Consider the following 55,025-nt stretch of genomic DNA (forward strand, 5'->3'; position numbering starts at 1 on the left):
GCCGCTACCTACCGCCAATGGTTAAACACCCAGCTCAACCACGCCGCTTGACTATTAACAGAAATAGGAGCATCAAGCTCGCCTCGTCGAGCGCTTCCCGCGGTCGCCCGCCAAGCGCATGATTGATCCACAGAGGGAGGGGAGTGCCGCGGTGCCGAACCAATGGTCGGGAGTGACGATCGACTGTGTCGACCCGGTCCGGATGTCGACGTTCTGGGGACACCTTCTCGGCATCGAGCCCTCATACGAGCACGGCGACGACCCGGGCTGGGCGCCCTGGTGGTCTCCCACGACGTGCTGGTCCACTCGATGGGCCAGGGTTGGGGCTTCGCGTCGCCGCTCGACATCGCTCGCCGCGTCCGCGAGGGCACCATGCCGCCGCCGCCAACCTGGATGCGCCGCCGTATCGGCGGTTAGAAAACCTGTTCGGCCGCTCACCGTCCCGGCGGTCGCCAGCCCGGCTCGCCGATGCGCGTTTTCACATTGCAGATATAGCAGCTACGCGCGAAACGTGTGCAATACTAAAGTCGCGTCCAGTTCGATCCACGCTCCCGGACGCGGATACAGGAGACGCCTTCATGGTTCCGAGTTCCCCCACCAATGCTCTCGGCCCGCACGCGAAAACAGTCCGTGACGCGCTGGTCGAGGTCATACGGTCTCGACATAATCGCTTCGCAGACGCTCATCAAGTCGCGGGCACTCGATACTCGATGGCCTTCGGAAGTCAGTGGCGTGACCTGCTGGACGACACCAATGATGCGCTGACGGGGCGCGGCTTCCAGTCGCAGAAGCTCACTCCGGCTGGCTACAAGATCCCGGTGGTCAACGATTGCCTGGTGTACGTGTGGCGGGTCCCCGGCTCTGCGGATGCGGTCAGCTTCTTCGCTTCGAGTCCGACGCGGAAGAATGGCTTCTCCGCTTCTCCCCCGCCGCCGATGTTGTTCGATCCCGTCCTGGTGGACGAGGGCCGGGCTGACGACGACGATCCTCCGGGCGGCGAACTCGGTCACACGTTGCGGGCAGCAGGCGACAAGATGCCGGTGGTGCTGGTGATGGTTGAATCGTCGCCGTGGCAGTTGCAGTCGATAAGTTGGGGCGTCGCCGTTCTGGACGAAGCCACCGGCAAGGTCGAAGTTCGTGGGCTCGAGTCGATCTGGGAGCCCACCTCCGACACCGATCGCGATACGTCGAGTGCGGACTCGTTCGACAGCGGCACGCCCGAGGGTCCCTCGGTCGAGCCGCGGCCGCAGGAGCGCCCGAGCACGGATGACTGATGATCCGCCAAGCTTGTTCGACTGGCCCGAGGCCGGTCAAACGCATGGTCGATTCGACCCAGCGCGGCTGACCCAGGCCCGTGTGCGCCTTGCGATAAGCAAGACGGACCTCGCCGCAGAAGTGGGCGTTTCGCCTGCCGCGATCGGCCAGTACGAGGCGGGCGTTAACTCGCCGCGTCCTGACGTTATCGATCGAATGGCGAAGGCCTTGAGGGTGCGACCGGGGTTCTTCGGGGTGGGCCGCCCTCTCGCCCGTATGGATACCGTCCATGCGCATTTTCGGAGCTTGAGATCCGCTCGCGCGAGCGACCGTCAACGAGCAGTCGCGACGGCAACACTGATGTGGGAACTGACCTTCGCGCTTGAGAGGTACGTCAAGCTGCCGGTACCGGACCTACCGCAAATTGAGCCTGGCACCGCGCCTGCGGACGCCGCTGCGATGCTGCGCAGGCACTGGAACCTCCCCGATGGGCCGGTGAAGCACTTGGTAGCCACCGTGGAATCTCACGGCATCGTGGTAGCAGTGCGTCCGCTAGGCGAGATCGATGCGGTCGACGCCTTCTCGGTAGTGATCGTGGACCGTCCTATCATCATCACAACGCCCCGGCGCAGCGAGAACGTCTTCGGACATCGATTTTCGATCGCTCACGAGGTCGGCCACTTGCTCCTTCACGGAGACTCCGGCGAGTCGAGCCAGGCGGTGGAGCGTGAGGCAGACGAGTTTGCTGCGGCATTTCTAACCCCTGCCGCGTCTATGGACGCGGTACTGCCCGAGAGGCTCGATCTACCGGCCCTGCATCGACTGGGTCGAACGTGGGGTGTTTCGCCAAAGTCGTTGGTCCGTCGGATGGTGGAGCGGCATCGCACGACTGATTCGTCCGCACGGCGGGCCTACCAACGATTGGCCATGACGTACGACCCGTCGGCGGACCCCACCAGCGCGTACCCCGGTGAGGTAGCAACGCTTCTGCGGAAGGGCGTCGAGCTGGCTGGTCAGCACGGCGCGGGCGTACCCGTTCTCGCGGATGTCCTCAAGATCAGCCCTGGGCAGCTGCGCGACCTCCTGGGAGAGGAAGATCAGCGCCCGGTTCTGCGCCTCGTCAAAGACGAGTGACGCTCGGGAGCGGTCGCCGTGTCCCCTCGGGTGACGTCAGTGGACGGCTTTACAGTGCCTGTCATGGCCTCGACACCATCGAAAGCGTTCGCGCCGACTCAGGGGCCGGGCCGTGCAGCCTGAGACGCTCCAGCAGGATCTCGCCGAGTTCATCGCGTACCGGCATAACCTCCTCAAGGGTGACGAGAAGGGCGAGGCTCAGGTCTTCCTCGACCGACTGTTCAAAGCGTTCGGAAACGGCGGCGTCCGAGAGGCCGGGGCAACCCTGGAGGCACGCGTTCGGAAGGCCGAGACCAAGGGCACCTCATTCGCCGATCTGCTCTGGGAGTCGCGCTGCATCATCGAGATGAAGAAGGCCGGGACCGACCTCTCGAAGCACTTCCGACAGGCCTTCCAGTATTGGATCCAGGTGGTGCCCCACCGCCCGAACTACGTGGTGCTCTGCAACTTTGACGAGTTCTGGGTCTACGATTTCGACCTCCAACTCGACGCTCCAATGGACGTACTGAAGCTCGATGATCTGGTCAACCGGAGAGAAGTGCTCGCGTTCCTCTTGCCGGAGCCCGAGACACCGCTATTCGGCAACGACCTCGTTCAGGTCACGCGCGAGGCGGCGGCGCAAGTCTCCAGCGTGTTTCGCTCGATGAAGGATCGCGGGGTCCCTCGGCTGGATGCTCAGCACTTCGTTCTCCAGTCGGTCGTGGCGATGTTCGCCGAAGACATCGGCCTGCTGCCCGAGAAGTTCTTCACCCGCGTTGTCGAAGAGGCCAAATCTGGCCGCGACGCCTACGACTTGCTCGGCTCACTGTTCCGAGAGATGAACACGCCCGGTCGGACGAAGGGTGGCCAGTTCGTCGGGACGCCTTACTTCAACGGCGGCATCTTCGAGAACATCACGCCGATTGAGATGAACCGAGACGAGCTAAATGCCATTCGGTGGGCGTGCACAACGAACTGGGCTGCCGTCCGCCCCGAGATCTTCGGCACTCTGTTCGAGACCTCGATGGACAAGGACGAACGTCACGCCTACGGCGCTCATTTCACGTCTCAGGCCGACATCGCCCGAGTGGTGATCCCCTGCATCGTGGACCCCTGGATGGAGCGAATCGAAGCCGCCAAGACGATCGGCGACCTGGAGCAGATTCAGCTAGCAATGGCCAGCTACCGAGTGCTCGATCCGGCGTGCGGGTCGGGCAACTTCTTGTACGTGGCCTATCGGGAGATGCGCCGCCTTGAGGTCGAGGTCAAGAATCGCATCGCTGCTCGCCGCCGCACCAAGTCCGGCCAGGCGACGATCTCCTACGTGACGCCCGATCACTTCATGGGAATCGACACCAACGCCTTCGCCGTCGAGGTGGCAAAGGTGACCATGATGATGGCAAAGAAGCTGGCTGCCGACGAGCTGGAGGAGTACGTCGACGCACTCCCCCTGGACAACCTCGACGAGTCGATTCGCTGCCGCGACGCTCTCTTCTCGGAGTGGCCCAGCGCGGACGTGCTCATCGGCAACCCGCCCTATCTGGGTCGGCGGAAGATGGCAGCCGAACTCGGTGCCGATTACGTATCAGACCTTGACGGGAAGTATCCGAACCCCGGCGTGAGTGACTTCGTCACCTACTGGTTTCCCCTGGCGCACAAGGCACTACCCCAGGGCGGCCGAGCGGGGTTTGTCGCTACGCAGGCGGTACGCGACGGCGACTCGCGGAAGGCGTCACTCGATTACGTCGTCAAGAACGATGGGGTGATCTTCGAAGCCGTCTCGGTCACCCCGTGGTCGGGTGACGCCGTGGTTCACGTGTCCATCGTCAACTGGGTGAAGGGCGCGAACCACGCACCCGCGAAGAAGGTCCTTTGGCTGAACAATGGGCAACTCCGACTCGAAGTCGAAGACATCGCCGCCAGCCTGAGGCCGGTCACCGACGTCGGGACTGCCGCCTCGCTGCCCCAAAACAAGGCCCCGAAGCGGATCTTCCAAGGCCAGACGACGGGAAAAATCGATGCCTTCCGTTTGACCGGAGGCGAGGCCGCCGACCTTGGCAAGACAGACCCCGGTTCGGCGGCGTTCATTCACCCAGTCCTCGGTGGGAAGGTGCTGCTCCACTCCCTCGGACCCCAGAACTTCATCATCGACCTCCCCCACGACGACGCGCTGGACGTCAAGGTCGCTGCTCCAGGTGCCCTGGCGAGGCTGCGCAAGCTGGTGCTGCCAGACCGGGAAGCGGCTGCCGAGAAGGAGGCCACCGCGAATGCCGCGATCCTCAAACGCAATTCGAAAGCACAGGTGCGTTGGCACAACAAGAACTTCCTGAACAAGTGGTGGCAGCATTCGTATCGGCGCGACGACATGATCGAGGCGTTCGCTCCGTTGCAGCGCTACATCGCGACGTCTCGGGTGGCGGCAGAGCAGCGGGTCTCCGTCTTCCAATTCGTGGACACGTCGATCCGACCCGACGATTCGATGACCGTCATTGCCTTCGATGACGACTACACCCTCGGCGTCGTGTCGTCGGCGCTTCATAGAGCGTGGTTCGAGGAGCGGTGCTCCAAATTGAAGTCCGACCTTCGCTACACGTCGACCACGGTATGGGATTCGTTTCCGTGGCCGACCTCACCAGGAGAGGCCGTGGCTGAGGTCGCGCAAGCGATGGCCGCCATCATCGACTACCGCGAAGCGAAGCTCGCCAAGGGCATCACGCTGGGAGAGCAGTACGACGCGCTGCGTACCCCTGGGAAGTCGGAACTGCGGGCGCTACACGACGTTCTCGATGCCGCCGTTGTCCGCGCGTACGGGTTCAATCCAGAGGAAGACCTGCTGGCGCAACTGCTGGCCCTGAACCTGGCCGCCGCGTCTGATCCCGAGGCCGCCATCGCACCGGGTGGCGGCGGGCGGCCCGAGGCCTACACCACCACCTACCGACTCACGGCAGCCGCGCCGTGAAGGACCGACCGGTCACGACTTTGACTTAGATGGTTGTCCGTGGCGAAATTCGACCACGTCACCGTCGACCATGACGTAGTCCTTGCCTTCCATCCGCACCTTTCCGGCGGCTTTGGCGGCGGCCATGGAGCCGGCTTCGACCAGGTCGTCGAACGCCACGACCTCGGCCTTGATGAAGCCCTTCTCGAAGTCGGTGTGGATGACGCCCGCCGCCTTGGGTGCGGTGTCGCCCTGGTGGATGGTCCACGCCCGCGATTCCTTGGGTCCCGCGGTCAGGTAGGTCTGCAGCTTCAGCGTCCGGAAACCGGCGCGCGCCAACGCATCCAGGCCGCGCTCGGTCTGGCCGATGGACTCCAGCAGCTCGGCGGCGGACTCGTCGTCGAGCTCCAGCAGCTCGGCCTCGATCTTGGCGTCCAGGAACACGGCCTCGGCCGGGGCGACCATCGCAGTCAGCTCGGCCTTGCGGGCCTCGTCGGTCAGCACCGACTCGTCGGCGTTGAAGACGTACAGGAACGGCTTGACGGTCATCAGGTTGAGCTCACGCAGGGCAGACCAGTCCTTGCCGGTGGAGAACAGGGTCTTGCCCTCGTCGAACACCGCCTGGGCCGCCGCCACGGCCTCGACGATCGGCTTGCGGTCCTTGTTGGTCCGGGCTTCCTTCTCGAGCCGCGGCAGCGCCTTCTCGAGCGTCTGCATGTCGGCGAGGATCAGCTCGGTCTCGATGACCTCGATGTCGGACTTGGGGTCGACGCGGCCGTCGACGTGGACGACGTCGTCGTCGGCGAAGGCGCGCACCACCTGACAGATGGCGTCGGCCTCGCGGATGTTGGCCAGGAACTTGTTGCCCAGGCCCGCGCCCTCGGACGCGCCCTTGACGATGCCGGCGATGTCCACGAACGTCACGGGCGCCGGGACGGTCTTCTCGGAACCGAAGATCTCGGCGAGCTTGTCGAGCCGCGGGTCGGGCAGCGGGACGACACCCTCGTTGGGTTCGATCGTTGCGAACGGATAATTAGCCGCGAGCACGTCATTACGTGTCAACGCGTTGAACAACGTCGACTTCCCGACGTTCGGCAGACCGACGATTCCCAGGTTCAGACCCACGAGTTCGTTAGTTTAGGAGACGCCACACCGTCCCAACGCCCACCTGCAGGCACAGTGGCCCAGATTGCCGGTACGGTCTAGGAGTGTCAGCAGAGCATCATGGGCCCGAAGCCGCCCTCGATCGCCGCTCGGCGCTGCCCAGCATCCCGGGAATCCCCTGGTGGGGAGCCATTGTGCTGGCCGTCACAGCCACCGCGATCGGCTTCGCCTACGACGCCGGCACCGGTGACAAAGAACTCAGCGCTTTCTTCACTTTCTGCTACGTGGCCGGCTGTGTACTCGCTGTGCTCGGCGTGCGGCGGTCCGGGATTTTCACCGCGGTCATCCAGCCCCCGCTGATCCTTTTCGTCGCCGTGCCGGGCGCGTATTTCATGTTCCACAGCGACAAGATCGCCGGCATCAAGGACCTGTTGATCAATTGCGGTTATCCGCTGATCGAGCGTTTCCCGACGATGTTCTTCACCGCGGCGACGGTTCTGATCCTCGGTTTGATCCGCTGGTTCGTCCTGCCGCAGTTCCTGACCTACGAGGAAGACGACACGGAAGAGGCCGTCGCCGAGCCCAAGCCGCGCCGCAGCCGCCGTCAGGCCGACGACGAAGACGTCGCGCCCGCCGGTCTCGCCGCGACGCTGTCGGCCAAGCTCACCAAGCTGACGACAGGCCAGACGCCCCGCAGCTCCCGTACCCGTGCCACCTCGTCGCGTCGTTCGGCGGCGGAGTCGCCGCGCCGCAGCGCTGCCGACCCGCAGCGCGCACCGCGTCCGTCCCGCGCCCGGGCACAGGCCGGCGACACCGAGCTGATCGAACCGGTGCCCGGCCAGATGCGCCGGCCGCGGCCCGCACGTCCCCGCCCGGCCGCCACCGACTCGTACGCGGTGCCCGACGAGCCGCGGCGCCGTCCCCGTCCGGCCGGCGAGCCGCGCCGCGCCCCGCAGGAGCGCTACGACTACCGGGAGCCGCGCGAGCGGGACCGCTACGAGCGACCGCAGCGTCCGTCCGCAGCCGAGCCGCGGCGGCGTCGCTACGCCGACGATCCGTACGAGCCCGGCGACCGCTACCAGTCCCCGGCCCGCCCGTCGCGCAACGCACCGCCCAGCGGCGCCCACCACCCCGTCTCCCGGGTGCGGTACCGCGGTGCGGATGACGACGCAGCAGAACAGCGCGCAGAGCGCCGGCCGCGTCAGCCCCACAACTGGGACTGACCGACCGCGTCTGCGTTCGAAGAACCTAGTGCCGGGCGGGACGAATCTCGCGCGGCAGCGCGAACACCAGCGTCTCGTTGGCAGTGGTGACCGGCTGGACGGTGTCGTAGCCGAACTCCGCAAGGCGCTCGAGCACGCCGCGCACCAGGATTTCCGGTACCGACGCGCCTGAGGTGACGCCGACGGTCGTGACACCCTCGAGCCAGCCCGGGTCGATGTCCTCGGCGTAGTCGACCAGCTTGGCGGCGTTGGAACCGGCGTTCAGGGCCACCTCGACCAGACGAACCGAGTTGGACGAGTTCCGTGAGCCGACGACGATCACGAGTTCGCACTCGGGAGCCATCGCCTTGACCGCTACCTGGCGGTTCTGGGTGGCGTAGCAGATGTCGTCGCTGGGCGGGTCCTGCAGCGTCGGGAACTTCTCCCGCAGGCGTCGGACGGTCTCCATGGTCTCGTCGACGCTCAGCGTGGTCTGGGACAGCCAGATGACCTTGTTCGGGTCGCGGACGGTCACCTTGTCGACGGCGTCCGGGTTGTCGACGACCTGCACGTGGTCCGGGGCCTCACCGGCGGTGCCGACGACTTCTTCGTGGCCCTCGTGGCCGACCAGCAGGATGTCGTAGTCGTCGCGGGCGAAGCGCTTGGCCTCGTTGTGCACCTTGGTGACCAGCGGGCAGGTGGCGTCGATGGTCCGCAGATTGCGGGCCGCGGCCTCCTCGTGCACCGTCGGCGCGACGCCGTGGGCGGAGAACACCACGATGGCGCCCTCGGGCACCTCTTCGGTCTGTTCGACGAACACCGCACCGGCCTTGGCCAGCGTGTCCACCACGTACCGGTTGTGCACGATCTCGTGGCGCACGTATACGGGAGCGCCGTGCTTCTCCAGCGCGCGCTCCACGGTCTCGACGGCGCGGTCCACGCCGGCGCAGTAGCCACGCGGCTCGGCGAGCAGCACGCGCTTGCCGGTTTTGCTCATAGCTTCTCCGGCGACCGAAACGGTGGCGCCGGGAATGCCCATATTGATGGTCGGTGGCATAGCACAAGGGTACTGATCACCGCAGGGCCACAGCCAGCCGTACTCTGGCAGGCATGTCTACTGCGCCCTACGGAGTCCGGCTGCTGGTCGGCGCGGCGGCGACCGCGCTCGAGGAGACCATTCGGCTCCCCCACACCATCCTGACCTACCCGATGACGCTGGCCAGTCAGCTCGCCCAGCTGGTCATGAAAATGCAGCAGGACCTGGCCGAACTGGTCAACAAGGGCGACGAGACCCTGGAGCAGTGGTTCCCGCCCAAGGACGAGCAGCCGGAATGGGCCACATTCGACGAAGATCTGCTCGAGCCGGGTGCTGACGATCCCGCCGGCCCCGCCACCGAGCAGCCCGACGGCGCCCGCCTGACGGAAGGCCGGTTCGCGCTGTACAGCACGGGCGCCGCCGAGACCCCGAAGCCGGCGACGAACGGTGCGGCCGCCAACGGCGCGAGCGTCGCGACCCCCGCGATCGTCGAGGCCCTGGACTACGCCGAGCTGACCCTGGCCCAGCTGCGCGCCCGGCTCCCCCAGCTCAAGGTGGACGACCTCGAGGCGCTGCTGACCTACGAGAACAACACGAAGTCCCGCGCGCCGTTCCAGACGCTGCTGGCCAACAGGATCACCCGCGCGACCACGAAGTGATGCGGTGACGTCGGCTGCCGCAGCGGCCGGAAACGAGAACTCGGCCGAAAATCCCTGGCCGGTCCGGGCGGTGTCCACCCGGGTGGCCAAGTACATCGACCGGCTCGGCACCATCTGGATCGAAGGTCAGCTCACCGAGCTCAAGCTGCGTCAGTCGACGGCGTGGATGGTGCTGCGCGACCCGGCCGCGGACATGTCGCTGTCGGTCAGCTGCCCGCGTGCCCTGGTCGACGACGCGCCGGTCGCCCTGTCAGAGGGCACCCAGGTGATCATGCTGGGCAAGCCGCAGTTCTATACCCGCAACGGCTCATTCTCGTTGCGTATCAGCCAGATTCGCGCCGTCGGTATCGGTGAGCTGCTTGCCCGCATCGATCGGCTGCGCCGCCTGCTGGATGCCGAGGGCCTGTTCGACCCGCGACTCAAGCGCCCGATTCCGTTCCTGCCCAACACCATTGGCCTGATCACCGGCCGCGCCTCGGCGGCCGAGCATGACGTCGTCACCGTCGCCCAAAGTCGTTGGCCCGCCGTCCACTTCGATATCCGCAACACGGCGGTGCAGGGCGCCAATGCGGTACCGCAGATCGTCGAGGCCCTGCGCGCGCTGGACGCCGCGCCGCACGTCGACGTCATCGTGATCGCGCGCGGCGGCGGCAGCGTCGAGGATCTGCTGCCGTTCTCCGACGAGACGCTGTGCCGCGAGATCGCGGCGTGCACCACGCCGGTGGTGAGCGCCGTCGGGCACGAACCGGACAACCCGCTGTGCGACCTGGTCGCCGACCTGCGGGCGGCCACGCCGACCGATGCGGCCAAACGCGTCGTCCCCGACGCCGCCGCCGAGCAGGCCCTGGTGACCGACCTGCGGCGGCGCAGCGCGCAGGCCCTGCGCAACTGGGTGCACCGCGAGGAGCGCTTCATCGGTCAGCTGCGCGGCCGCCCGGTGCTGGCGCAGCCGCTGCAGGCGCTGGACGCCCACGCCGCGGAGATCACCCGGGCAGTGGCGGCCGCGCGCCGCGACATCCGGCGGCTCATCGCCACCGAAACCGACCACGTCGGGCATCTGTCGGCCCGGCTGGCCACGCTCGGGCCGGCCGCGACCCTGGCCCGCGGGTATGCCGTGGTGCAGAACCTGTCAGCCGGCGGTGCGGTCCTGCGGTCGGCGCAGGATGCCCCGGCGGGAACCAGACTCCGAATCCGGATGGCCGACGGCGCCGTCACGACCGTGAGCGAAGGAATATATGACGAACATTAGTCAGCTTGGCTACGAGGCTGCCCGCGACGAACTGATCGAGGTCGTCCGCAAACTGGAAGCAGGCGGACTCGACCTCGACACCTCGCTCCAGCTCTGGGAAAGGGGCGAACAACTGGCAAAACGGTGCGAAGAGCACCTGGCCGGCGCCCGCAAGAAAGTCGAAGACGCGCTCGCCTCGGGCGCCGACGACGAAAATTGATCAGTGCGGTAATTTCTCCCGCACTCTGTTAACTGGAACACGTTTCAGTTATGCTCCTGCACCATGCGTGATGCTTCCCTGACCACAGACCTCGGCCGCGTGTTGGTAACAGGCGGGTCTGGCTTCGTCGGCGCCAACCTGGTGACCGAACTGCTCGGCCGTGGCCACCACGTCCGGTCGTTCGACCGGGCGCCGTCGCCGCTGCCGGCCAACCCGAACCTGGAGACGCTGGTCGGCGACATCACCAACGTTGACGACGTCGACGCCGCAGTCCAGGGCATCGACACGATCATCCACACCGCGGCGATCATCGACCTGATGGGCGGCGCATCCGTCACCGACGAATACCGCAACCGCAGCTTCGGCGTGAACGTCGGCGGCACCGAGAACCTGGTGAAGCTGGGCCGGGCCGCGGGTGTCAAGCGCTTCGTCTACACCGCGTCGAACAGCGTGGTCATGGGCGGGCAGGACATCCAGAACGGCGACGAGACCATGCCGTACACCGCCCGCTTCAACGACCTGTACACCGAGACCAAGGTCGCCGCCGAGAAGTTCGTGCTGTCACAGAACGGCGTCGACGGCATGCTCACCTGTTCCATCCGGCCCAGCGGCATCTGGGGCCGCGGCGACCAGACCATGTTCCGCAAGGTGTTCGAGAACATCCTCGCCGGCCACGTCAAGGTGCTGGTGGGCAACAAGAACATCAAGCTGGACAACTCCTACGTGCACAACCTGATCCACGGTTTCATCCTGGCGGGCGAGCACCTGGTGCCCGGCGGTACCTCACCCGGGCAGGCGTACTTCATCAACGACGGCGAACCGCTCAACATGTTCGAGTTCGCCCGCCCGGTCATCGTCGCGTGCGGCCGCAAGCTGCCCACCTTCTACGTCTCCGGCAAGCTCGTGCACCGCGTGATGATGGCGTGGCAGTGGCTGCATTTCCGGTTCGCCCTGTCCGAGCCGCTGATCGAGCCGCTGGCGGTGGAGCGCCTCTACCTGAACAACTACTTCTCGATCGCCAAGGCCAAGCGCGACCTCGGCTACGAGCCGCTGTTCAACACCGAACAGGCCATGAAGGAATGCATGCCGTACTACGTCGACCTCTTCCACCAGATGGAAGCGGCCGACGCCGCGAAGTAGCTTTCTCCCGCGGGCAGGGGGTCACCACCCACTCGCGAGCTGGGGGTACCTCCCGCTTGCGCGGGTTTCTCGGCCCCGGTAGTCAGCGGTACAGGTGCACCGGGTGCTGTGTTGATTTCTCGATGTTCGCCGACGCCGCCATGAGCAGATCGGTACCGAGCGCGATGAGCGCGCGGGCCGCCGCGATCTCCTCACCGACCAACGGCGCACTCGGGTCTTTGGGATTGCGGTAGGCATCCCCCGTCGTCGTGAGCGTGTCGTCACGGAGCCGGGCGTGCGCGCTGGCGTGGGTGTGGACATCGTCCTCGAAGAACTCGATCTCGACGTGCCACTTGTGGTCAGATCCTTGTCGTACATGTCGATCACCTTCCCTAAGTAAGCGTGCTCCTCCCGCCGCCCGTTGACCAGTACCGATTTCACGCACCTGCCGAAGCCCCGCCGGAATCGGTGACGCACCCGTAAAGTCGAACGGGCACAGCAATTTCCGTTTCGATCGAGGAGCTCTGTCATGCCCGACGGCAAACCCAACATCCTGGTGATCTGGGGCGACGACATCGGCATCAGCAACCTGAGTTGTTACAGCGACGGGCTGATGGGCTACCGCACCCCGAACATCGACCGCATCGCCGCCGAAGGCATGCGCTTCACCGACTCCTACGGCGAGCAAAGCTGCACCGCGGGACGGGCGGCCTTCATCAGCGGTCAGAGCGTGTACCGCACCGGCATGAGCAAAGTCGGCGTGCCGGGCGTCGACATCGGTTGGGCCGCAGAGGATCCGACCATCGCCGAACTGCTCAAGCCCATGGGCTACGCCACCGGCCAGTTCGGCAAAAACCACTTCGGCGACCTGAACAAGTACCTACCGACCGTGCACGGGTTCGACGAGTTCTACGGCAACCTCTACCACCTGAACGCCGAAGAAGAGCCCGAGAACTTCGACTACCCGCACAAGGACCAGTTCCCCCTGCTGTACGAGAAGGCATTGCCGCGCGGGGTGATGAACTGCAAGGCCACCACCGAGGTCTCGACCGAACCTGACGACCCGAAGTTCGGTCCGGTCGGCAAGCAGACCATCGAGGACACCGGCCCGCTGACCGCCAAGCGGATGGAGACCATCGACGACGACATCGCCGACCGCACCGTCGACTACATCAAGCGTCAGCACGAGGCGGGCAACCCGTTCTTCGTGTGGTGCAACTTCACCCACATGCACCTGTACACGCACGTGAAGCCGGAGAGCCGCGGACAAGCCGGGTTGTGGCAGTCCGAGTACCACGACGTGATGATCGACCACGACAAGAACGTCGGCACAGTGCTGGACGTCCTGGACGAATTGGGCATCGCCGACGACACCATCGTCATCTACTCCACCGACAACGGCCCGCACCGCAACACCTGGCCCGACGGTGGCACCACCCCGTTCCGCAGCGAGAAGAACACCAACTGGGAGGGCGCCTTCCGGGTGCCCGAAATGATCCGCTGGCCCGGAAAGATCAAGGCGGGCAGCGTCTCCAACGACATCATCCAGCACCACGACTGGCTGCCGACGCTGCTGGCCGCCGCCGGCGACCCCGATATCGCCGAGAAGCTCAAGAAGGGCCACAAGGCGGGGGCTGATGGAAACACGGACTACAAAGTTCATATCGACGGGTTCAACCTCCTGCCGTACCTGACGGGCGAGGTCGAGCACAGCCCGCGGCGCGGCTTCTTCTACTTCAACGACGACGCCGAGCTGGTCGCGATGCGTTTCGAAAACTGGAAGATCGTCTTCGCCGAACAGCGCTGCCAGGGCACCCTGCGGATTTGGGCCGAGCCGTTCACACCGTTGCGGGTGCCCAAGCTCTTCAACCTGCGCACCGACCCGTACGAGTACGCCGACATCACATCCAACACGTACTACGAGTGGTTCCTGCGGCGCGACTTCTTCGCCTTCTACGCGACGGCGATGGCCGCGGCGTTCCTCGACACCTTCAAGGAGTTCCCGCCCCGGCACCCACCGGCCAGCTTCAGCATCGATCAGATCGTCGAGAAGCTCCACGAGTTCCTGGCGGCGGATTAGGTGTTGGAGTCCTGGAACAACGGCCCGACGAAGTCGGCGATCGTCGACTTCGTCGGGCGCGTCACCACCGACGGGCCGGATTTCGTTGCGCCGCAAGACCGGATCGCGGTCTTCGACAACGACGGCACGCTGTGGTGCGAGAAGCCGGCCTATATCCAGCTGGATTTCCTGGTGCGTCGACTGGCCGAGCAGGCTGCCGCCGACCCGGCGCTGGCGGACCGGCAGCCGTATGCGGCGGCCGCCGCCGGTGACCTCACCTGGTTCGGCGACGCCGTCACCAAGCACTATCAGGGCGATGACAGTGATCTGAAAGTGCTTGCCGGGGGCGTTCTTTCGGCGCACTCCGGGATCACCGTCGAGGAGCATGCCGCGCGGGTGGCGGCATTCTTCGCCGCGGCCCGGCACCCCACGCTGGACCGTCCGTATACCGCGTGCGGGTATGTGCCGATGACCGAGTTGCTGCGTTACCTGGAGTCGCACGGTTTCACCTGCTACATCGTCTCCGGCGGCGGGCGGGACTTCATGCGGCCCGTCACCGAAGCCATGTACGGCATCCCGCCCGAACGCGTGGTGGGCAGCTCAGTGGGTGTCACGTTCGCCGATGGCGATCTGGTGACGACGGCGCAGCCGGAGTTCCTCAACGACGGGCCGGTCAAGCCCGTGCGGATCTGGGGACGGACTGGGCGGCGGCCGATCTTCGCGGCGGGCAACTCCAACGGTGACATCGAAATGCTGCAGTACACCAAGGGTTTTCAGCTATTGGTGTTGCATGACGACGCCGACCGCGAGTTCGCCTATGAAGCCGGCGCCGAGAAGGCACTGACTCTGGCAGAGACCGAAGGCTGGACCGTCGCGAGCATGCAGTCCGACTGGGCCGAGGTGTTCCCCCGTTGACCCTGGTCTGGGTACCGGGGCAGACGACGGTGCTGGGCTCCGACGCGCACTACGCCGAAGAAGCCCCGGCCCGCGAGGTGACGGTCGACGGCTTCTGGATGCAGCCCCATCAGGTGACCAACGCGGACTTCGCCGCCTTCGTGGAGGCGACGGGCTACGTCACCGTCGCCGAACGGCCGCTGAACCCCGCCGACTATCCGGGCGCCCCAGTGGAGAACCTGCAACCGGGCTCCATGGTCTTCCGCCGCACCCCCGGCCCCGTCGACCTGCGTCACCTCAGCCAGTGGTGGACGTGGACGCCGGGCGCCTGCTGGAACCATCCGCGCGGCCCGAAGTCGTCACTGCGGAACCGCGAGCAGCACCCCGTCGTGCACGTGGCATTCGAGGACGCCGCCGCGTACACCGACTGGGCCGGGCTGGCCCTGCCCACCGAGGCGCAGTGGGAGGTCGCGGCCCGCGGAGGCCTGGACCGCGCCACCTACACGTGGGGCGACGAACCCGAGCAGCCCGGGCAACAGCTGGCCAACTTCTGGCACGGCGAATTCCCGTATCTGCCCGACACCGGCTACGGCCAGACCACACCGGTGGGCAGCTTCCCGCCGAACGCCTACGGCCTGTTCGACATGGCCGGCAACGTCTGGGAATGGACCACCGACTTCTACGGGGACACCCGAGACACCCGGCCCTGTTGCGCCGCAGACAGTTACGACCCTGACCAACCGGGGACGCCGGTAGCCCGCCGGGTGATCAAGGGCGGCTCATTCCTGTGCGCCGACAGTTACTGCCTGCGCTACCGGCCGGCAGCCCGTCGTCCACAAGCCGTCGATACGGGGATGAGTCATGTCGGCTTCCGGTGCGTGCGGAACGGGTGAGGTAGCCGAATCAAAGTGGATTGCGGCCGGCGAAGGCGATGACCCGCTGCGTCGGACTGGCGTCGCCACCCAATTCAACCCCCGGACCGAACAAGCCCTGGGGTTGTAGAGCGGGCACAAGTGCTGCACCTACGCCCTCTGCCAGCGCAGCCTCAGCGTCATCGAATTCGACCGTTCGTCCCACGGCGACCGCAAGATCCCAGCTGTGGATGAGCGTCGAGTAGGTGATGATGCTGATCGCCTCGGCCGCCGGCATCGATCCGAGCACCGTGGTGACCGGATGCTGCCAGTCACCGATGGTGGCCCACGCACGTTGGGAACGGCCGATCGACTGCTCAGCAACCGCCAACGGGTCCGACCCCAAAATATCAGCGCCACTGAACAATTCCGCTTCCGTCGGCCCGCTGCCGCCATCGACGGCGGCCGCAAAAGCATCGATCGAGGAGATGGTGTGGCTCAGCAGCGACCGCACCGCCCATCCCGCGCACGGACTCGACAGGTCGAGGTCCGACGCCGTCAACGTCGACACGAGACCGACCAGTCGGGCATCGGCCCCCGAGAGCAATTCAACAGGTCCCATCACAACGCCACCTAACGTTAGTAGTTGATATTTACCGTTATGGTTCTACGCGACAGCGGCTAACGTTGTCAACGGAGTGCTACCGTTAATTCGGTGGCAGCCACATCGAGACTGGAGCGCGCGCAGCGCGCCGGTTTTCCCGTGGCAGGAGAGCCATTGGCCGTGGATTTGGCCGACACGATCATCACGGTGACCACTCCGGCCACCGACCTGCTCGCCGACGAAGCGGCCTGCCGACTCTGGTGGGACCTCCAGCGCGACCGCCTGCCAGACACCGCGTCGGCTCCGCCGCTGCGACAGACCATCGAGCTACGCGAGGCCATTCGCGAGATCCTCGACGCCCAGATTGCCGGCACACCGCCGAGCCGTGCCGCAGTAAGTCACGTGAACCAATCCGCCGCCGGCGTCCTCCGCACGAGGAGGCTGGTGCGCGTCCCCGCTGGATGGGCATCGGAAACCGAATACCACCCGACCACCGACCAGTCGCACCAGCTTGCTGTGGCGCTCGTAGCAGACAGCCTCATCGACTTTCTGGTCGGACCGACGTCACAGCGACTTCGCCGTTGCCAAAACCCTGCTTGCAGTATGCTTTTCGTGGCGCAGGACGCGCGCCGAAAATTCTGCACGCAAAACATCTGCGCCAATCGGATGCGTGCGGCGCGGCACTACCAGCGCCACCACTGACGGCTACCATGCCACCCTGCGGAGACTGCGGCCACATTTGAATGCTGCAAGCACCAAGGGTTTTCGGCTGCTGATGTTGCACGACGATGCCGACCGCGAGAGAGAAGGTCAGTCCCGCAGTGGCGCAAAGGCGAAGTCGCGCAGCCCGTCTCGTGGGTGAATCGCGGCGGTGAAACCGAGTTCCTGGGTGGCGCATACGGGATCGGCAACGATATGGCGGACGTCGCCGCTGCGGTACTGACCAGTGACCTTGGGCTGCGGGGCATTGCGGGCAGCGCATAACTGCTCAGCCACTTCACGAATCGTGATCGGGTGTCCGGAACACACGTTGAAGGCCGTGAAGCCGCCGTGGTCGTATGTCGTCGCGGCGACGTTGGCCGCGGCCACGTCGTCAACATGGACGAAGTCGCGCATCTGCCCGCCGTCTTCGTAAACGTCTGGGACGGAACCATTTTCCAAGGCTGAGCGGAAGATGGCCGCCACCCCGGAGTACGGCGTATCCCGGGGCATACCCGGGCCGTAAACATTGTGGTAGCGCAGTGCGACGACCGACCCACCCACCGCGTCGGCCCAGGCCAGCGCGTAGTGCTCCTGCGCCGCCTTACTTGCCGCGTAGAGGCTGCGCGGCCGCAGCGGGGCATCCTCCCCCACCGTGCGCCAATGCAACTCTTCGCCACCTAACGGACAGCGGTGCTCGAATACGCCCGCGTCCAGGTCCGACTGGCGGCGCGGCAACGGCTCAACCAGCCCGTGTCGCGCACATTCGTAGCTCCCCTGGCCGTAGACCACCATCGACGACGCCAGCACCAGCCGCCGGCACCCCGCGGCGTACATCTGGGCCAGGAGCACCGTCGTGCCGAAGTCGTTGTGACTGCCGTAGGACGGTGCGTCGGCGGCATTGACGCCCGCGCCGACCACGGCAGCCTGGTGGCAGACCATGTCGATGCCCTTGAGCAGCCCGGCCAACGCCTCGGCATCACGTACGTCCTGTATCCGGCAGCCATCGGGCGGCAGGGCACCGTCGCCATGCGCAGCGCTGAGCATGGCGTCAATGGCGACAACCTCGTGCCCGGCGGCGGTCAACGCCGCCCAGATGCGCGAACCGATGAAACCGGCGGCGCCGGTCAGGAGTATCCGCACGGTGCTGTCAGCAGCCGTCCGGGCAGACGACATCAACGAGGGCAGACGCGGCTCCGCCGTCCAGCTTTCGAACATTGCTCACCGAGCACGCGGTGAGCGGAGCCGTCGGCGTCTGGTTGATCTGCACGAGATAGCCTTCCGCTCGCAGATCGTTGATCACCGCGTCCGCCGGCGCTGCCGACGCGACCGGAGCGAACGCCACCATCGCAAGAGCGGCTGCACCCATGCCCATGATCACTGACTTCATCACAGCACTCTTTCGTTGTCTTCCAATAGAATTCGTGTGCATCAACGCGGTTCTCACCGGCGAGAACCGCCCGCCGAAGGCGGCAATACCACTGTAATGCAGTAACTTTCGTGAGATTCTTACCGATTGGTGACCATCCCGACGAGTTCCCGGCCTGGCCGCGATCACTCTGTCGATCAAGCGCCCGCGCCGCCGGCAACCGCCCTCACCGCAGCGACAATGTCATCGATCAGCGGGATGTCGGCCGCAGTGACGGCGTGATGGGCGTAAACAATGCGTCCGTCACGGTCCACGACGAAGGTGCCGCGGCCCTGCAGGACATCCGACGTCACCTTGCCTGCGCGGCTACCCGAGCGCAGCACGCGGATCAGGCGCATCGGAGAGAACATGGCATACCGCCCGAGCGAAAAGCGCTCGACTTCCGTGGCACGCTCAAGCTCCTGTTGCGGGTCACTGAGGCAGTCGGCGGTGATGCCGCGCTGCGCACAGGACGCACATACCGTGTCGATGTCATCGCGATAGACGATGGCCACGCGGGCGCCTGCCGCCGCGAGTTGATCGCCGGCCTGCTCGAGGTCGCGGGCAGCCTGCTGACAGAACGGGCACCACAACCGGTGAAACGCCACCACAGCAGGTCCTGTCGCAATCAACTGCGCGACCGTGACGTCCCCGTCCGCCGATGTCACGGCGACATCGACCGGAAAGCGTTCTCCAACAAAAAGACTCACCGCGCCCTCCAAACGAATGTCAAGTGAATGACCGGCGACAGCCACACTCAAGATTTCTGTACTCTACAGTACAAAGTTGATCGCTTGATAGCGTCATCGAGTGATCACCGAGCCGACGACCGACCGTGGCCGCGCGACGGTGGCCCGAATCTTGGAGGCGGCATGTGTCTTGTTCGCCCGTCAGGGAGTGCGGGCGACGACTCTCGATGAGATCGGCGGCGCCGCCGGTGCGGGGCGCAGCCAGCTGTACCACTTTTTCGCCGACAAGGCGGACTTGGTTTCCGACGTGGTCCGGTTCCAGGTCGACCGGGTGCTGTCGGCGGTCGAGCCGTCATTCGACAACGTCAACACGGCCGCCGATCTCCGCGCCTGGTGCGCCGACGCACTCCGCGCGCACGCATCTTCTGACGATCCCATCCGCTGCCCCATCGGATCGCTGGTCTACGAACTCGACCGCTCCGCCGATGGCCCGGCCCGTGCGGCGCTCAGGGCCGGGTTCGGCCGCTGGGAACAGGTCATCGCCGACGCCTTCCAGCGGGTGGCCGCCGACGGCGGGTTGCTGCCCGGCACCGATCCCGCTGTCCTGGCTGCCGGTCTACTCGCCGCCTACCAGGGCGGCATGTTGCTCGCGGACGTCAGTGGCGATGTCGCACCGCTGCAACACGCGCTGGATACGGCATTGGCAGCCGCTCTGGGGCCACCCCCCAAACGCAAGCGATCCCGGTAGCCGCGCGCCTGCCACTTCAGCGCCAGTTGCGAAATGCGTTGATGAGCCGATGCCGGAACTCCGGGTCGAGTTCGTCGGTGCCGATCTTGCCGACGGTGGCGACGGTGCTGCGGAACTGTTGGAGGTAGTTTTCGTTGCCGTCGCATTCGAGCAGATGCATGTCGAAGCGCGCCCGGTCCTCCAGGTCGAGGCTGCCGTCGAGGTAGGCCGTCACCAACTCGACGAGTTCGTTGCAGTCCATCGGGTTGGTGGTCATGCGGTATCCCTCAGATAGTCCTCGAGCACCTGCCGGACGGCGGCTCGGCCTCGGTGGAGCAAGACGCGCTGATTGGCAGCGCTGATCTCGAGCAGTTCGCAGACTTCGTCGGAGTCCAATCCCAGCATGTCACGCATCGTCACCACGACGCGCTGGCGTTCGGGAAGATTGTCGAGTCCCCGTCGCGCCACCATGATCAATTCCTCGCCGAGGACCGAACTCTCAGGGGTGTCCGGAAACGGCGCCGGCACTGCGGTCGGCAGCCAATGGCCGGGATGCGGGTCGTCGGTGCCGCGAAAGCGCGCCGGGTCGACGGTGCCACCAGTGAACGCCGCCACCGCAAGATCGGCATCCCGCCGCTCACGGATACCCCGGTTCTTGGCGATATTGATCAGAATCGCGAAAAGCCAAGTACGCAACGACGACCTGCCCTCGAACGAACCGATCCCCTTGAGCAACGCGATCCAGGTGTCCTGCACGACGTCTTCGGCGATCTCACGGGTCGGTACGTAACCCTGTGCGACCCGTAGCAGCGCCGGCGTATGCCGGTCCACCAGTTCGGCGAAAGCCGACTCGTCGCCGCGTTGCAACGCGGCGACGAGCGCACCTTCGTCACCTGCGATCCTGGTCATGATGACCGGGAGCATAGTCGCTCAGCGGTACTCCGGATTGGTGAAGTCGTACCGGCAACCGGCGTCCCATCCTGATCGCACATTGCCGTAGGCGGGGATGCCGCCGCCGGCGCGCAGCATCCGTGCCAGGTGCATCAGGTTCCACGTCATGAACGTGGTGTTGCGGTTGGTGAAGTCGTTCTCCGGCCCGCCCGAGCCGGGGTCCAGATAGGACGGGCCCGGACCTGCTTCACCGATCCAGCCGGCGTCGGCCTGCGGCGGAATGGTGTACCCGATGTGTTGCAAGGTGTAGAGCACGTTCTGCGCGCAGTGCTTGACACCGTCCTCGTTGCCGGTGATCAGGCAACCGCCGACCCGCCCGTAGTACAGGTACTGCCCGGCGTCGTTGAGCAGATGCGAGCCGCCATAGAGCCGTTCGTGTACTTGCTTCATCACAGAACTGTTGTCGCCCAACCAGATCGGGCCGGCGAGCACCAGAATGTCAGCGGCCAGCACCTTGTCGAAGATCGCCGGCCAGTCGTCGGTCGCCCACCCGTGCTCGCGCATGTCCGGCCAAACGCCGGTGGCGATGTCGTGGTCGACGGCGCGCACCACCTCGACCTCGACACCATTGGCGGCCATGATGCGACTGCTGATGTCGATCAGACCTTCGGTGTTGCTCACCTCGGGCGATCTCTTGAGCGTGCAGTTGATGAACAGCGCACGCAGGCCGTCGAAGTCAGCAGGCCGATCAGACACGATCACCCTCCCGCCCGGCACCCAGCGCATCGGCCAGTGTCCACGCCGCAAGGCCAAGCAGCGCAACGTCTTTGATCAGGAACTGGCCCGTCATCGACAGCGCCGGGAAGCCGCCGGCGGCCGACTCACCGATCCCGGGCGTGGTGAACAGGAAACTGATGGTCGCAACGAACAGCCCGACCGCGATCAGGCTGCCGACCGCCGACACTTTCGGCCACCACGGCTTGACAGCGAGCAACACCGCAGTGCCAACCTCGAGCACACCGAGCAGCGACGAGAACGTCGTCACGGAGAAGATGTCGTACAGCCAGCTCATGAACGGGCTGTGCGCGACGAGCGGCTGAATACCTTGCGCCTCATACGAAGTGAATTTCAGTAAGCCAATCCACCCGATCACGATGACAAGTCCGTAGCGAGCGAGATGGCCGGCGATTCGACTCACTATGGCCTCTGTTGTCAATGATTCGACTCGGGCCCGAATGTTCGTCGCGGTCATTGGTTTACCTCTTTCGGCTGTCTCGCGGCGGCCTGCCCGCCGACGATCACAGAACTGAGTGGGTCGCCGGCGCCCGAACGTTACGGCCCCCGGCCTCTGGCCGCGCGCACCACGGACGTGTGGGCCGACGGCCCGGTCGTTACGGGGAAAGTCCGCCGGCGACCGCGCGTCACAGAATCGTCAGATAGTCCCGTCGCGCGGCGATCCGTAACGGAGTGGGCCTTCGCCAACACTCAATCGGCGAATGGGCCACGGCCCCAACGACCAAACGAGGAGCGCACATCATGAGCAACACCGTCACAGCGAGCTTGGGCAAAGCCGCCCGCTGGACCGTCATCGCCGGCGCCGCCGTAGCCTTCGCGGGCGTGCCGAACGCCTCGGCCAACCCACCGATCCTGCCCACACCCGGCGACGGACCCGCCAGCACCGCTGTCCAGGAGCTGCAATCCGCGGGCTACAACGTCTCGTTCAACTGGCTCGAAGGGCACCCCAACGTCCCGTTGTCCGAATGCAAGGTCACCAGCATCTCCGGCCTGCGCGTAACGATGCAGGCAGACGGCATGACACTCATGGAACCCGCGCGGTTCGACACCGCCTACGTCGATATCACCTGCCCGAACGCAAAATAGGTCTCACTCGGCGCAGCATGCCGGCCGGCATGCTGCGCCGCTACAACACGCGCTCGAACCACACCTGGTCGCGCACGGCAATCCCGTCTGATGCCGTGCCGGCCGGGTAGCCCGAGTGCGGGCCGAAGGCGTCATGCACTACGCGACCGAGCCGGAATCCGCAGCGCTGGTAGAAACGCAGATTGCCAATATCTGCTGTCGCAGTGGCCAATTGGACTCGTCGGGCACCGCCGGCGCGAGCGTCATCGATCACCTGCTCGAGCAGGCGGCGCCCGACGCCGGCACCGCGGTGCGGCACAGCGACGGCCATGTTGGCCACCTCCCATGTTTCGCCGTGATCACTCACGGTGACTTGGATGTGTCCGACGACTTCGGCCGATCCGCGCATGGCGACCCAAACGCGCCCTGCACCGATGTAGCCGTCAAGTTTGCGCTCGGAATCCTCGGCCAGCCGGAACAGATCGATGAGAGCCCGCCGGTCTCCGTCGAACGGCACGATCCTCACCGGCTCCGCAAAATCCGTGCCCGCAGTTTCACTGCTGACGCACATTCCCTGCGCAGACACCAACTTCCAAGTACCGCTCCCGTTCTCACCCGAGCCTGACGCCTGGATCGGGCCGTCAACCGGCTTTATCAACATGGCGCGGGTGTACAACAGTTGGAAGCCGCGACGTTGGGCGTTCTCTTGCGACTTGGAGCCGGGCGCCGTGGTGATCACCGCAATATCGCAGCCGGCTTCCGCTGCGTCTGTCAGGCGCCGTGCCAGCAGTGCGTTCTGTATCCCGCGACGACGATACGCCGGAGCGGTTGCGGCACCGGTGAATTGAGCAATGCCCCCTGTGATCATCAGGCTCGCACCACCGGCAATCACGCCATCACATCGACCGACGTACATCGTGGCGCCGGCATCGTAGAAGTCGCGTTCGTCCCGCTCGATGGCTTCGTCGGAGAATTGCTCGTGGAAACCCACACCCTCATCGTCAGGATGGGCCGTACCTGCCACCACTACGTCCAACCAGGCGTCGAATTCTTCTGGGCCGCATACCCGTACGTCGATTCCCGGTGAGGTCGCCACCGGTAGCGCACAGTCAAGGCGCCGACCGAGGACGCACTCGTGCGCGACGAGCCGATAACCGCGGCGCGACAGCAGTACCGCGACCTCGCGGTCGGCGAGACTGGAAAGTTCTATCTGCGTGGGCGTTTCGCGTATCGCATATTCCAGCTCGATAGCGCCGAGAGCTACCGGGTCAAGCGCGCCATCGAAACCCAGCCCGACCACTTTGTTCATCGGTGATCCAGGTTCAGCGAAACATGCCACTCCGCCACCCAGCGGAGTGGCGAATCCCGACCTGTTGCGCTGCCGGGCGGGTGCACTCGCGAGTGCAATGAGCTGCGCCTCAGCGTGTTCGATGCGGCCGGCCAGAGACGTACTGCAGAACAATGATGTGTTGCTGTCCATGGTCAGCCACCCGAGTTCTGCTTCGCAGCGGGCGGCATACGACGACCGTCGAGCGCATCACCCAAGGTCCAGATGGCCACTCCGATGAGCACCAGATCCTTCAACAGAAACTGGCCGGGCAGAGCACCCAAAATCGGGATCGGGCCCGCATGTCCAACCACCAGACCCGGCGTGGTGAACAGGAAGCTCAGCGTTCCGACGAACAGCACCACCGCCATGGCACTACCCACGGCAGACAGCAGTGGCCACACCCGATGCAGTGCGATCAGGACCGCGGCGAGGATCTCGGCAGTACCTAGGGCCGTGGCCACAGCGCTGTGACTGAGCACCAGGTAGATCCAGGACATCAGCGGGTTGTGCTCAATCAGCACATGGGCTTCCATCTTGACGAACTTGCCCACACCGATCCACGCCAGCACGACGACCAATCCATACCGGGCCACTGCCTGCCCCAACCTGCTGATACGGCTCGATATGGCCGCGGGTTGAACAGACAACGGCTCGTCCTTCCACGATGCGATGAAAGCCCACTCCGGGCAATAAGCCAGTAGTGTACTTTCTAGTACATTTATCGTACGGGAGAGTACAGTACTGGTCGGCAACCGTGTCATCGATCGATGCCACGACCGCAACATGCAACCGCGCAGAAGCAGATCTCCCGTGCTACACCCCGCAAGGGTCATCGAATCGTCACCGTTTCACCGGCAGCCCACTCTTAGGCTGGCAGCCGTGAACATTCGCCGAAGGACAGCAACGGCCGCCGTCGTGGGGCTGACGCTCGTGGTCGTCGCGTTCGCGGTGCCGCCGCTGCATCTGGGGATCGTCACCCCGCTGATCAACAGCACCCCAGCCCAGATCCGAAGTTTCGCACAGACTGCACCCATCTTCGGCTGGTGGAACGCGCACATCGGCTGGGGTACGGCACCTGCAGCGCTGATCGCAATGGCCGCGGTGCTGTGGGGACAGCCAGTCGCCGCGCGATTACCGTGGCGCGCAGTACCACTGACCGCATGGGCTGTCTCCTGCTCCTGGGCATTCTCGTTGGCCATGGTCGACGGCTGGCAGCGGGGTTTCGCAGGGCGCCTGACGGCGCAGCACGAATACCTCCGACAAGTGCCGAGCATCACCGACATCCCTGAGGCTTTGCGCACCTTCTCGTCCAGAATCCTCGATTACCAACCACATTCGTGGATCACCCACGTTTCGGGCCACCCGCCCGGCGCATTGCTGACATTTGTATGGCTGGATCGCATCGGGCTGGGCGGCGGCGCCTGGGCCGGCCTCTGGTGCCTACTGGTCGGATCCAGTGCCGCGGCAGCCATCGTCGTGACGCTGCGCGTTCTGTCCGGTGAGGCGACGGCCCGAGCCGCCGCACCCTTCGTCGCAGTCGCCCCGACTGCCATCTGGATTGCCGTGTCCGCCGACGGTTACTACGCCGGTATCGCCGCCTGGGGAATCGCTCTGCTGGCGCTCGCGACGCGTGACCGACACCCGATCCTTACCGGCGCCGGCGCGGGCCTGCTGCTGGGCTGGGGCATCTTCCTGAACTACGGTCTCGGTCTGATGGCGATACCGGCTGTCGCGGTGCTGATCACGGCGCCGGACCGCCGCACAGCGGTCCGAGTCCTCGCGCCCGCGACGGTGGCGGCGCTGGCCGTGGTCGGCGCGTTCGCCGCGACGGGCTTCTGGTGGTTCGACGGTTATACCCTGGTGCAGCAACGGTATTGGCAGGGCATCGCCATGAACCGCCCATTTCAGTACTGGTCGTGGGCGAACCTGGCTTCTGTGGTGTGCGCCATCGGCCTGGGCAGCGTCGCCGGGCTGAGCCTGGCATTCGACCGCGTCGCGCTTCACCGCCGAAGCGGCATCCACCTATTGACGCTCGCCGCACTGTTGGCCATCACGTGTGCCGACCTGAGCATGCTGAGCAAGGCTGAAACCGAACGGATCTGGCTGCCGTTCACCGTCTGGCTGACCGCCGCCGGCGCGCTACTGCCGGCGCCGTCACGGCGCTGGTGGCTGGCCGCCAACGTCATCGGCGCACTGGCCCTCAACCACCTGATTCTGACGAACTGGTAGCAGCCGCCTGGCCACCAGATAGCCGGGCACGCACGCCCACACCAGGGCCAGTGAAATCCACAGTCCGGCATGGTAATCACGATCCAGCACAGTCATGTTGTCCAGGTGCATGCCTGGCTTGTCGAAGACCGGGATCGCAAGCAGGCCAAGCACCGCTGAACACAACGCGGCCACCGCGACCGGCGCCTGCCACCTGACCGGAAGTATCCGGCGCGCCGCGAAGCCCAGCGCCACGCACAGCGGAGCGAACACCACGTCGTGCACGGCGACCGCGACCAACGCCCACACCGCCATGCGCATCATGATCACCGGCGGATTCTCGAACACCAGGGTCACGCCGTACCCGGCCAGCGCCAGCCCTGAGATCATCAGAAGCACCCGAGTGGCCCTCATTGCATCACCTCGATCCGGGACAGCCATTTGGTCTGCAACACACCAGGTCTCGACGGAGCGATGAGCCGACATGGGTATCCGTGGTCCGGATGCAGCGTCTCCCCATTCAGTTTGAGCGCGACCAACGTCTGACCATCCCGGGCATGACGCGCGGGCAGCACGGTGCGCGAATACGGGCCGGGCGGCTCCAGCGAATCCATCCGCACGTCGGCCTGCGGCGACCCGCCCACCATGGCGATCAGGTCCGCGAGCACCACGCCGGTCCACTCGGCGTCGGCACTCCAGCCTTCGACACAGGCGATCGGCAGGTGGAATGTCCTCTGCGGCATGGCATTGAGTTCAGCCACCGAGAACGCTCGACTACGGGCGCCGTTGACGACGGTGAGCCGATAATTCGGCGACCCAGCAGCTTGCAGCACGCCGGCCGCGACCGCTGTCCGATTCACCGGAATACCTTGCGGCCCTTTACCGGAGCGTGGCGACAGCAACGACACCCCACGTAGCCATCCGACACTCTGCCCGACCGTCGCCACCGTCGCGACCGCGACCGCCGCCCCGGTACCCAACAACACGCTGCGCCGCGTCGGCCCAACCGCACCGCCGGTCGCGACATCGCCGAGCGGTTCGCCAAGAGCCCGCCGGATCACCGGCAGCTTCACCGCAATGTGCACCAGGACCGCACCCGCCGCGAGGTAGGCCACCGCGTAATGCGACGTGGTGAAAAAGAACTTGAAGACGTACCACTGCGCGATGTTCAGCAGACCGGTGGAGAGCTCGAACAGCATCGCCCCCACCAGGACCAGGATGGAGGCGCGCTCGAGCTGTTTGGCGACGCCGCCAATGATGGGACGTTCGAACAGCTTGGGCCACACCGACCACAGCTTGACGACGGTCAGCGGAATCGCCGCGATACCAGAGGCGACGTGCGTGCCCTGCGTCAGCCGGTACAGCCAGACCGGATGCGCGGGCCAGTAGAACCACGGTTGCGGATGCTGGATGAAGTGGCTGATCAACCCGGTGACGAAACACAGCGTGACCGCGATGCCGAGCATCATGCCGACCCGCGCGGTGACGGCGGTGCTGCGTAGTTCCGTGCCGCTCATCGCAACGCCAGACTCGCGAGCATCCGGTCCCCGACCGGGTGCATATCGACGACCTTCAGGCCGGCGTCGCCGGCGATCCTGGGCGCGCTGTCGACTCCGACCGTCGCCCACCGAAACCACGGACCAACCGTCCGCGCCGATTCCAGCCGCACCCATCGAGTTATCACTCCGCTTGGGGCCGAGTCGAATTCGGCGATACACAGGCCTCCGCGCCGAAGCAGATCGGCAGCCCGGCGAAGCACGCGCGTCGGGTCACCGCCCAGCCCGACGTTACCGTCCGCCAGCAGCACTGTCTGCCAGCGGCCCATGCCTGGGAGCGGGTCGAAGACATCGCGGCGCAACGCCGGAGCGCCGCTGCGCCGTGCAAGTTCGACGGCGGTGGCGGACTGGTCGACGCCGAGCGCCGGCACGCCGCGCCGAATCAGATCGGCCACCAGCCGACCTGGTCCGCACCCGAGGTCGATGGTCGGCCCGTCGCACAATGCCAGAACTGCCCGATCAAACCTCCGATCCGCCCGGCGACCGCCCAGCCAGTTGTGCACGGGCAGACGTTGCCGACTGCCGTCGTCCTGGCGGACCCAGCACCGCTCCCCGACCAGTGCGCGCTCATACAGGTTTCCGAACACGTCACACCCCGATCGCCGCAGTAAGGCTCCGGAACCGACTGCCCTGCGGACAGCGCGCCCGCACTACGGCGATGTCGTCGATGACGTCGACATCCGACAGTTCGGTCACCAAATCCACGGTCAGGCCGGCGTGCGCCAAAGCGCGCTGTGTCCGGGCCCCGGTATCGGCTTGCGACATCGGAACCGTACGCAGGCTGTCGGCGCCGACGCCGTTGTGCAGCCCGAGCAGCCACCAACCACCATCGCTGGCCGGCCCCAGCACCGAGTCGGCGCGAAGCAACCGAAGTGCGCACGCCGTCAGCAACTTGGCAGTCACCTGCGGGGTGTCCATGCCGATCTGCAGCACCGGGTATCCGAGGCACGCCGCATCGTGGTGCGCATTGGCCAAGCGCTCACCAAAATCATTGCCACGCTGGGGAACAACGGTGAATTCTGCCAGCCGTTCCCGGATCGCGGCGGCCCCCCGCGCGGACGCAAGATCGCCGGTCAACGCCACCATGCGCGCGACGGTCGGCGTCGCGGCCACCGCGTCCAGAGTGTCCAACAGCGCGGCGGCGGCGAGATCCGCCGCTCCCTCCGCACCCAATGTGTGGGCCAACCGGGTTTTGGCCAGACCAGGTACCGGAGCCTTCGCCACCACCAGCACAGTCACGGGAACGGTCATGAGATCACCCGCCAGAAGTCCAGTGCGGCAAGAAAACTGCCACGCAACGAACCGCTCACTTTCGACTCGCCGCCGGTGCGCGGGCCATAGCTGACATCGGTTTCAACTACCTGCCAGCCCGCCTGCCCCGCGCGCACCAACAGTTCCAGCGGATAGCCGAATCGACGATCCGCGATACCGAGACCCAGCAGCGCCTCGCGCCGGGCCACCCGCATGGGCGCAATGTCGTGCACCGGCAACCTGTATCGGGTCCGCAATCGCCAACACACCACGGCGGTGCCCAGGCGGGCATGCCAGTGCCAACGTAGCCCGGGAACCGCGCGGCGCCGCCCGATGACCAGGTCGGCACCGCGGTCGAGCATCGCAACCAGATACGGCAACGCCCGCGGGTCCAGCGACCCGTCGGCGTCGAGCACCGCAACCGTCGACGTCTGCGCTGCCAGCACGCCGGCATGGACCGCCGCACCGTATCCGGGCTCCAGTTCGGTGATCACGTCGGCGCCGTGGGCCCGCGCCACGGTCGCCGTCCCGTCGGTGCTGTTGTTGTCGACCACCAGAGCCCGGTATCCGTTTGGGAGGACGGCCAGAATCGCGGGCAGCGACTCGGCCTCGTTCAGACACGGCAGGATCACCGTGATCGCAGAGCTGGACATCATCCGACGGTAAAGCGGGCCGTGCGCCGCAGCCAAGGGTCAAATGATGACGAAACTGTGACATAGGTGCTGGTAGAAGCCATGACCAGAGTTACTGGCGGGCTAGGCTGTCGAGTGTGACGAGGGTATTGATCGCAGATGACGACCCCGTCGTGCGTGATGTGGTGCGTCGGTATCTGGAGCGAGACGGGCACAATGTCTCGATCGCGCGTGACGGCAATGAGGCGCTGGCGCTGTTGAACACGGAGCGTGTCGACATGGCGGTGCTCGACGTGATGATGCCCGGACCCGACGGGCTGACATTGTGCCGCAGCATGCGCCGCGGCGACGGCTACGGACTGCCGGTGATGCTCTTGACCGCGCTCGGCGAGGAGGACGACCGGATCGCCGGTTTGGAGGCCGGCGCTGATGACTACCTCACCAAACCATTCAGCCCCCGCGAGCTCGCCTTGCGGGTGCGTTCGGTGCTACGACGGGTGCCGGCTCGGGATCTGGCTGGGCCCTTGGAGATCACGAACGGTGCGCTGCAGGTGTCGACTTCCGCACATTCGGTGAGCATCGACGGCGTCGCAGTGAGTCTAACCAACCGTGAATTCGACTTGTTGGTGTTCCTACTCACCCATCCCGGCACTGTGTACTCCCGCGACCAGCTGCTGAAACTGGTGTGGCAGTGGGATTTTGGCGACCAATCGACGGTGACGGTGCACATCAAACGGCTGCGCGCCAAACTCGGTGCGGCACATCGGATTCAGACGGTATGGGGGCGCGGCTATCTGTGGGGAGACGACGATCATGCCGGCAACTGACCTGTGGGAGATCATCGGTTGGGCACTGGCCTGTTCGGTTCCCGTCGTGGTAGCCGGCGGCGTGTTGATCCACCTGGCTCGCTCCTGGTCGCTGGCGGTCAGCATGGTTGCCCTGGTTCTGATTCCAACCCTCGCGACCTTCACCGGCGTGCTCGGCGCCAGCGGCTTCATGATCACCGAGACCTTCGAGCGCATCGCGGTGGTGCTGGTGATCGTCGCGGTGGTGACCATCCCCGCGGCGGTGATGCTGGCCCGCTACCAAGCGCGAAGAACGGTGTGGGAGCAAGAAATCCGAGCTTCCGAGCGGGCCGCCGAACAATCCCGGCGCCGCCTGGTGGCGTTCGTCAGCCACGACCTGCGTACCCCACTGGCCGGTATCCGAGCGGTGTCCGAGGCGATCTCCGATGGCCTCGTGGACAGTACCGAGGTGCGGTCGCACGCCAAACACATTGAGCAGGAATCGATTCGGCTTTCCGAGATGGTCGACGACCTGTTCGAGATGTCGAAGATCAATGCCGGCGCGGTCCAACCGGCGCACGACACCGTCGCGCTCGATGAAGTCGTCGACGACGTCTTGGCTACCCACCGGATCGCCGCGGAGCGAGCCGGGGTGCAACTGGCTGCTCAACTGCCGGCCGAACCCGTCCGAGTGATCGGCAGTGACCGGGCGTTGGTGCGGGTGCTGTCCAATCTGGTGGCCAACGCCATCGCCCATACCCCGGAAGGGGGCCGCGTCGAGCTGACGCTGGGCCGCGACGCCGACGGCGCCTGGGCCCGCGTCGACGACACGGGAGTGGGTATCGACGAGGCTGATCTGGCCAGGGTGTTCGACGTCGCCTATAGGGGGTCCAACGGCCGCGTGCCGCGCGCCGATTCGTCACTGCCGAGTGGGTCCGGTTTGGGACTGGCCATCGCAGCGGGTCTGGTGCAGGCCCACCGCGGCACGTTGTCGGCTCACAACCTCGAAACGGGCGCACGCTTCGAGGTTCGGCTACCACTCGCCGACGGCATATGAAGGCAGATTTATCGCGCCGAGGCTTCATCGGCCTCACGGCCGCGGCCGGCCTGAGCGCCGGCCGGTCACCGTCAGCGTCGGCCGCTCCGGGCCGACCTGGCCCCATTCGGGCCGTCGCCTTCGACGCGTTTACCGTGTTTGATCGCAGGCCAATCGACAATGCCGCCGAGGACATATTTCCAGGCGCCGGAACGACATTGATCGAAGCATGGCGAGTCCGGCAATTCGAATACACCTGGTTGCGCACCTTGTCGGGTACGTACACCGACTTCTGGACCGTCACCGAGGATGCGCTCGAATTCGCGGTACAGCAGTGCAAACTGCGGCTCAATCCCGCCGGTCGCGAACAATTGATGGGCGCTTGGCTCAGATTGACACCATGGCCAGATGCCCCGGCTGCGGTCCGCACGTTCAAGGACCGCGGGCTACACCTCGCTTTTCTATCCGACGCCACCGTGACGATGCTTGACTCCTGGGTCACGAACGCAGGGCTGGACGATGTCTTTCGCCCACACTTGAGCACCGACCGCGTCAAAGCGTTCAAACCCGACCCCCGCGCATACCAGCTGGGCGAAGATGCATTCGGCATCCCGCGCACACAAATCGCATTCAGCGCGCACGGCGGCTGGGACGCGGCCGGCGCCGCAGCATTCGGCTACCGCACCTTTTGGGTCAATCGCAGCGACGCGCCGGCCGAACGACTGTCGGCAACCCCCGAAGCCACCGGCGTCGACCTCACTCAGTTGGTCGAGTTCGTCGACGAACGCTCCTGACGGGAACGCGAAGCGAGTACGCGCATCGGTCACAGATGTGAACAGATTATGTAATCTGTTCACACCGCGGCGTCTGGGCCGGGTCCACCGTCGATCACGCCAGGAGAAACCAGTGAGCACACAGCGCAGCGCCCTCGTCGTCGGTGGGGCATCCGGTATCGGCTGGGCCACCGCCCAAGGACTGGCCGCGCAGGGCTACCGCGTCACCATCGCCGACCGGAACGCCGAACTCGCCGAGGCCCGCTCCGCCGAACTCGGCGCACCGCACACCGCCGTCGCCGTCGAGGTCACCGACGAAGCGTCCGTCGCTGCCGTCTTCGAGCAGACCGGGGAGCTGGACGCCGTCGTCAGCTGCGCCGGGTTCTCGACCTTCGGGCTCATCGTCGACATGCCGGTCGAGGACTTCCGCGCCGTCGTCGACTGCTGCCTGACGGGGTCGTTCATCGTCACCAAATACGCCGGCCAGAAGTTGCGTGAGGGTGGGTCGCTGGTGTGCATCTCGTCGCTCAACGGCCGCCAGCCCGCCATCGGCATGAGCGCCTACAGCGCCGCCAAGGCCGGCCTGTCGATGCTGACCGAGGTGGCCGCATTGGAGTTGGGCCCCAAGGGCATTCGCGTCAACGCCGTCGCCCCCGGTTTCGTGACCACTCCCCTGACCGAAGGCGCCGCGATGATCCCCGGCGTCGTCGACGAGTACGTCGAGAACACCGCGCTGGGCCGCGCCGGCACCCCCGAGGACATCGCCAACGCCGTGCTGTTCCTGTGCTCGGAGCAGTCGTCCTGGATGACGGGCGAGGTTCTCGACCTCAACGGCGGCGCGCATCTCAAGCGCTACCCCGACATCATGAGCCACCTCCTCAAGCTCGCGTCGGGGTAGCAACCGGCGGCAAATCCGTCAGAATCACCGTCATGGACACCGAATTCACGGTCACCCAGAAACGGGCCCTCGCCGTCGCGACGGTCCTGGCGGTCGGATTCGGCGCGTACTTCCTGCGCGGGCAGTTCATGCTGGTCGTCGTTGCCGGGGTGGTGGCCTACCTTTTCACCCCGTTGTTCCGTCGGCTGTCGAAGCGGCTGAGCACCGGCCTGTCGGCCACCCTGACCCTGCTGGCCGCGCTGCTGGTCGTGGTCGTGCCGATCAGCGGGGCCGTCGCCATCGGCGTCGTCCAGATCACCGCCATGATCCGCAACGTGTCGCAGTGGGTGAGTCGTAACGACATGGGCGCGCTGGGCACTCGGGCGCTGCAAGCCGCCAACGACCTGCTGTCACAAATCCCCTACCTGCACCACGTGACCCTGACGCCGGAGTCGGTCCAGAAGTGGATCATCACGTTTGCGCAGCGCGCGGGCGAGTGGGGCCTGAACGTGCTGCAGACCGCCGCGGGCGGACTTTTCGGCGCGCTCGCCGGTGCCGTCATCTTCATCTATGTGTTCATCTCGCTGCTGGTCAACGGCGATGACGTGGTCCTACTGATCCGGCGGCTCAACCCACTCGGCGAGGACGTCACCGACCTGTACCTGGCCAAGATGGGCGCCATGGTGCGCGGCACGGTCCTCGGCCAGTTCGTCATCGCACTGGCGCAGGGTGTGTCCGGCGCGATCTCGATCTACATCGCCGGCTTCCACGACGGCTTCTTCATCTTTGCGATCCTGCTGAGCGCTCTGTCGGTGATTCCGCTCGGTGGTGGCATCGTCAGCATCCCGTTCGGCATCGGCATGGCACTGTTCGGCAACATCGGCGGCGGCCTGTTCGTGATCCTGTTCCACATCCTGGTGGTCACCAACATCGACAACGTGCTCCGGCCGATCCTGGTGCCGCGTGAAGCCCGGCTGGACTCCGCCCTGATGCTGCTGTCGGTGTTCTCCGGCATCGCGATGTTCGGCTTCCTGGGCCTGGTGATCGGCCCGGTGCTGATGATCGTCGTCGTCACCACCATCAGCGTGTACCTCGCTGTGTTCAAAGGTGTTCCGCTGACCGAACCCGAACCCGACGAACCTCGCGCGCCGGGCCGCATCGCCCGGCTGATCGCCACGATGCGACGGAAACAACCCGCTACGGCAGTGGCTGCGCCTTCTGCGTCGCCTCTGCCAGAGTCCGATAGTCCGCCGGACTCGCCGACCCACTGACCGCGACCTGGGACGGGCCCGTCGGGCCGTCAAGCTTGGCGGTCCAGATCGGCTCTGTGCCCTGCTGGTCCTCGCCGGCCCCCTCGTACACCACCCAGTGCACGCCACCCAGGTCCTGCGCCCCCGTCGGATACATGCCGCTGTGGATCGAGGACACCAGCTTCTCCTCGTCAGCGTTGCTCTGAGTCAGCGCGACGAACATGCCGGAGGCGGTCAGATAGCCGACCCTCGACATCAGCGCCCGCGTGGGTTGTTTGGTGACGGGATCGGTGCGGCCCGCCTCGATGGCGCCGCGCGACCCCGAATTGGCGTGCCAGCCGGACGGCAGCTCCGGGATCCGGATCGGGATGTGCAGCGCGGCGGCGTCGGCCTTGAGCGCGGCCGGGGCGTCGTACTGCGGCGCCGGGCCTTTACCCGGCCCCTGCGGCGCGAACGAACACATGCCGAGCATCCCGGCCAGCGCAACACACGCCACCACCAGAGGGGCGATGGACCAGAACATGTCGCGGCCGTCCTGCAGCAGCCGGTCCTTCGCCGGGCGCGGCACCGGCACCGACTGCCCCTCGGCGACCGCGTTGGGCACGGCGGCGGGCCGCCCATCAGATGCGGCGACAGACTGGTCGTCGGGTTCCGGCGATTGAGACGTCACAGGGCTCAGTATCCCAACTCCCGACCGCACACCAACAAATGGCTAATGGGACAATCGGCGCATGACGCCTTCGCGCCGAGAAGCCCCAGACCGCAACCTCGCCCTCGAACTGGTCCGCGTGACCGAAGCCGGGGCCATGGCCGCCGGCCGCTGGGTCGGCCGCGGCGACAAGGAAGGTGGCGACGGTGCAGCCGTCGATGCCATGCGTGAGCTGGTCAATTCGGTCTCGATGCGCGGCGTCGTGGTAATCGGCGAGGGCGAGAAGGACCACGCCCCGATGCTCTACAACGGCGAAGAGGTCGGCAACGGCGACGGTCCGGACTGCGACTTCGCCGTCGACCCGGTCGACGGCACCACCCTGATGAGCAAGGGCATGCCCAACGCCATCTCGGTGCTCGCAGTCTCCGAGCGCGGCACCATGTTCGACCCGTCGGCCGTGTTCTACATGAACAAGATCGCCGTCGGACCGGACGCAGCCGACGTCATCGACATCACCGCACCCATCGGCGAGAACATCCGCCGCGTCGCCAAGCGCCTCAACGAGTCGGTGGCCGATGTCACGGTGTGCATCCTGGACCGCCCCCGGCACGCCCAGCTGATCAGCGAGGTCCGCGAGGCCGGTGCGCGCATCCGCCTGATCTCCGACGGCGACGTCGCCGGCGCCATCTCGGCCTGCCGCCCCGAGTCCGGCACCGACATCCTGGCCGGTATCGGTGGCACGCCCGAAGGCATCATCGCCGCAGCCGCCATCCGCTGCATGGGCGGCGCCATCCAGGCCGTCCTCGCGCCGACCGACGACGACGAGCGCCAGCGGGCCCTGGACCGCGGCTACGACCTGGAGCGCGTGCTGACCACCGAAGACCTGGTCGCCGGCGACAACGTCTTCTTCTGCGCGACGGGCGTCACCGATGGTGACCTGCTCAACGGTGTGCGGTACTTCGCCGGCGGTTGCACCACGCAGTCGATCGTGATGCGCTCGAAGTCCGGCACCGTCCGGATGATCGAGGCCTACCACCGGCTGTCCAAGCTCAACGAGTACTCCGCGGTGGACTTCACCGGGGATATTTCCGCCGCACACCCCCTGCCGTAATTCGTTTCACCTCAACCAAAGGGAGCACATGTCCGACAACGATGTCGAGTACCGGATCGAGCACGACACCATGGGCGAGGTCCGGGTTCCGGTCAACGCCCTGTGGCGCGCGCAGACACAACGCGCCGTGGAGAACTTCCCCATCTCGTTCCGCGGCCTGGAGCGCACCCAGATCCGCGCGCTGGGTCTGCTGAAGGGCGCCTGCGCACAGGTCAACAAGGACCTGGGCCTGCTGGACCCCGAGAAGGCCGACGCCATCATCGCCGCCGCCGGTGAGATCGCCGACGGTCTGCACGACGACCAGTTCCCCATCGACGTGTTCCAGACCGGCTCGGGCACCAGCTCGAACATGAACGCCAACGAGGTCATCGCCTCGATCGCTGCGCGCAACGGCGTCGAGGTCCACCCCAACGACCACGTCAACATGTCGCAGAGCTCCAACGACACCTTCCCCACCGCCACACACATCGCGGCAACGGAAGCCGCTGTGCGCCACCTGATTCCGGCCCTCGAGGTGCTGCACGAGTCGCTGGCCAACAAGGCCCGCGCGTGGCGCACCGTCGTCAAGTCCGGCCGTACCCACCTCATGGACGCCGTGCCCGTCACCCTGGGCCAGGAGTTCGGTGGTTACGCACGTCAGATCGAGGCCGGCATAGAACGGGTGCGCGCGTGTCTTCCTCGTTTGGGTGAGCTGGCCATCGGCGGCACCGCCGTCGGCACCGGCCTGAACGCGCCCGACGGCTTCGGCGCCAAGGTTGTCGAGGTGCTGGTGAACCAGACCGGCATCGCCGAACTGCGCACCGCTGCAGACTCTTTCGAGGCCCAAGCCGCCCGCGACGGACTCGTCGAGGCGTCCGGTGCCCTGAAGACCATCGCGGTGTCGCTGACCAAGATCGCCAACGACGTGCGCTGGATGGGCTCGGGCCCGCTGACCGGCCTCGGCGAAATCCAGCTGCCGGACCTGCAGCCGGGTAGCTCGATCATGCCGGGCAAGGTGAATCCTGTTCTGCCCGAAGCGGTTACCCAGGTCGCCGCGCAGGTCATCGGCAACGACGCGGCCGTCACCGTCGGCGGCCTGTCCGGCGCCTTCGAGCTGAACGTCTACATCCCGATGATGGCCCGCAACGTGCTTGAGTCCTTCACGCTGCTGTCCAACGTCTCGCGGCTGTTCGCGTCGAAGTGCATCGACGGCCTCGTCGCCAACGAGGACCACCTGCGCACGCTGGCGGAGTCGTCGCCCTCGATCGTGACGCCGCTGAACTCGGCCATCGGCTACGAAGAAGCCGCCAAGGTCGCCAAGGAAGCCCTCAAGGAGAAGAAGACCATCCGGCAGACGGTCATCGACCGCGGCCTGATCGGCGAGAACCTCTCCCTGGCCGAGCTGGACAAGCGCCTGGACGTGCTGGCCATGGCGAAGGTCAAGGACGGCGAGTAGTTCTCAGCCGCAGAAAGTGCCCTCTTCTTCGGAAGGGGGCACTTTTTTTGATGCCCTCCCGAGGCCTCTTCTCACATCGCAGGTGAAGCGAATGTGAACAGCTCCTTACTGGACAGATACTGCCGGGAAACGGGATTCGACCCGTGCGTTTGCGATTGTGTTGCAATGACGGCCGAGCTGACCGATTCGCACCGAGGTGCCCGGCTGGACGCCGTCCCGTGCATGACACACGGCCGCTTCCACATGCCGCACACGCACGCCGGCGAGCGGCTGCCCAAACCCCAGGCTGAGGTCCTCAAACTCGTGACGACATCACCGGGTCAACGGAATGCCGATGTCCTGCAGGCCAGGCTCTTCATCGAACTACTAGAGGACGAGCTGGCCGAGTTGCACCTGCAACTGGCGGTGACCGAACGCCGGGCGGCCAAGCAGGGCGCCGACAAGCATCTCGACGTGCTGCGCGGGCGCATCGCCGAACTCCTGGCGATGGTCGACGCGATCGTCGACCGCTTCCCCACTGCGTAGGGTCCCCTGCACGGCGCCGAACCGGGCAGGAAGTCCGTGCGTTCAATCGCAAGGGCGATGTCCCGGTGGTTTTTGCACTCAGGGACCGTTGGTGGCCGGAAAAAGTACCTGGGTTCAGTCACCGCAGCCGCGGCCCGTCGTGATTGAAGCCACGTACTTCCGATGGCAGCACCTACCTCTGCGGCAGCCGCTCGGCGTACCTACTGGCCGTTGTTCGAGCCGCCGGAGTTGGCGCCCGGGATGTCGGTGATCGGGATGTTGGGCATCGGCGGCGGCGACGGCGTGTTGGGCAGCGTCGGAATCTCCGCCGGCGGGATGTCGGTCAGATCGTTGACCGGCGGGCCGTTCTCCCGGCTGCCGTAGCTCGTGCCCGGCTCACGAGGGCCGATCATGTGGCTGACCGTCACCATGTGATACCCGTTGGCCTTCAGGACCGGGATGAACTGCTGCACCAGATCGACCGTCGATGAGTAGGTGTCGTGGAACAGCACCACCGAGTTCGGCTTGATCTGCGTCATCAGCATGTAGCGGGTGGCCGCGGTGTTGGAGTCGTTGGCCCAGTCGAACGGGATGACGTCCCAGTTGATGTCGGCCAGGCCCTGCTTCTTCGCCTCGGCGAGCACCTGGTCATTGATCAGGCCGCCGGCGGTGCGCACCAGTTTCGGCCGCTGCCCGGTGGCCTTCTCGATGGCGTCGCTGGCCTTGCTGAACTGGCCCGCGATGAACTCCGGCGGGATGGTCGTCATGTTGGGGTGTTCCCAGGTGTGCTGACCGAGCTCCATGCCGGCCTCGACTACGCGCTTGGCGCCGTCGGGGTTTGCGGCGACCTTGTTGCCGATCTCGAAGAACGTCGCCTTCGCGTCGTTGTCCTGCAGGATTTTCAGCAACCGGTCGGTGTACGGGCTGGGACCGTCGTCGAATGTGAGCGCGACGCACTTGTACTTACTGCAGTCGACTTCGTCGGCCTTGGCGACATTGCCGGTCTGACACCCGACCACGACGATCGTCACACCGGCACACACACCGAGGACGGTTCGCCAGTAGGGCCAGGCCTTGCTCTCGCGTCGCACCCAATCACCTTACCGACGCCGCGATTTGTGCACGAAAACCCGTGTTCAGCGCGGAAAATCGTGCACAAATCGCGGTCCGGCTCAGGTCACGGCAGGGTGCCGGGGCTGATCTCCTCGAGCATCTCGGTGACGAGCGCGGCAATCGGCGAGCGTTCGCTGCGCATCAGGGTGATGTGCGCGAACAGCGGGTGGCCCTTGAGCTTCTCGATCACCGCCGCGACACCGTCGTGCCGGCCGACACGCAGGTTGTCGCGCTGGGCGACGTCGTGCGTGAGCACCACGCGGGAACCGGAGCCGAGGCGCGAGAGCACCGTCAGCAGCACGTTGCGTTCCAGCGACTGGGCCTCGTCGACGATGACGAACGAGTCGTGCAGCGAGCGGCCGCGAATATGCGTGAGCGGCAACACTTCCAGCATGCCGCGGGACAGCACCTCTTCCAGCACGGCCGGGCTGGCCAGGCCTTCCAGGGTGTCGAAGACGGCCTGCGCCCACGGGCCCATCTTCTCGCTCTCGCTGCCCGGCAGGTAGCCGAGGTCTTGTCCGCCAACGGCATACAGCGGCCGGAACACGACGACCTTGCGCTGGGTGCGGCGCTCGAGCACCGCTTCCAGGCCGGCGCACAGCGCCAGCGCCGACTTGCCGGTACCGGCCTTGCCGCCGAGGGAGACGATGCCGACGGACTCGTCGAGCAACAGATCGAGGGCGACGCGTTGTTCGGCTGACCTTCCCCGGAGGCCGAACACTTCGCGGTCACCGCGGACCAGCTGCACGCGCTTCTCGGCATTGACGCGGCCGAGCGCGTGCGACGTGCCACCGAGCAGCCGGATTCCGGTGTGGCACGGGAGATCCCGCGCTTCCAGCAGGTCGACCTCGCCGTCGGCGAACAGCGTGTCGATGTCTTCCGGCGAGGCGTCCATCTCGGTCATGCCCGTCCAGCCGGACGTCACGACATCCTGCGCGTGGTACTCGTCGGCAGTCAGGCCCACCGCGCCGGCCTTGACGCGCAGCGGAATGTCCTTGCTGACCAAGGTGACTCGCTTGCCCTCGGCGGCGAGGTTGGCGGCGCAGGCGAGGATGCGGTGGTCGTTGGTGTCGGTGCGGAAGCCCGAGGGCAGCACCGACTGGTCGACATGGTTCAGCTCGACCTGGAGCGTTCCCCCTTGCGTCCCAACAGGAATCGGCTGATCCAGCCGTCCGTGTTCCAACCGCAAGTCATCGAACATGCGCAGGGCCTGCCGGGCGAACCAGCCCAGTTCGTGGTGGTGGCGTTTACCCTCCAGCTCGCTGATGACCACCAGGGGGACAACCACTTCGTGCTCAGCGAAGCGTGTGCATGCCCAGGGATCGGACAGCAACACGGAGGTATCGAGCACGTAGGTACGGACCTGCGAATCAGACACGTGGCGCTCCTCGGCCCGTGCGGCCCCACACGAGTACTTCGGTGGACGCAGCGGTACCTGGACCGGGGCCGGTCCCAATCTCTAATCGGGTACCGCCCGGATAGCAGAGCAATTCGCTAGCCATCACCGGCGACGCTACCCCCGGCGACGGCCGCGCGCTCACTGGCGCGCCGTGCCTGTTTTGTGACGTCTAGATGAACTGAGCGAGCGACGGCTCGTCGCTCAGCCCCCACGCCTTGATGCGGTCCGAGATGACGGTGCGCAGTGCTGCGGCGTCGAAGATGCCGGCGTCAGCAACAACCTGGACCTTGTCCTGGTAGGCGTCGATGTCGGCACCGATGACCTCGAGGCCCGCGGCCCGGGCCGCGATGGCGGCGATGGTCTCGTCGCGGTGCGTCTGCAGCAGGTGCGAGACCAGGTTCGCGAAGAACTCCTCGTGCCGCTCTTCGTCGCGGGCGATACGGCCGGCCATGGCCGCCAGCACCGGCTCCTCGATCTGAGCCTGCAGGTTACGGGTGAAGACGGCATGCGCGCGCTCGAAGAACGCCATGAAGACCAGCGTCTCGATCTGGCTGTACTTGTCGGCCCGGTAGCCCTTCATGACGTGCTCGACGCGCACGTCCTCGTTGGCGGTCGGGTCGATCTGGCGGGTGACGACCAGGTAGTTACGCAGCGCGATGGCGTGCAGGTGCTCCTCGGCGGTCCAGCGGCCCAGCCAGCGGCCCCACTTGTCTTCGAGGATGAAGTGTTCGACCAGCTCACGGTGGTAGCCGGCGAGGTTGTCCTTGGTGATGAGCAGGATTTCCAGCGCATCGGTGACCGGCTTGGGCAGCGTGACGCTGGAGGCGTCCCAGTCGGTGCCGCCGAGGAAGGCGAAGTTCTCGCCCTGCTCGAACGGGACGTAGTCATGGGCGTACCAGGCTTCCTCAGTCGCGAGGTGCCGGGACAGCTCGGTGTCCACCACGGGCTCGAGCTCGAGGGTCAGTGCGTTGGCAACCGGTTTCTCAGCCATGAAAGTAACTGTAACCCGAGTTCACATGTTTTTGAAATCTGCCCCGCACAAATGGGGGCCGGTGTCACCCGGCCCCCATTCGCCCGCAGACGGTTACTTCGTTGTGCCCGAACCTGCGCCTGCGGTCTTTTCTCCGCCACCAGCAGAAGCTGAATTCTTACTTTCGGCGTGCTGCTTGCTGTGTGCGGGTTTGGAGTCCTCCGGGCCACTCGTCTGCGTGGCGCCAGAAGTGCTGGAACCCTTGGCAACCTTGGACGGCTTTCCATTGGCAGGTTTCGATCGCTTCCCGTCCTTGGGCTGCTTGACGTGCGGCGTGCCGTCGGTCTGCTGGTTCTTGCCATTGGCGGCCGCCGGCTTCGCCGATCCCTCGGCCGCCGGGGTGTCAGACGGTTTCGCAGGGCTGCTCGCCGGAGTGCCCGCCGGGTCCGCAGCTGTCGGTGCTGCCGGGCTAGCGGGCTGTGCCGTCGGTGTTGTGTCCGCCTCATGTGTGGTCTTCGCTGTCGGAGTCACGTCCGCGCCGAATGTTGCCGCGGTCGGCGCCGGCGTCCCGGTCGGGGTTTGTGACGTGGGGTTGGCCGCGGGGATCGCGCCGCGCAGCCCACCGACCAGCATGTGCCCTGTGGTGCGGCCGAGGTCTCCGAGCTCCTTGACGACCGTCTTGATGTTGCCCATCGTCAACGGCGAGTAGCTGTCGGCGCGGTTCAGCGCCACCGACAGGTCGTCACGCGCGTTCAGGAAGCCTGCAGTGACGCTGGTGCTCGGGTCGGTCAAGGTCCGGTTGATGATTGTGCCCAAACCTTGGATGCCACTGCCCAGCGCCGCGACCACGGCGGTGATGTTCCCGGAAGCGAGGCCGGCCCGGATTTGGGTGAGGGTCTGGTTGATGAGTAGGTCGCACCGCAGAGCGGACAGGACCATGGGATTCACGATGTCCTGGGCCGCCAACGGAATGTTCTGCACGAGAGCGGACAAGCTGCCGACGGGGTTGGCGAAGATGCCGCGGGCGAGGTCGACGTAGTCCGGGTTGAGGGCAGATTGCGTGATCCGGTCCAGGACGGACGGGACGTTGCTCTGGCTACCGAATATCTCGTTGAACTTGTCGGTGCCGACCGCTGCCCTGATCTGATCGAGCTCCAAATTCGCCGTCGCCCAGCCAGTGGGCACGTTGTTCTGGTTGTGCACGTAATTGAACTCGAACATCCGCCGTTTGAGGCTGGCCGCGTACTGCTGCGGGGTGACGGTCGGGGTATCGGCCGGCAAGTGCAGACGGACATCAGAGATCGGGACTACTTGGGCCGTCACCGCATTGTTGTCGAGCGTGCCGTTGACGTCCTGGAACCGGAGCGTGACGGAGCCGTTGACGACGCCTCCGTTGTCCAGCCAGTTCGCGACGCCGGGGTTCGTGGCGCTGACGACGTAATAGGTGTAACCGTCGTCTGCCTGAAAAATGTTGCTGCCGTTGAGGCTGCTCTGCGCGGTCACATACGGCAGATCCAGCTGCCAGATATTGGTCAGCTGGGCAGCCACGTAGCCGGCCGAAACGGTGGGCACCTTGACCACGAGTGCCTGGTCCGGCTGCAGGTTGAAGTGTCCGATGCTGGTCAATTGCCCCGGCAGAATCGGGCCGCCGACCGCCGAAGTCGTCGGCTTGATCACGGTGAAGGTGTTTTCCGGTACTGCGGCCCAGACCGCCTGAATTCCCTTATTCGTGACGCTGGAATTGAACCCGGAGACATTGTCCGCGACGCCGGCCAACACCGCCGCCACCTGGCTTTCTGACAGCACCGGCAGCTTGAACTGCGACGATGAACTCTGCTGCTTGATGAGGATCGTGTCGTGCGGAATGCCCCAGTCGGTGGTGGTATCGCGCATGAGGATCGTCTGGGCGCCGGTGCTGTTCACCCAGTTGCCCGGTTGCTGGTCCGGACTGATCACCACGGTGTACGTGCCGTCCGCATTCGGTGTGAATTGCGTCAGGTCATAGCTGACACCGGTCGAGATGAACTTCCCGTCCATGATGTTCCCCGACATCGGAACGAAGGTCACCACCTTCGTGCCAGGGCGAGGGGTGATGGTCACCGTGTACGACTCGCCCCGCACGGCCAGCAGCGTGTACTTGTTGTCCGCCGTCGGGTCGTTCGAGAACGGCAGAGGCTCGGCAGACGGCGCGTTCCAGGGGGCGGTGAGAAATTCACCGTTGCGGTCGTAGCCGTTGATCCGGTTCTGTTCATTGAGCGCACCGAAGAGCACGCCCATCGCCAGGGCCTGGGTGTATTGCGGCAACGAACTCACGTCGGACGGTTTGATGAACGGATAGTTGCTGTTGGTGGCGATGATCTGCTGCTGTTGGGCGAGGATCTGATCTGTCACGGCCTGGTTGCTGTCCGCGGCGAACGCCTGCGGGGCGGTCAGCGCCGCGACCATGGCGCCGGCGACGGCGGTCGTGGCGATCCCCCGCTTGGTCCGGGAGCGGCGCCGCGCCGCACGGTTACCGGTTGCTACCGGCTGATCGTCCCCTGCCGTATGCGACCGCCAAGAGTGGCCCAACTCAGACATGCTTCGCCCCTTCGTGATGGGTCTGCCCGGGTTGGCTGACTCAGCGGAACGCCGGGGTGTGATGTGGTGAACAGCTCGACGAAATTGTCGTCCACGTCACGATATGAGCGATCGCTGTGCTGAACCAATGGGTGCTCAGACCAGCGTTTTCGGGCCGGCATGTGCAAAATGCACATCACCCAGCCGCAAGCTCAGGAAACCGGCGCAAGCACCCGTCCGCCGTACCAGCGGCAAATCTCCAGGGCCAGCGCGACCGTCAGGGTGTCGGCGTCCAGGCGCAGGCCGTATTGGTCGACGGACTGTTGGACCCTGAGGTAGACGGTGTTGCGGTGGAACATCGTGCGCTTCGCGGTCTCGGTGTAGCTGCAGTTGGCGGCCAGGAAGGCCCGGATGGTCTCGCGTAGCTGCTCGCACCGCGCGTCGTCGTCCGCCAGCGAGCCGAGGACGGCGGCAACGAACGCCGCGAGGTCGGCCGGCTCGTCTGCCAGCAACGCGACTGAAGCAACGTCGTCGAACAGCACGACCTGCGGTTCATGGGGTGCGGACCGGGCCAATTCCTTGACCCGCGCTGCTGTCCGCGCCGCCGAGCGGAAACCGTCGAGCCCCTCACCGCGCCGGCCGACGGCGACGCGCAATCCGTTGATACACAATCGTCTTGCGAGTTCGTCGTGGTCCACCCGGACGGCCGCCGGCAGACGCAACCAGATGCGCTGTTGCGATTCCCCGCCTAAGACAAGGACGTCATCGACTCCTGGCAGCACCTGACGCAGGACCGTCACTACTTTGGGCAACGCGTCGGCGTCCGCGGTGTCGTCCGCCCATGCCTCGACGGCGAGGTGACTGCCAGACAGCCGGTATCCGAGCGCCGATTCCGCTTGCGCCACATCGGGTTCAGAGTCATTTAGCAGGCGGGTGATCCACTGCCGCCGGATCGCTTCGTCAGTGCGGACACGTTGTGTCAACCGGTCCTCGTACAGCGCGGTGATCTGCTCGGTGACCCGACCGTTGTGCGACCCGCTGAGATTCACCACCTCGATCATGGCCTCGGCCGCCCCGGGTGCATCGGCCGGCATCTCGGCCAGACAGGTGCTGAGCATGCGGCCATGCCCGACGCGGTATGCCCGCAGGATCGCAGTCAGCGGCACACCGTCGGTCACCGCCCGCTCGACGTTGGCGATGGCGAGGCTGGACGGCGAGATGCTTTGTGGGTCAAGGCCGTTCGCAAGCACGTCGAGGAAGAGGTCCAGGCTCTCGGTGGCATTGACAGCGACGATCTCATGGAACGACGGGTCGCTGAGTTCGGGCACTGCGTCCAGGATCTCGGCGATCACGCCCTTGACGAAGGCATATTTGTTCTGGGCGAAATAGTCGATGATCGCGGCCAGCACCTCACTGCCCATCTGCCACCTCCTCGGCCGCAGCTCAGGCTACCGAGGTGTGCGCCGTGCACATCGGCTTTCTCGCCAAGCGGCACACACGAAAGTGGGGCCTATGACCGAGAATCTCGCGATCCTCCGGCCACAGGCCCCACTTTCGGCGTCAAATCAGAGCGTCAGACCCGGGTACAGCGGGTTGGCGTCGAGCATCTCGGCCGAGGCCGCGCGGACGCGGTCGGCGGTGCCGTCGGCCAGCGTGTACTTGGCCTTCGACGGGCCGTTCGGGCCGGCGTCTGCCGAGGCGTTGTTCAGCACGTCGACCACCAGCTCGGCGACCTTGTCGAACTCGTCGGCGCCGAAGCCGCGCGTGGTCAGCGCGGGGGTGCCGAAGCGGATGCCGCTGGTATACCAGGCGCCGTTCGGGTCGTTCGGGATGGCGTTGCGGTTGGTGACAACGCCCGCGTCCAGCAGCGCCGACTCAGCCTGGCGGCCGGTCAGGCCGAACGACTGCACGTCCAGCAGCACCAGGTGGTTGTCGGTGCCGCCGGTGACCAGCGTCGCGCCGCGCTTGAGGAAGCCCTCGGCGAGCGCCTTGGCGTTGTCGGCGACGTTCTGCGCGTAGCTCCGGAACTCGGGCTGACGGGCCTCGGCCAGCGCCACGGCCTTGGCGGCCATCACATGCGACAGCGGTCCGCCGAGCACCATCGGGCAGCCCTTGTCGACGGCCGGGGCGTATTCCTCGGTGGCCAGCACCAGGCCACCGCGCGGGCCGCGCAGCGACTTGTGCGTCGTCGTGGTGGTGACGTGGGCGTGCGGCACCGGGTCCTCGTCGCCGGTGAACACCTTGCCGGCCACCAGACCCGCGAAGTGGGCCATGTCGACCATCAGGGTGGCGCCGACCTCGTCGGCGATCTCGCGCATCTTGGCGAAGTTCACGCGGCGCGGGTAGGCCGAGTAGCCGGCGACCAGCACCAGCGGCTTGAACTCGCGGGCGGCAGCGGCGACGGCGTCGTAGTCGATGAGGCCGGTCTGCGGGTCCGTCCCGTAGCTGCGCTGGTGGAACATCTTGCCCGAGATGTTGGGGCGGAAGCCGTGCGTCAGGTGACCGCCGGTGTCCAGCGACATACCGAGCAGGCGCTGGTTGCCCAGCTTGTTGCGCAGCTTCTCCCAGTCCTCTTCGGACAGGTCGTTGACGTGCTTGGCGCCGAGCTCGGCCAGGCCGGGGGCCTCGATACGGGTGGCCAGGATGGCCCAGAAGGCAACCAGGTTGGCATCGATGCCCGAGTGCGGCTGCGCGTAGGCGTAGGGGGCGCCGAACAGCTCGCGGGCGTGCTCGGCGGCGAGGGCCTCGACGGTGTCGACGTTCTGGCAGGCGGCGTAGAACCGGTGCCCGACGGTGCCCTCGGCGTACTTGTCGGAGAACCAGGTGCCCATGGTCAGCAGCACGGCCGGCGACGCGTAGTTCTCGCTCGCAATCAGCTTCAGCGAACTGCGTTGGTCGGCAAGCTCTTTGCGCGTCGCGTCGGCGACGCGGGGCTCAACCTGCTCGATGACCCGCAGCGCCGCCTGGTAGGCCTCGCTGGCGGTGGCGGCGTACCCGGCACCCAGGCCGGACGAGGCAGAAGCGCCCGATACAGTCGAATCCAAGGTCATGCGTTCAGCCTAATAGGGCCGGTCGTGGCCGTTCACCTGACCCGGGCCTGGATATCCCGTGGGTGGGTGAGGCGGCTGGACGGGCGCGAGGCCTTTGGTGAGCTTGGAGAACAGCACGCACCACGCGACGGGTCCGGCAATGACGCAGGCCGACCAGAGCAGCTCGCTCACCGTTTCCGACCAGGACGGCTCGCCGAGGAGTTTCATCAGGATCGACGACGTGGTGCCGCTGTCGCCGCCGTCTGCGCAGAACACGCCGAAGCCGAACATCGCCGACCACACGGCCACCTGCGCGCGGGTCTGGGCAGGGGTCAGCTCCCGCCCGGGTAGCTGCCGGATCATCCTGGTCGTCATCGTCAGGCAGATCAGCAGCACCGGCGAGACGAGGACGACGAATACCGTCATCCAGCCCAGCTGGACGAACAGTCCCCGCCCGACCGCCATCCACACCACCAACAGGACGTTGAGTGGCATGGCCTTGCCCGCGCTGTCCCGCGGCAGGGTCCACACCGTCGGCGCCTAATTCCGCAGGGACGACGGGATCAGTGGCTCGTCGAGCAGGCGGCCGAACCGCGCGGTGAGGCTGACATCGGCGGGCCGGGCATCGAGCCAGCCGCGCAGCAGCCGGTAGCCCTCGACATATGTCGACGTGTAGGCGCGCCACAGCGGCGACGACAGGAACCGCATGGACTGCCGGGCCCGCTCCGGGCTCGTCAGCAGCCAGCGCTGCAGGAAGGCGACCACGTCGTCGGCGTCGCGGTGCTCGTCGTGCAGCATCAGCGCGGCGTCCTGGCGGACGTCGGCGAGGGCCGCGCTGGCCTGTGAAATCGCTTCTGCGCGTTCGCCATCGAAGCGCAGGCCCAGGTCCTGGTAGATCTCGGCGGCCCAGGCGCCCCAGTTCTCGGGCACCGCGGCGTACAGCGCCAGGTCCGCCAGGCCCTCGGCCATCAGGCACTGCGGGGTGTTGACCAGGAAGATCGTCTGCTCGGCCTGATGTTGACCGGCTACCAACCCGAACTCTTTGCGGCAGTGCTCGGTGTGGTGGCCCGGGTACGACTCGTGCGCCACCAGCCGCGGCAGGTTCGACATCTGCTGCTTGAGGTCGGCGTTGACCGCCACCGTCGACCGGTAGTTGCCCTCGTAGTAGTTGAAGCCCGACCACGGCTTGTCGGTGACGATCTCGTAGTTGATGGTCTCGGAATCGGGCAGCGGGAAGTCGACCCGGACCCGGTCGCGCAGCGCGGACGAGAACGCGTGGATGCACTCCTCGAGCCGTTCGGGCGGAATCTCCTCGCCGGACCGGTGCGCCTGCATGCGCTCGACCAGCGGGCCGCTGCCGCCCAGCGCCTCGTCGAGCAGTCGATGCGCCTCGCGGTAGCGGTCCTCGTCGCCCTTGGCGATGGACACGTCGAAGTAGTCGCGGACCTCGTCGACGAAGCCGACGTCCTCGCCGGCGAACTTGCGCCCCGCGCAGTCCAGGGCCCGCAGATGCGCCTTCAGGTAATCCGCACGCTGCGGGTCCAGCCCGGAAGCATCGACCTCGCCGTGCAGCCGGCGGGCCTGGCGGGCCACCGCCGCGGGGTCCGGCGCGGGTTCGTCGGCGACCTGCTGCCGCAATGCCGGGTCGCCGGTGAACGAGTCGACGTAGCCCTCCTCGATGCGGTCGAACCGCAGACCGAGCAGCAGGTATTCGCGGATCAAGCCGTCGGCGACGGTGTCGGGAACCGGCAGCGAGATATGCCCAGCGCTCATACCCGCCCACGTTAGCCGGTACCCCCGCGTTCATCGCCCGGCAATGACTGCAAGACTGAGCACATGCCGCGGCCGAGCGAGCCGAGTCCCTACGTCGAGTTCGACAGGCGCCAATGGCGCGCGCTGCGTATGGCGACTCCCCTGAAACTCACTGCTCATGAGCTGCTGGGCCTGCGCGGTATGGGCGAGCAGCTCGACCTGCTGGAAGTCGAAGAGGTCTACCTGCCCCTGGCCCGTCTGATCCATCTGCAGGTCGCCGCCCGGCAGCGCCTCTTCGCCGCGACAGCGGAGTTCCTCGGCGAGCCGCAGCAGAATCCGGACCGCCCGGTGCCGTTCATCATCGGCGTGGCCGGCAGCGTCGCCGTCGGCAAGTCGACGACCGCCCGCGTGCTGCAGGCGCTGCTCGCCCGGTTCGGCCACCACCCGCGTGTCGACCTAGTGACCACCGACGGCTTCCTGTACCCGAACGCCGAGCTCCAGCGGCGAAAGATCATGCACCGCAAGGGCTTTCCCGAGAGCTACGACCGTCGCGCGCTGATGCGGTTCGTCACCGCGGTCAAGTCCGGCGCCGATCAGGCGTCCGCCCCGGTGTACTCGCACCTGATCTACGACATCGTGCCCGGCGAGAAGGTCGTCGTCCGGCACCCCGACATCCTGATCATCGAGGGCCTCAACGTCCTGCAGACCGGACCGGCCCTGATGATCTCGGACCTGTTCGACTTCTCGGTGTACGTCGACGCCCGCATCGAGGACATCGAGCAGTGGTACGTGTCGCGGTTCCTGGCGATGCGGGCGGGCGCGTTCGCCAATCCGCAGTCGCACTTCCACCACTACTCGACGCTGACCGACGAACAGGCCATCTTCGCCGCCCGCGACATCTGGCAGTCCATCAACCTGCCCAACCTGATCCACAACATCCTGCCGACCCGGCCCCGGGCGACGCTGGTGCTGCGCAAAGACGCCGACCACTCCATCAACCGGCTGCGCCTCCGCAAGCTCTGAACAGGGATTTGTGCACGATTTTCCGCGGTCGGCGCGGAAAATCGTGCACAAATCCCTCAGGGTCAGGCGCGACGGACGCCCTGGTACTGCAGCTCCGCCATGGCCAGCGTGTAGACGGCGCTGACGATCATCATCGCCACGCCCGTCGTCGTCAGCGGCCAGACATCATCGATGACGGCCAGCACCGCGGCGATGGTGAACACCACGTTGGCGATCGCCACCGCGATGCCGGGACGACGCACCGCGGCCAGGGTCGACAGCCCGTAGACGCCGACGCCGTAGCCGACGAGGACGGCGGCCAGCACGTAGACGGCGGGCCGCGGGATGCCGGATTCCGCTGCGATGGCGCCGGCCGCGGCCGCCAAGATGACGCCGCCGGTGCCGCTGATGAGGGCGTCGGCACGCAGGGCCAGACGCAACAGACGGTCGGAGCGGACGCGGGCGGGTGCGGTGGTGGTGGTCATGAGTTTCCTTTCGGTGGAGGGGGTGGAAGGCCGGCGCGGGGACGTCAACTGCAACCTCTTTCAGCGACGCCCCCGCCCGGCGGGAAGGGAGTCACGCCAGACGGCGCACTCCGAGGTATTGCAGCCAGGCGCAGCCGAGGCCCACGGCCATGACGGCCAGCACCAGGACGTTGCCGGCCGCGGTCAGCGGCAGCACCCCGGAAGCCAGCACGCCGAGCACCGCGACGGTGCCGATGAGATTGCCGATCAGCACGCCGGTCCCGACGCGCCGAATCCTGGGCACGGCGGCCATGACGTACAGAGCAAACCCCCAAACGACCAACACCGCGCCGATGATCCATTCGGATGTCGCCGAGAGCCCCGACAAGCGGGACAGCGGGTCAGCGGTGAACGCCATCAGCAGGCCGGTGAGCGAGCACAGCGTGCCGTCGACGCGGAGGGCGAAACGGAGCAGGGAATCGGAACTGTCGGACAGTGGGCGGGTGTGGAGCCCGGGGTTGATTGCGGTCATGGCGGTCGCTCCTTGCGGTGCCGGTTGGGGACACCCACGACACTGCTCGAACCGGGCCGCCCGGTCTGCACCAAACGCTGCCGATTACTGCCAGGCACTGCCAACCGCAGGTCAGCGAGGTGAAGTGCCTAGGTCAGCGTCGACACCGGGGTACCGCGCAAGTCGGCGGCGATGACCCGCGCCGCCGCGTTCTGCCAGTTGTGCAGCGACCGCTGCGGCACTTCGGTGACGAACCACTGCCAGGCCTGGCGCGCCACCGGGTCGAGCCCGGCCGCGGTGGCGTTCTGCGCGTAGGCCCGCACCCCGACGACGTACGGGAAGTACAGCGAGTTGTAGTAGCGCCACTGCTCGGTGGTGCCGAACTCGCCGCCATCCCGCGGCTTGAGGGCCGCGATGCGGTCGGCCAGCAAATCCTTGAGTTCGTTGGCGCGCTCCAGCGGCTGGTCGGGTGCGCCACGGCGGGCCAGTCTTTCGTCGATCACGGGGAGGGTCGTCAACGGTGACGCGACGAGCTTGGAGAGGTCGGCGTAGTGGCCGAGTGCCCGCCGGGTCAGGCGGACGAAGGTCTCGTCGTCGACGTGGTCGAGCGGGTTGGTGGCGCGCAGCGGCAGTGCCGCCTCGGTACGGCGCAGCGCGGCGCGGTCGGCCCGCAGATCGGGCTCGCGGGCGAAGGCCAGCCGGTCCAGCAGCCCGGACAGCGGATCGGCCAGCACGTTGATGGCGATCGCCACAGCGAGGCTGGTGAACAACAACACCATCAGCGCCAGGTGCTCGCCGGTGACCGCCAGGCCGATCAGCACCTGGCCACCGAACAGCACCGCCACCGCCATGCTGCCGACCAGCGAGCGACGCATCCCCGCGCGCAGCGCCTGCCCCTCGTCGAAGGCGTCCCACCAGGCCACCGCGATACCGAGCAGCAGCACGTCGAAGGCCGCCGACGCCAGCACCAACCAGCTCGGCAACAGCCCCAGCGGAATCAGCAGAATCGCGTTGCCGAGCCCGAAGAACAACGTCGCCGCCACCACCGGCGGGACGATCTTGCGCGACGACGCACCACGGCGCAGCCGTCGTACCGCCAGCACGAGCGCACCGAACGCCGACAGGGCGATGGCCCCGACCATGACCCAGTGCCCGGGGCTCAGCGGCGGGTGCACGCCACCGGAGATCCCGGCGCCCACCAATGCGATGGCTGCCACCGTCGCCACCGCGACGAAGCCCCACCGGCTCCGCGCCGAGTCGACGGGCCGGGACAATTCGAGCAGCACGGTGAGCCAGGCGATACCGGGCAGCACGGCCAGATACGCCTCGATGTGACTGAGCGGGCCGGTCGGTGCGTCGCCCGCCAGCCGGACGGCGTCGACCGCGACCACCACGGCGAAGCTGCACAACCCGACCGCGGACCACGCCAGGATGGGCTTGCGGGGATCGCGCGCCAGGAGATACAGCCCCAGCCACCAGCTCAGGGCGAAGACCACTGCCGACAGCGCAGCCATGGCTTCAGTCTGGCACGAACGCTATTTCCCGTAGCGGCGGTTCCGCAGCGTGTAGTCACGCAGGGCGCGCAGGAAGTCCACCCGCCGGAAGGCCGGCCAGTGCGCATCGGTGAACCACATCTCCGAATACGCGCTCTGCCACAACAGGAATCCGCTGAGCCGCTGCTCCCCCGACGTGCGGATGACGAGGTCGGGGTCGGGCTGGCCCGAGGTGTAGAGGTTCTCGGAGATGCCGTCGACGGTCACCGCCTCGATGAGTTCCTCGGCCGTCGCACCGTTGGCGAGCTCCTTGCTCAGCAGGGTGCGGACCGCATCGGCGATCTCCTGGCGGCCGCCGTAACCGACGGCGACGTTGACGTGGAACGAACCGTCACCGGTGTGCTCGGCGGTCGACTCGACGGCGTCGCGCAGCCGCTTGGCCGGTTCCTCACCGAGCAGCTCGAGGTCGCCGACGGTCCGCACGGTCCAGTTCTTGTCGGGCGCGCAGATCTCCTCGACGACGTCGGTGATGATCTCGATCAGCGGCGCCAGCTCCTGCGGGTCGCGCTGCAGGTTCTCGGTGGAGAGCAGGTAGATCGTCGCCATCTCGATGCCGGCCTGCTGGCACCAGCGCAGCACCTCGGCGATCTTGGCGGCACCCATGCGGTAGCCGTAGCTGACGTCGTCGTGACCTGCCTCACGGGCCCAGCGCCGATTGCCGTCGCACAGCACCGCAATATGGCGTGGCAGTTGCGCTTTCGAGTGCGCAAGCTCCTGACGCAGCCGCAGCTCGTAGAGCCGGTATGCCGGTTCCTTGAGGCGCGGGGGAATGATGTCCACGAGAAACCAGACTACTGTGGACTTCTGGGTATCCCATGGCTGTTAGTGGAGGAACGTTGACCGCTCCGAGCAATACAGATCCGGCTGCCTCCGAGCGGGCTGAGGCACCGTCGAACATGACCAAGCCGTACCGTGCCGCCGCGGTGCTCCGCCATTCGGAAACGCTTCCCGACGTGGTCGTGGAAAGCGTCGTCGAGTTTTTCGGCAAGCCACGCGCCCGCGGTTGGATCCACGTCTACTCGGCGGTCGTTGCGTTCTTTGCCGGCGCTGCACTGGTTTCCGTGTCGTGGGCCATGCAGGGCACGCGCGCCGGATTGGCGACGTTGCTGTACACCTTCACCATCGTGGCGATGTTCACCGTCAGCGGCACCTATCACCGGGTGAACTGGAAGTCGCAGAACGCCCGCATCTGGATGAAGCGCCTCGACCACTCGATGATCTTCATCTTCATCGCCGGCAGCTACACGCCGTTCGCGCTCCTCGCGGTCCGCACCGACGGCTGGCTGTTGTTCTGGATCGTGTGGAGCGGCGCGCTGGCCGGCGTGGCCCTGAAGATGCTTTGGCCGACGGCACCGCGCTGGCTCGGTGTGCCGCTGTACATCCTGTTGGGCTGGGTGGCGGCGTGGTTCATCGGCCCGATCCTCGACGGCGCGGGCGTCACGGCCGTCGTGCTGCTGATCGTCGGTGGCGCGTTGTACTCGATCGGCGGCGTGCTCTACGCGCTCAAGTGGCCCAACCCCTGGCCCCGGACGTTCGGGCACCACGAGTTCTTCCACGCCTGCACCGCGGTGGCGGCCATCTGCCACTACATCGCGATGTGGTTCGCGGTCTTCTCCTGAGGGATTTGTGCACGATTTTCCGCGGTAGGCGCGGAAAATCGTGCACAAATCGCTAGAGCTGAGTGACGTTCGCGGGGCCCCAGTACGCCTTCATCGACGTGATCTTGGCGTCGGCGTCGAAGTTCATGGTGCTGATGATGTCGATGCGCATGGCACTGTTGACGGTCAGGCTCCAGTAGAACGCGGCCTCGTGGCCGCAGACACGCAGGGTGTGCAGTTCGTGGGAGTTCTTCGTGCCGGCGATGTTCGAGTAGAAGCCGTGAATCGTCTGACGGCCGACGTGCACCTCACCGCCGACCGGGTCCTCGATGGCGGCATCGACGGCGTACAGCTCCGCGATCCCGTCGGCGTCGGCGACGTCGACGAGGTCCAGGTAGCGGTTGACGTTTTCGGTGATCTGCTCAGCGCTGGGCATGCGCCGCACGCTACACGGCCGCCCCGAGGGCAGCGGCGAGATCCCCCGCCGTCGTCACCGGCAGGTCGCACACCTGGCCGCGGCAGACGTATGCGGCGTCCTGGCCGTTCACACGGCCACGCCCGTCGAGCAGCACCGACGACCCTTCGGCACCGCCGACGACGATGGCGCCACCTGGTGCGAATCTGCGTGCCGCACGGAGCAATTCCGAATCCGGCCCGGTGCTCGCCACCGCGATCTGGATGGGGCCGCGGACGGCCGCTTCCGTGACCGCCAGCCAGTGGCCACCGCCGCGCGGCGAACGGGCCAGGATCGGGGTCGCCGCCGCCAACGTGGCAGCGGCCGCGTTGACGTACCGCTCGGGTTCGGCGGCGAGGTGCGCGAACGTCAGCAGCGCCTCGGCGACCAACGACGCGCCCGACGGCGTCGCCCCGTCGACCGGGTCGGCGGGGCGCACCAGCAAGGCCTCAGCATCGTCGGCGGTGTCGAACCAGCGGCCGCCACGGTCGGGATCGGTGAAGTGCGTGAGCGCGGTGTCGAGGAGGGAGTGCGCGGCAGTCAGCCAGGACGGGTCGCCCGTCACCTGATGCAGCGTCAGCAGCCCCGTCGCCAGGAGCAATTGTCAATACCTGTGGATCGGGGTGTTTCAGGCGACCTCCGTTTCGGTGTGTTGATCGCCGTCTGACGGTG

57 protein-coding genes and 2 pseudogenes are annotated in these 55,025 nt (G+C 66.3%); 26 read left to right on the top strand and 33 right to left on the bottom strand.

Annotated features, from left to right (window positions below; all coding sequences use genetic code 11):
• Positions 1–279 precede the first annotated feature (279 nt).
• From ACJH6H_RS23835 to ACJH6H_RS23850, 4 genes are all read left to right on the top strand, one after another.
• Entirely contained in the window at positions 280–417 is a 138-nt protein-coding gene (locus ACJH6H_RS23835; RefSeq protein ID WP_163692738.1) for a hypothetical protein, read from the top strand.
• A 293-nt stretch (positions 418–710) separates the two neighbouring features.
• Positions 711–1,274, top strand: coding sequence for a hypothetical protein (locus tag ACJH6H_RS23840; RefSeq protein ID WP_234789748.1), 564 nt, complete (start codon positions 711–713; stop codon positions 1,272–1,274).
• Positions 1,267–2,388 carry an XRE family transcriptional regulator gene (locus ACJH6H_RS23845; protein WP_073697082.1) on the top strand — a complete coding sequence of 374 codons (1,122 nt, stop codon included), beginning with the start codon at positions 1,267–1,269 and terminating at the stop codon, positions 2,386–2,388. The genes ACJH6H_RS23840 and ACJH6H_RS23845 overlap by 8 nt, the downstream gene beginning before the upstream one ends.
• Positions 2,389–2,500: 112 nt before the next feature.
• Positions 2,501–5,326, top strand: coding sequence for a DNA methyltransferase (locus ACJH6H_RS23850; protein ID WP_064860383.1), 2,826 nt, complete (start codon positions 2,501–2,503; stop codon positions 5,324–5,326).
• A 12-nt stretch (positions 5,327–5,338) separates the two neighbouring features.
• Here ACJH6H_RS23850 and ychF read toward each other — a convergent pair whose 3' ends face one another.
• Positions 5,339–6,430 (bottom strand): redox-regulated ATPase YchF, encoded by a 1,092-nt coding sequence (gene ychF / locus ACJH6H_RS23855; RefSeq protein WP_346415186.1) that lies wholly within the window; start codon positions 6,428–6,430, stop codon positions 5,339–5,341.
• Positions 6,431–6,513: 83 nt separating this feature from the next.
• Between ychF and ACJH6H_RS23860 the strand changes: the two genes are divergently transcribed.
• Positions 6,514–7,632 (top strand): DUF6542 domain-containing protein, encoded by a 1,119-nt coding sequence (locus ACJH6H_RS23860; protein ID WP_135355662.1) that lies wholly within the window; start codon positions 6,514–6,516, stop codon positions 7,630–7,632.
• Between the two features lie 25 nt (positions 7,633–7,657).
• On the opposite strand, the gene ACJH6H_RS23865 is transcribed toward ACJH6H_RS23860, so the two are convergent.
• Positions 7,658–8,668, bottom strand: coding sequence for a 4-hydroxy-3-methylbut-2-enyl diphosphate reductase (locus ACJH6H_RS23865; protein WP_135355663.1), 1,011 nt, complete (start codon positions 8,666–8,668; stop codon positions 7,658–7,660).
• A gap of 53 nt (positions 8,669–8,721) precedes the next feature.
• Between ACJH6H_RS23865 and ACJH6H_RS23870 the strand changes: the two genes are divergently transcribed.
• The 4 genes from ACJH6H_RS23870 to ACJH6H_RS23885 all read left to right on the top strand — a co-directional run bounded on the left by ACJH6H_RS23870 (position 8,722) and on the right by ACJH6H_RS23885 (position 11,894).
• Positions 8,722–9,306, top strand: coding sequence for a lipid droplet-associated protein (locus ACJH6H_RS23870; RefSeq protein WP_406775947.1), 585 nt, complete (start codon positions 8,722–8,724; stop codon positions 9,304–9,306).
• A gap of 4 nt (positions 9,307–9,310) precedes the next feature.
• The gene (gene xseA, locus ACJH6H_RS23875) at positions 9,311–10,555 is read left to right on the top strand and encodes an exodeoxyribonuclease VII large subunit (RefSeq protein ID WP_346415187.1); all 1,245 of its coding nucleotides are present in this window, start codon (positions 9,311–9,313) and stop codon (positions 10,553–10,555) included.
• A complete protein-coding gene (locus ACJH6H_RS23880; protein ID WP_061003281.1) occupies positions 10,542–10,754 on the top strand; it encodes an exodeoxyribonuclease VII small subunit in 213 nt (70 codons plus the stop codon). The genes xseA and ACJH6H_RS23880 overlap by 14 nt, the downstream gene beginning before the upstream one ends.
• A 63-nt stretch (positions 10,755–10,817) precedes the next feature.
• On the top strand, positions 10,818–11,894 hold the full coding sequence (locus tag ACJH6H_RS23885; RefSeq protein WP_061003283.1) for an NAD-dependent epimerase/dehydratase family protein: 1,077 nt from the start codon (positions 10,818–10,820) through the stop codon (positions 11,892–11,894).
• Between the two features lie 82 nt (positions 11,895–11,976).
• Here ACJH6H_RS23885 and ACJH6H_RS23890 read toward each other — a convergent pair.
• Positions 11,977–12,251: pseudogene (locus ACJH6H_RS23890) on the bottom strand (dsRBD fold-containing protein).
• Positions 12,252–12,402: 151 nt separating this feature from the next.
• On the opposite strand from ACJH6H_RS23890, the gene ACJH6H_RS23895 reads away from it, so the two are divergent.
• Genes ACJH6H_RS23895 through ACJH6H_RS23905 form a run of 3 tightly spaced genes read left to right on the top strand, consistent with a single transcriptional unit; the run spans position 12,403 to position 15,719 of the window.
• On the top strand, positions 12,403–13,953 hold the full coding sequence (locus tag ACJH6H_RS23895) for an arylsulfatase (RefSeq protein ID WP_061003284.1): 1,551 nt from the start codon (positions 12,403–12,405) through the stop codon (positions 13,951–13,953).
• Positions 13,954–14,847 carry an HAD family phosphatase gene (locus tag ACJH6H_RS23900; RefSeq protein ID WP_061003286.1) on the top strand — a complete coding sequence of 298 codons (894 nt, stop codon included), beginning with the start codon at positions 13,954–13,956 and terminating at the stop codon, positions 14,845–14,847. It abuts the gene before it with no gap.
• Positions 14,844–15,719, top strand: a complete 876-nt coding sequence (locus ACJH6H_RS23905; protein WP_406775948.1) for a formylglycine-generating enzyme family protein — start codon at positions 14,844–14,846, stop codon at positions 15,717–15,719. The genes ACJH6H_RS23900 and ACJH6H_RS23905 overlap by 4 nt, the downstream gene beginning before the upstream one ends.
• Before the next feature lie 10 nt (positions 15,720–15,729).
• Here ACJH6H_RS23905 and ACJH6H_RS23910 read toward each other — a convergent pair whose 3' ends face one another.
• Entirely contained in the window at positions 15,730–16,299 is a 570-nt protein-coding gene (locus ACJH6H_RS23910; RefSeq protein WP_061003291.1) for a TIGR03086 family metal-binding protein, read from the bottom strand.
• A gap of 93 nt (positions 16,300–16,392) precedes the next feature.
• On the opposite strand from ACJH6H_RS23910, the gene ACJH6H_RS23915 reads away from it, so the two are divergent.
• Positions 16,393–16,983, top strand: a complete 591-nt coding sequence (locus ACJH6H_RS23915) for an ABATE domain-containing protein (protein WP_082762317.1) — start codon at positions 16,393–16,395, stop codon at positions 16,981–16,983.
• A 108-nt stretch (positions 16,984–17,091) separates the two neighbouring features.
• On the opposite strand, the gene ACJH6H_RS23920 is transcribed toward ACJH6H_RS23915, so the two are convergent.
• The 3 genes from ACJH6H_RS23920 to ACJH6H_RS23930 all read right to left on the bottom strand — a co-directional run bounded on the left by ACJH6H_RS23920 (position 17,092) and on the right by ACJH6H_RS23930 (position 19,143).
• On the bottom strand, positions 17,092–18,123 hold the full coding sequence (locus ACJH6H_RS23920; RefSeq protein ID WP_061010704.1) for an NAD(P)-dependent oxidoreductase: 1,032 nt from the start codon (positions 18,121–18,123) through the stop codon (positions 17,092–17,094).
• 7 nt (positions 18,124–18,130) lie between these two features.
• Positions 18,131–18,370: a hypothetical protein gene (locus ACJH6H_RS23925; protein ID WP_061001726.1), complete on the bottom strand. Its 240-nt coding sequence runs from the start codon at positions 18,368–18,370 to the stop codon at positions 18,131–18,133.
• Between the two features lie 176 nt (positions 18,371–18,546).
• Positions 18,547–19,143 (bottom strand): redoxin domain-containing protein, encoded by a 597-nt coding sequence (locus ACJH6H_RS23930; protein ID WP_234785598.1) that lies wholly within the window; start codon positions 19,141–19,143, stop codon positions 18,547–18,549.
• Between the two features lie 55 nt (positions 19,144–19,198).
• Here ACJH6H_RS23930 and ACJH6H_RS23935 point away from each other — a divergent pair, with 55 nt between their 5' ends.
• Positions 19,199–19,825 (top strand): TetR/AcrR family transcriptional regulator, encoded by a 627-nt coding sequence (locus ACJH6H_RS23935; protein WP_406775949.1) that lies wholly within the window; start codon positions 19,199–19,201, stop codon positions 19,823–19,825.
• Positions 19,826–19,841: 16 nt separating this feature from the next.
• Here the strand turns inward: ACJH6H_RS23935 and ACJH6H_RS23940 are convergent, their stop codons facing one another.
• From ACJH6H_RS23940 to ACJH6H_RS23955, 4 genes are read right to left on the bottom strand one after another with little or no spacing between them, the layout of a single operon-like run.
• Complete coding sequence (locus tag ACJH6H_RS23940) at positions 19,842–20,081, bottom strand: anti-sigma factor family protein (RefSeq protein WP_406775950.1); 240 nt, start codon at positions 20,079–20,081, stop codon at positions 19,842–19,844.
• Entirely contained in the window at positions 20,078–20,713 is a 636-nt protein-coding gene (locus tag ACJH6H_RS23945) for an RNA polymerase sigma factor (RefSeq protein WP_073696298.1), read from the bottom strand. Before ACJH6H_RS23945 ends, ACJH6H_RS23940 begins: the two co-directional genes overlap by 4 nt.
• Before the next feature lie 21 nt (positions 20,714–20,734).
• Positions 20,735–21,451 (bottom strand): flavodoxin family protein, encoded by a 717-nt coding sequence (locus tag ACJH6H_RS23950; RefSeq protein ID WP_244872648.1) that lies wholly within the window; start codon positions 21,449–21,451, stop codon positions 20,735–20,737.
• A complete protein-coding gene (locus ACJH6H_RS23955; RefSeq protein WP_133425529.1) occupies positions 21,444–21,947 on the bottom strand; it encodes a YkgB family protein in 504 nt (167 codons plus the stop codon). The genes ACJH6H_RS23950 and ACJH6H_RS23955 overlap by 8 nt, the downstream gene beginning before the upstream one ends.
• 284 nt (positions 21,948–22,231) lie before the next feature.
• Here ACJH6H_RS23955 and ACJH6H_RS23960 point away from each other — a divergent pair, with 284 nt between their 5' ends.
• Positions 22,232–22,576 carry a hypothetical protein gene (locus tag ACJH6H_RS23960; protein WP_073696230.1) on the top strand — a complete coding sequence of 115 codons (345 nt, stop codon included), beginning with the start codon at positions 22,232–22,234 and terminating at the stop codon, positions 22,574–22,576.
• A 40-nt stretch (positions 22,577–22,616) separates the two neighbouring features.
• Here ACJH6H_RS23960 and ACJH6H_RS23965 read toward each other — a convergent pair whose 3' ends face one another.
• Positions 22,617–23,864 carry a GNAT family N-acetyltransferase gene (locus tag ACJH6H_RS23965; RefSeq protein WP_336470597.1) on the bottom strand — a complete coding sequence of 416 codons (1,248 nt, stop codon included), beginning with the start codon at positions 23,862–23,864 and terminating at the stop codon, positions 22,617–22,619.
• 173 nt (positions 23,865–24,037) lie between these two features.
• Entirely contained in the window at positions 24,038–24,532 is a 495-nt protein-coding gene (locus ACJH6H_RS23970) for a DUF417 family protein (protein ID WP_286150207.1), read from the bottom strand.
• A 232-nt stretch (positions 24,533–24,764) separates the two neighbouring features.
• Between ACJH6H_RS23970 and ACJH6H_RS23975 the strand changes: the two genes are divergently transcribed.
• Complete coding sequence (locus ACJH6H_RS23975; RefSeq protein ID WP_133425528.1) at positions 24,765–26,114, top strand: hypothetical protein; 1,350 nt, start codon at positions 24,765–24,767, stop codon at positions 26,112–26,114.
• On the opposite strand, the gene ACJH6H_RS23980 is transcribed toward ACJH6H_RS23975, so the two are convergent.
• The 5 genes from ACJH6H_RS23980 to ACJH6H_RS24000 are packed head-to-tail and all read right to left on the bottom strand — an operon-like array spanning position 26,040 to position 29,553.
• Positions 26,040–26,507 (bottom strand): hypothetical protein, encoded by a 468-nt coding sequence (locus tag ACJH6H_RS23980; RefSeq protein WP_133425527.1) that lies wholly within the window; start codon positions 26,505–26,507, stop codon positions 26,040–26,042. The genes ACJH6H_RS23975 and ACJH6H_RS23980 overlap by 75 nt on opposite strands.
• Positions 26,504–27,610 (bottom strand): molybdopterin-dependent oxidoreductase, encoded by a 1,107-nt coding sequence (locus ACJH6H_RS23985; RefSeq protein WP_133425526.1) that lies wholly within the window; start codon positions 27,608–27,610, stop codon positions 26,504–26,506. The genes ACJH6H_RS23980 and ACJH6H_RS23985 overlap by 4 nt, the downstream gene beginning before the upstream one ends.
• Positions 27,607–28,236 (bottom strand): methyltransferase domain-containing protein, encoded by a 630-nt coding sequence (locus tag ACJH6H_RS23990; protein ID WP_133425525.1) that lies wholly within the window; start codon positions 28,234–28,236, stop codon positions 27,607–27,609. Before ACJH6H_RS23990 ends, ACJH6H_RS23985 begins: the two co-directional genes overlap by 4 nt.
• A 1-nt stretch (position 28,237) precedes the next feature.
• The gene (locus ACJH6H_RS23995) at positions 28,238–28,900 is read right to left on the bottom strand and encodes a DUF2064 domain-containing protein (protein WP_073696234.1); all 663 of its coding nucleotides are present in this window, start codon (positions 28,898–28,900) and stop codon (positions 28,238–28,240) included.
• Complete coding sequence (locus ACJH6H_RS24000; RefSeq protein WP_083612319.1) at positions 28,897–29,553, bottom strand: glycosyltransferase family 2 protein; 657 nt, start codon at positions 29,551–29,553, stop codon at positions 28,897–28,899. Before ACJH6H_RS24000 ends, ACJH6H_RS23995 begins: the two co-directional genes overlap by 4 nt.
• A 116-nt stretch (positions 29,554–29,669) precedes the next feature.
• Between ACJH6H_RS24000 and ACJH6H_RS24005 the strand changes: the two genes are divergently transcribed.
• From ACJH6H_RS24005 to ACJH6H_RS24025, 5 genes are all read left to right on the top strand, one after another.
• The gene (locus ACJH6H_RS24005) at positions 29,670–30,359 is read left to right on the top strand and encodes a response regulator transcription factor (RefSeq protein WP_073696236.1); all 690 of its coding nucleotides are present in this window, start codon (positions 29,670–29,672) and stop codon (positions 30,357–30,359) included.
• Positions 30,346–31,374 carry a cell wall metabolism sensor histidine kinase WalK gene (locus ACJH6H_RS24010; RefSeq protein WP_073696237.1) on the top strand — a complete coding sequence of 343 codons (1,029 nt, stop codon included), beginning with the start codon at positions 30,346–30,348 and terminating at the stop codon, positions 31,372–31,374. The genes ACJH6H_RS24005 and ACJH6H_RS24010 overlap by 14 nt, the downstream gene beginning before the upstream one ends.
• The gene (locus tag ACJH6H_RS24015) at positions 31,371–32,147 is read left to right on the top strand and encodes a haloacid dehalogenase type II (protein WP_073696238.1); all 777 of its coding nucleotides are present in this window, start codon (positions 31,371–31,373) and stop codon (positions 32,145–32,147) included. The genes ACJH6H_RS24010 and ACJH6H_RS24015 overlap by 4 nt, the downstream gene beginning before the upstream one ends.
• A gap of 112 nt (positions 32,148–32,259) precedes the next feature.
• The gene (locus tag ACJH6H_RS24020) at positions 32,260–33,024 is read left to right on the top strand and encodes an SDR family NAD(P)-dependent oxidoreductase (RefSeq protein ID WP_212812748.1); all 765 of its coding nucleotides are present in this window, start codon (positions 32,260–32,262) and stop codon (positions 33,022–33,024) included.
• 32 nt (positions 33,025–33,056) lie between these two features.
• The gene (locus ACJH6H_RS24025) at positions 33,057–34,274 is read left to right on the top strand and encodes an AI-2E family transporter (RefSeq protein ID WP_406775951.1); all 1,218 of its coding nucleotides are present in this window, start codon (positions 33,057–33,059) and stop codon (positions 34,272–34,274) included.
• Here ACJH6H_RS24025 and ACJH6H_RS24030 read toward each other — a convergent pair.
• A complete protein-coding gene (locus tag ACJH6H_RS24030; protein WP_209840947.1) occupies positions 34,201–34,857 on the bottom strand; it encodes a DUF4245 domain-containing protein in 657 nt (218 codons plus the stop codon). The two genes, ACJH6H_RS24025 and ACJH6H_RS24030, sit on opposite strands and share 74 nt — an antisense overlap.
• Before the next feature lie 127 nt (positions 34,858–34,984).
• Between ACJH6H_RS24030 and glpX the strand changes: the two genes are divergently transcribed.
• From glpX to ACJH6H_RS24045, 3 genes are all read left to right on the top strand, one after another.
• Positions 34,985–36,013 carry a class II fructose-bisphosphatase gene (glpX, locus tag ACJH6H_RS24035; protein ID WP_135355678.1) on the top strand — a complete coding sequence of 343 codons (1,029 nt, stop codon included), beginning with the start codon at positions 34,985–34,987 and terminating at the stop codon, positions 36,011–36,013.
• 28 nt (positions 36,014–36,041) lie between these two features.
• Positions 36,042–37,448 carry a class II fumarate hydratase gene (locus ACJH6H_RS24040; RefSeq protein ID WP_406775952.1) on the top strand — a complete coding sequence of 469 codons (1,407 nt, stop codon included), beginning with the start codon at positions 36,042–36,044 and terminating at the stop codon, positions 37,446–37,448.
• Positions 37,449–37,613: 165 nt separating this feature from the next.
• Complete coding sequence (locus ACJH6H_RS24045; protein WP_406775953.1) at positions 37,614–37,973, top strand: hypothetical protein; 360 nt, start codon at positions 37,614–37,616, stop codon at positions 37,971–37,973.
• A gap of 200 nt (positions 37,974–38,173) precedes the next feature.
• Here ACJH6H_RS24045 and ACJH6H_RS24050 read toward each other — a convergent pair whose 3' ends face one another.
• From ACJH6H_RS24050 to ACJH6H_RS24085, 8 genes are all read right to left on the bottom strand, one after another.
• Complete coding sequence (locus tag ACJH6H_RS24050) at positions 38,174–39,043, bottom strand: polysaccharide deacetylase family protein (protein ID WP_406775954.1); 870 nt, start codon at positions 39,041–39,043, stop codon at positions 38,174–38,176.
• 86 nt (positions 39,044–39,129) lie between these two features.
• Positions 39,130–40,443 (bottom strand): PhoH family protein, encoded by a 1,314-nt coding sequence (locus tag ACJH6H_RS24055; protein ID WP_029104718.1) that lies wholly within the window; start codon positions 40,441–40,443, stop codon positions 39,130–39,132.
• 190 nt (positions 40,444–40,633) lie between these two features.
• Positions 40,634–41,455, bottom strand: a complete 822-nt coding sequence (locus ACJH6H_RS24060; protein ID WP_406775955.1) for an acyl-ACP desaturase — start codon at positions 41,453–41,455, stop codon at positions 40,634–40,636.
• 93 nt (positions 41,456–41,548) lie between these two features.
• Positions 41,549–44,011, bottom strand: coding sequence for a hypothetical protein (locus ACJH6H_RS24065; RefSeq protein WP_406775956.1), 2,463 nt, complete (start codon positions 44,009–44,011; stop codon positions 41,549–41,551).
• 191 nt (positions 44,012–44,202) lie between these two features.
• Positions 44,203–45,411, bottom strand: a complete 1,209-nt coding sequence (locus tag ACJH6H_RS24070) for a helix-turn-helix domain-containing protein (protein WP_346415198.1) — start codon at positions 45,409–45,411, stop codon at positions 44,203–44,205.
• 144 nt (positions 45,412–45,555) lie between these two features.
• A complete protein-coding gene (locus ACJH6H_RS24075) occupies positions 45,556–47,040 on the bottom strand; it encodes a glycine hydroxymethyltransferase (RefSeq protein WP_346415199.1) in 1,485 nt (494 codons plus the stop codon).
• Between the two features lie 9 nt (positions 47,041–47,049).
• Positions 47,050–47,550 carry a hypothetical protein gene (locus ACJH6H_RS24080; RefSeq protein ID WP_346415200.1) on the bottom strand — a complete coding sequence of 167 codons (501 nt, stop codon included), beginning with the start codon at positions 47,548–47,550 and terminating at the stop codon, positions 47,050–47,052.
• Between the two features lie 9 nt (positions 47,551–47,559).
• Complete coding sequence (locus ACJH6H_RS24085; protein ID WP_346415201.1) at positions 47,560–48,792, bottom strand: DUF885 domain-containing protein; 1,233 nt, start codon at positions 48,790–48,792, stop codon at positions 47,560–47,562.
• Between the two features lie 63 nt (positions 48,793–48,855).
• Between ACJH6H_RS24085 and coaA the strand changes: the two genes are divergently transcribed.
• A complete protein-coding gene (gene coaA / locus ACJH6H_RS24090; protein WP_133425516.1) occupies positions 48,856–49,794 on the top strand; it encodes a type I pantothenate kinase in 939 nt (312 codons plus the stop codon).
• Positions 49,795–49,856: 62 nt separating this feature from the next.
• On the opposite strand, the gene ACJH6H_RS24095 is transcribed toward coaA, so the two are convergent.
• From ACJH6H_RS24095 to ACJH6H_RS24110, 4 genes are all read right to left on the bottom strand, one after another.
• Entirely contained in the window at positions 49,857–50,258 is a 402-nt protein-coding gene (locus ACJH6H_RS24095) for a hypothetical protein (RefSeq protein ID WP_346415202.1), read from the bottom strand.
• Positions 50,259–50,349: 91 nt separating this feature from the next.
• Positions 50,350–50,769 (bottom strand): hypothetical protein, encoded by a 420-nt coding sequence (locus tag ACJH6H_RS24100; protein ID WP_020099207.1) that lies wholly within the window; start codon positions 50,767–50,769, stop codon positions 50,350–50,352.
• Positions 50,770–50,897: 128 nt separating this feature from the next.
• Positions 50,898–52,262, bottom strand: a complete 1,365-nt coding sequence (locus tag ACJH6H_RS24105; protein ID WP_406775957.1) for a hypothetical protein — start codon at positions 52,260–52,262, stop codon at positions 50,898–50,900.
• Between the two features lie 21 nt (positions 52,263–52,283).
• A complete protein-coding gene (locus ACJH6H_RS24110; RefSeq protein WP_346415204.1) occupies positions 52,284–53,081 on the bottom strand; it encodes a (2Z,6E)-farnesyl diphosphate synthase in 798 nt (265 codons plus the stop codon).
• A 116-nt stretch (positions 53,082–53,197) separates the two neighbouring features.
• Here ACJH6H_RS24110 and ACJH6H_RS24115 point away from each other — a divergent pair, with 116 nt between their 5' ends.
• A complete protein-coding gene (locus ACJH6H_RS24115) occupies positions 53,198–53,920 on the top strand; it encodes a hemolysin III family protein (RefSeq protein ID WP_020099204.1) in 723 nt (240 codons plus the stop codon).
• 52 nt (positions 53,921–53,972) lie between these two features.
• On the opposite strand, the gene ACJH6H_RS24120 is transcribed toward ACJH6H_RS24115, so the two are convergent.
• Together ACJH6H_RS24120 and ACJH6H_RS24125 are read right to left on the bottom strand one after the other, a co-directional pair.
• Complete coding sequence (locus ACJH6H_RS24120; RefSeq protein ID WP_133425511.1) at positions 53,973–54,335, bottom strand: nuclear transport factor 2 family protein; 363 nt, start codon at positions 54,333–54,335, stop codon at positions 53,973–53,975.
• A 10-nt stretch (positions 54,336–54,345) separates the two neighbouring features.
• Positions 54,346–54,948 (bottom strand): annotated as a pseudogene (locus tag ACJH6H_RS24125) (hypothetical protein); the annotation flags it as partial.
• Between the last annotated feature and the right edge of the window lie 77 nt (positions 54,949–55,025).

Source organism: Mycobacterium sp. SMC-21, from assembly GCF_045310825.1.
Lineage (GTDB): Bacteria > Actinomycetota > Actinomycetes > Mycobacteriales > Mycobacteriaceae > Mycobacterium.

Excerpts from the sequence above, each read along its gene's own strand:
- ACJH6H_RS24040 (WP_406775952.1), top strand. The coding sequence starts at position 36,042 with ATGTCCGACAACGATGTCGAGTACCGGATCGAGCACGACACCATGGGC.
- ACJH6H_RS24000 (WP_083612319.1), bottom strand. The coding sequence starts at position 29,553 with ATGTCCAGCTCTGCGATCACGGTGATCCTGCCGTGTCTGAACGAGGCC.
- ACJH6H_RS24065 (WP_406775956.1), bottom strand. The coding sequence starts at position 44,011 with ATGTCTGAGTTGGGCCACTCTTGGCGGTCGCATACGGCAGGGGACGAT.
- ACJH6H_RS24010 (WP_073696237.1), top strand. The coding sequence starts at position 30,346 with ATGCCGGCAACTGACCTGTGGGAGATCATCGGTTGGGCACTGGCCTGT.
- ACJH6H_RS24120 (WP_133425511.1), bottom strand. The coding sequence starts at position 54,335 with ATGCCCAGCGCTGAGCAGATCACCGAAAACGTCAACCGCTACCTGGAC.
- ACJH6H_RS24015 (WP_073696238.1), top strand. The coding sequence starts at position 31,371 with ATGAAGGCAGATTTATCGCGCCGAGGCTTCATCGGCCTCACGGCCGCG.
- ACJH6H_RS24105 (WP_406775957.1), bottom strand. The coding sequence starts at position 52,262 with ATGGCTGCGCTGTCGGCAGTGGTCTTCGCCCTGAGCTGGTGGCTGGGG.
- ACJH6H_RS24045 (WP_406775953.1), top strand. The coding sequence starts at position 37,614 with ATGACGGCCGAGCTGACCGATTCGCACCGAGGTGCCCGGCTGGACGCC.
- ACJH6H_RS23880 (WP_061003281.1), top strand. The coding sequence starts at position 10,542 with ATGACGAACATTAGTCAGCTTGGCTACGAGGCTGCCCGCGACGAACTG.
- ACJH6H_RS24100 (WP_020099207.1), bottom strand. The coding sequence starts at position 50,769 with ATGACCGCAATCAACCCCGGGCTCCACACCCGCCCACTGTCCGACAGT.
- ACJH6H_RS24085 (WP_346415201.1), bottom strand. The coding sequence starts at position 48,792 with ATGAGCGCTGGGCATATCTCGCTGCCGGTTCCCGACACCGTCGCCGAC.
- ACJH6H_RS24115 (WP_020099204.1), top strand. The coding sequence starts at position 53,198 with ATGACCAAGCCGTACCGTGCCGCCGCGGTGCTCCGCCATTCGGAAACG.
- ACJH6H_RS23960 (WP_073696230.1), top strand. The coding sequence starts at position 22,232 with ATGAGCAACACCGTCACAGCGAGCTTGGGCAAAGCCGCCCGCTGGACC.
- ACJH6H_RS23945 (WP_073696298.1), bottom strand. The coding sequence starts at position 20,713 with ATGACCAGGATCGCAGGTGACGAAGGTGCGCTCGTCGCCGCGTTGCAA.
- ACJH6H_RS23995 (WP_073696234.1), bottom strand. The coding sequence starts at position 28,900 with ATGACCGTTCCCGTGACTGTGCTGGTGGTGGCGAAGGCTCCGGTACCT.
- ACJH6H_RS23910 (WP_061003291.1), bottom strand. The coding sequence starts at position 16,299 with ATGGGACCTGTTGAATTGCTCTCGGGGGCCGATGCCCGACTGGTCGGT.
- ACJH6H_RS24095 (WP_346415202.1), bottom strand. The coding sequence starts at position 50,258 with ATGACCACCACCACCGCACCCGCCCGCGTCCGCTCCGACCGTCTGTTG.
- ACJH6H_RS23885 (WP_061003283.1), top strand. The coding sequence starts at position 10,818 with ATGCGTGATGCTTCCCTGACCACAGACCTCGGCCGCGTGTTGGTAACA.
- ACJH6H_RS24025 (WP_406775951.1), top strand. The coding sequence starts at position 33,057 with ATGGACACCGAATTCACGGTCACCCAGAAACGGGCCCTCGCCGTCGCG.
- ACJH6H_RS23965 (WP_336470597.1), bottom strand. The coding sequence starts at position 23,864 with ATGAACAAAGTGGTCGGGCTGGGTTTCGATGGCGCGCTTGACCCGGTA.
- ACJH6H_RS23895 (WP_061003284.1), top strand. The coding sequence starts at position 12,403 with ATGCCCGACGGCAAACCCAACATCCTGGTGATCTGGGGCGACGACATC.
- ACJH6H_RS23840 (WP_234789748.1), top strand. The coding sequence starts at position 711 with ATGGCCTTCGGAAGTCAGTGGCGTGACCTGCTGGACGACACCAATGAT.
- ACJH6H_RS23980 (WP_133425527.1), bottom strand. The coding sequence starts at position 26,507 with ATGAGGGCCACTCGGGTGCTTCTGATGATCTCAGGGCTGGCGCTGGCC.
- ACJH6H_RS24060 (WP_406775955.1), bottom strand. The coding sequence starts at position 41,455 with ATGGCTGAGAAACCGGTTGCCAACGCACTGACCCTCGAGCTCGAGCCC.
- ACJH6H_RS24070 (WP_346415198.1), bottom strand. The coding sequence starts at position 45,411 with ATGGGCAGTGAGGTGCTGGCCGCGATCATCGACTATTTCGCCCAGAAC.
- ACJH6H_RS23985 (WP_133425526.1), bottom strand. The coding sequence starts at position 27,610 with ATGAGCGGCACGGAACTACGCAGCACCGCCGTCACCGCGCGGGTCGGC.
- ACJH6H_RS23955 (WP_133425529.1), bottom strand. The coding sequence starts at position 21,947 with ATGACCGCGACGAACATTCGGGCCCGAGTCGAATCATTGACAACAGAG.
- glpX (WP_135355678.1), top strand. The coding sequence starts at position 34,985 with ATGACGCCTTCGCGCCGAGAAGCCCCAGACCGCAACCTCGCCCTCGAA.
- ACJH6H_RS23845 (WP_073697082.1), top strand. The coding sequence starts at position 1,267 with ATGACTGATGATCCGCCAAGCTTGTTCGACTGGCCCGAGGCCGGTCAA.
- ACJH6H_RS23925 (WP_061001726.1), bottom strand. The coding sequence starts at position 18,370 with ATGAAGTCAGTGATCATGGGCATGGGTGCAGCCGCTCTTGCGATGGTG.
- ACJH6H_RS23940 (WP_406775950.1), bottom strand. The coding sequence starts at position 20,081 with ATGACCACCAACCCGATGGACTGCAACGAACTCGTCGAGTTGGTGACG.
- ACJH6H_RS23865 (WP_135355663.1), bottom strand. The coding sequence starts at position 8,668 with ATGCCACCGACCATCAATATGGGCATTCCCGGCGCCACCGTTTCGGTC.
- coaA (WP_133425516.1), top strand. The coding sequence starts at position 48,856 with ATGCCGCGGCCGAGCGAGCCGAGTCCCTACGTCGAGTTCGACAGGCGC.
- ACJH6H_RS24075 (WP_346415199.1), bottom strand. The coding sequence starts at position 47,040 with ATGACCTTGGATTCGACTGTATCGGGCGCTTCTGCCTCGTCCGGCCTG.
- ACJH6H_RS23870 (WP_406775947.1), top strand. The coding sequence starts at position 8,722 with ATGTCTACTGCGCCCTACGGAGTCCGGCTGCTGGTCGGCGCGGCGGCG.